Below are 57,080 nucleotides of genomic sequence, written 5' to 3'. Positions count from 1 at the left end.
GCCACGGCCATGTGCGCACCGGCGCGGTAACTGGCGGCGGCACCGATGAAGGTGAACACCATCATCAGCAGGATCGCCGTGGGCTCGGGCCAGCTCGAACCGGTGCCCAGCACGTAGCGGGCGAACACGCCCCAGGGAATCATCAGGGAAATCGCCAAGACGGAAAGGCCGGCGACCCAAATGCACGTCATGTAGATCTTGTCGTTGATACGCAGCAGTAGATTCTTCATCGGGTTCCACCGTAACCGGGCGCGCCTGTGTCATCAGGTGCGCCGGGCCTGGTTAATGAGGACGGAGCGGGAGGCGTTACTGAACGGCTTCGATTTTCTTGATCAGGTCGGCGTACTTCGCACCGTACTTTTCCCGCACCGGCGCGGTGGCGTCGTAGAAGGGTTTTTTGTCAACCTGGATGAACTCGACGCCAGCGGCCTTGAGTTTTTCTTCGCTGGCAGCGGACTTCTTGTCCCACAGCACGCGCTCTTCAGCCTGGGCAGCCTTGGCGGCGGTCTTGACCAGCGCCTGTTGATCCGGGGTGAGTTTTTCCCAAGTGATTTTCGACATCACAATCGGCTCTGGCAGGATCAGGTGACCGGTCAGGCTGTAGAACTTGGCGTTCTGGAAGTGATTGTGTTCGAGCAGGGTCGGCGGGTTGTTTTCCGCGCCGTCGATCACGCCGGTCTGCAAGGCGCTGAAGATTTCCCCGGTGTCCATGGCGATACCGTTACCGCCCATGGCGTTCATCATGTCGATGAACATCGGGTTGCCCTGCACACGAATTTTCATCCCCTTGAGGTCTTCAAGCGTGCGTACCGGCTTCTTGGTGTAGACGTTGCGCGTGCCGCCGTCCATCCAGGCCAGGGCCACAAGACCGAATTCGGAGTTGGTGATTTTGTCGAGGATCTCGTCGCCCACTGCGCCATCGATGACGTTACGCATGTGTTGATGGTCGCGGAAGATGAACGGCATGTTGAACACGTTCACATCCGGCACTACCGGGCCGACGATACCCAGGCTGACGCGGGACAGCTGTACCGCGCCGACTTGCATCTGCTCGATGACTTCCTTTTCCGAGCCCAGCACGCCGCCGGGAAAGTATTGGAAGGTCAGCTCGCCGTTGGTTTCCCTGGTCAGGGTCTTGCCCATGTTTTCTTCGGCCACCACGGTGGGATAACCGGCGGGATGGATGTCAGCGAATTTGAGTTGCAGGGCCTGGGCGGCGCCAGTGAAGGTGAACATCAGCGGGAGTGCAGCGGCCAGCAAGGTGCGTTTGAAGTTCATGGGGGTGAGTCTCCAGTCTTGTTATTTTTGTGTTCAAGGCGCAGCGGTGCAGCAGAGGCGGGTGTTACAGGGAATCGTCGAACAGCGGTTCTTCCAGGCCTTTGACCCCGGGGTTGAGGGCGAACACGCCGCCGGCCAGGGATTGCGGATCGTGGTCGTCGCCGGGACGAATCGAGGTCACGAAGAGGGTGTCCAGGCGGCTGCCGCCGAAGGCACACATCGTCGGTTTCTTCACCGGCACTTCCAGCGAGAAATCGAGGCGGCCGTCCGGGGTAAAACGGTGAATCAGTCCGGCGTCGTTGGCGCAGATCCAGTAGCAGCCTTCGGCATCCACGGCAGCGCCATCCGGTCGGCCGGGGAAGTGGTTCATGTCAACGAAGATCCGCTGATTCGACGGTGTGCCGGTCTCGGTGTCGTAATCGAAGGCCCAGATCAATTGCACGTGCGGATGTGAATCCGACAGGTACATCGTCTTGCCGTCAGGGCTGAAGCCGAGGCCGTTGGGCACGATGAAGCCGTCGAGTCGCGCTTCGATCACACCAGACTGCCCGACGCCGTAGCGGTAGAGCCGGCCTTCGGACGCGTTCAGGCCCATGTTCAGCACCATGCTGCCAGCCCAGAAACGGCCCTGGCGGTCGCAGCGACCATCGTTGAGGCGCATGTCTGCTCGGCTGTGCTCGACGGTGGCGAGCAATTCGCTGTCGAGGCTGCCTTCGCTGTGCGGGTGCAGATGAAAAAAGCCGCTCTCCATGCCGGCAACCCAGCCGCCACCGCTGCGACGGGCGATACAAGCGAGCATTTGCGGGGTTTTCCAGGCATGCACATGGCCGGTGTCAGCGTTCCAGCGTTGCAGTCCGCCGTTGGGAATATCGACCCAATACAGCGCGTTTTCCTGCGGCACCCAGACCGGGCTTTCGCCCACGGCGTTGCGAGCATCGACGATCAATTCGGCTTGCATACTCATTCCTTTGCGTCGTTGGCAGAGTGTTCAGTCGCCGAAGGGGCCGGCCGCGACGAATGCGCCGCCCTGATAGATCCGCGCCGGGTCATCGGCGGCGGGCATAGGCTGCGCTTCGACTTTTTCGCGGAACACTTCGGAGCTGTCCCTGGCTTCAAAACCGAGGTGGCTGGCGAAGCGGTTGTCCCACCAGACGTCCTTGTTGGCGGACATGCCGTAGACCACGGTATGGCCAACGTTTGGTGTGTACAGCGCGCGCTCGAGCAAGTGCGTGAGGTCGTCGAAACTCAGCCAGGTGTGCATCATTCGGCGGTTTTGCGGCTCGGGAAATGAAGAGCCGATGCGGATGCTGACGGTCTCGATGCCGTAGCGATCGAAGTAGAAACTGGCCATGTCTTCGCCGTAGGACTTGGACAATCCGTAGTAGCCGTCGGGGCGGCGGGCACAGCTGGCGTCGAGCGGCTCGTCCTGTTTGTAGAAGCCGATGACGTGGTTGGAACTGGCGAAGATCACGCGCTTCACACCATGGCGGCGAGCAGCTTCGTAGATGTGAAAGACACCGCAGATGTTGGCGCCGAGGATTTCTTCGAAGGGCCGCTCCACGGAGACACCGCCGAAATGCAGGATTGCGTCGACGCCTTCGACCAGTTGGTGCACGGCGTGTTTGTCGGCCAAATCGCAGGGGACGATTTCTTCGCGATCATCAACGGCTGGGGCGAGGGCGGCGATGTCTGACAGGCGCAGGACATGGGCATAAGGGCGCATGCGTTCGCGCAGGACTTTGCCCAGGCCACCAGCAGCGCCGGTCAGCAGCAGACGGTTGAACGGGGCGCGGGGAATAGAGGTAGACGTCATGGCAATCCCTTACACGTTGTTATTAGGTTTGTTGTAGGTTGTCGTATGACTGCGCTGAAGTATCGGTAGGGTTTCCGGAACTTGTCAACGCGACTTTTGGGGTAAATGACGGAAGGGCCAGGCAGTTCAGCCTTCGACCACCAAAATTGCCTTTCTGGTGATGCAACTCCCCCTGTGGGAGCGGGCTTGCTCGCGAAAGCGGTGTGTCATTGAAAGATGAATTGACTGACCCGACGCATTCGCGAGCAAGCCCGCTCCCACAGGGAAACTCGGTCTGAGGACTGGCTTTACAACAACGAAATCGGGTAGCTGACAAAGATCCGGTTCTCATCGAACTCATTGGTGCTGAAGTCCCGGCGTATCGTCGCGTTGCGCCATCTCACGTTGAGGTTTTTCAGCGGCCCGCTCTGCACGGTGTATCCCAGTTCCGACTCGCGACCCCATTCCTTGCCATCGGTAATGGTCCCGGTGTGCACGTTGTCGCCGCTGATGTAGCGGTTCATCAGGGTCAGGCCGGGAATGCCGAGGGCAACGAAGTTGTAGTCATGACGCAACTGCCAGGAGCGCTCTTTGGCGTTGTCATAACTGGCGTTGTAGCTGTCGTTGGCCAAGGTGCCGCCGCTGGTGCCGTTGACCCGCATCCACGCGTCGTCGCCGCTGAGTTTTTGCAGGCCGACATAGAAGGTGTTGCCGCCGTAGCGGGCCGACAGCAGGGCAAATGCAGTCTTGTTATCGAGGTCGCCGGCCTGGGCGCTGCCGTCTTCCTTGCCAGTGAAGAACCCGAGGTTGGCGCCCAGCGTCCAGTCGCCCAGTGGCTGGCTATGGCTGAGGTTGAAATACTGCTGCTGGTAGATGTCGCTGAGTTCGGCGTACCACACGCCGACCAGGGTGCGCTTGTCGTTAAAGGTGTATTCGCCGCCGCCGAAGTTGAAACGGTCGGAGGTGAAGGCGCCGCGGCCGTTCATCGACATGTCTTCCATGCTCGCATCGTTGCGCGGGCTGTTGCCACGGAACTGCCCGCCGTAGAGGGTCAGGCCGTTGATTTCGGTGGAGGTGATCTGGCCACCGCGAAAGGTCTGCGGCAGGGAGCGGCCATCGTCCGAGCGCAGGATCGGCAGCACCGGCATCCATTCGCCGACCTTCAATTCGGTCTTCGACACCTTGGCCTTCAGCGCCACGCCGAGGCGACCGAAGTTGTCCGCCGGACGCCCGTCATCGTGAATCGGCAACAGTTGCGTACCGCCGGTGCCCTTGCCGCCATCGAGTTTTTGCGAATACATCCCCAGCACATCGAGACCGAAACCAACGGTGCCTTGGGTGAAGCCGGATTTGGCATCGAGGATGAAGTTCTGCGTCCACTCTTGCGCCTTGCCCTGCGGGTAGTTCGGGTTGACGAAGTTGCGATTGAAGTAGGCGTTGCGCAGGTTCAGCGTGGCTTTGCTGTCTTCGATGAAGCCTTCGGCGTCTGCACTCATCGGCAAAACCAGGGCGAGGCTGCTGCAGCCGATCAAACTCAGGGTGGAACGCGGGCGGGGGATGGAAAAACGGGACGTGCGAACGGAATTGCAGACGAGTGTGCTCACTGTGACGCTCCCTGTTGCATTTGTTGTTTTTATTATTTGTTATACGTCGTCGTACAACATGGTTGCGGATAGTTGCGAGGTTTTCCGCAAAAGTCAACAGGGCTTTTTGCGATGAGTTTGCGCGAGGTGGCAGCCCTCCAAATGCGGCGAAGAGGGCTGTTTCGTTGCCCGGCGCGGGAAAAATCCGTTGCGGGCGAGAAGACCTTTAAACAGAATTTACCAATCCACCGCGAACCCTGTGGGAGCGGGCTTGCCCGCGATAGCGGTCTGCCAGTCAGCCTGTTGCCGAGCCGACTGCGGTCATCGCTGGCAAGCCAGCTCCCACAGGATTGTGGGTTTGCCGCAGGATTTGCGGCAAACTCCCGGCAACACAAGCACAAGGCCTTTCAATGGATCGATACGCCCCGCGCAACTGGCAGCCTCACGAGAAGCCCAGTCTGCCCGGTTCCCCCTCGACGCCGCTGCACTCCAACCCCAAGCGCCTGGCCTATGCGCTGGTCGGGCTGCTGGTGGCCGTGACCGGTGGTTTGGGCAACTCGCTGGTGGTCGCCAACCTGCCTTACCTGCAAGGTGCGCTGGGTGCGACCACGGCGGAGATGGCCTGGCTGCCGGCTGCGTTTGTGATGACCAACGTGTCGATGAACCTGCTACTGGTGAAGTTTCGTCAGCAGTTCGGCCTGCGCGCATTCACCGAAGTGTTTCTGGTGCTGTATGCGCTAGTGACGTTCGGTCATCTGTTCGTCAACGACCTGAGCTCGGCCATCGCGGTGCGGGCGGCGCACGGCATGGTCGGCGCCGCACTGAGTTCGCTGGGCCTGTATTACATGGTTCAGGCGTTTCCGGCCAAGTGGCGGCTGAAGGCGCTGGTGCTGGGCCTCGGCGCCTCGCAACTGGCTTTGCCGCTGGCGCGATTGTTCTCCGAAGACTTGCTGCAGATTGCCGAATGGCGCGGCTTGTACTTGTTCGAATTGGGCATGGCCTTGCTGTCGCTGGGCTGCGTGCTGCTGCTCAAGTTGCCGCCCGGTGACCGATTCAAAACCTTCGAACCGCTAGACTTTCTGACCTTCGCGATTCTCGCCAGTGGCGTGGCACTGCTTTGCGCGGTGTTGTCGCTGGGGCGCATCGACTGGTGGCTGGAAGCCAATTGGATCGGCTATGCGCTGGCGGCCTCGATTGCCCTGATCCTCGCCGGCCTGGCGATCGAGCACAATCGCAGCAACCCGATGCTGATGACCCGCTGGCTCGGTAGCGGCACGATGATCCGCCTGGCGCTGGCGGTGACCCTGATTCGCATGGTTACCTCGGAACAGTCCACCGGCGCCGTCGGTTTCATGCAGAACCTCAACATGGGGTATGAGCAGTTGCACAGCCTGTATGTGGTGATGCTGATCGGCAGCATCGCCGGGTTGGCGACCAGCGCCCTGACCATCGACCCCAAGCACCTGCTGATGCCGCTGATCATCTCGCTGGCGCTGATGGCCACCGGTTCGGTGATGGACAGCTTTTCCAACAACCTGACCCGCCCGCAAAACCTGTATTTCAGTCAGTTTCTGCTGGCCTTCGGCAGCACGTTTTTTCTGGGACCAACCATGGTTTTCGGCACCCGCAACGTGCTGACCAACCCGCGTAATCTGGTGAGTTTTTCGGTGTTGTTCGGGATCTGCAACAACCTCGGTGGCCTGCTCGGCGCGGCGTTGTTGGGTACGTTCCAGATCGTGCGCGAGAAATTTCATTCCAGCCATCTGGTCGAGCACCTGACGCTGTCCGATCCGCTGGTGGCTGCCCGCGTACAGAGCGGCGGGTCGGCGGTCGGCTCGGTGCTGGCCGACCCCAGCCTGCGCAACCTGCAGGGCATTCGCAGCCTGGCGAATGCCGCGACTCGCGAAGCCAACGTGCTGGCCTATAACGATGTATTCATGCTGATCGCCGTGATTGCGGTGCTGACCATGATCTGGCTGTCCATTCGTGCGCTGTGGCTGATGAGCACCACCAAAGCCGTCGACCCAGCGCCTTCCGTACCTCCTAGCGGTGCTTCCAATTCATGACCGAACCGACCACCACAACCACCAATGCCATCGCCGCTACCCCGGAAGGCGTGGCGCCGCCGTCTTCACCGAACACCGAGCCGCGCTCGTTGCGGGTGCGGATCATCTCGTCGCTGGGCTTTGCCGCGATTGCCATCGTCGGCGTGCTGATCGTGCTCTACGCCTGGCAGTTGCCGCCGTTCAGCAGCGCGGTCGAGACCACCGAAAACGCCCTGGTGCGCGGCCAGGTGACAATCATCGGCCCGCAGCTCAGTGGCTACGTGTTTGAGGTGCCGGTGCAGGACTTCCAGTACGTGAAGACCGGCGACTTGCTGGTGCGTCTGGACGACCGGATTTATCAGCAGCGCCTCGATCAGGCGCTGGCGCAACTGGCGGTGCAGAAGGCTGCGCTGGCCAACGTGGTGCAGCAACGCAACAGCGCCGAAGCGACGATCAAATTGCGTCAGGCGGTGGTGGCCGACAGCGAAGCGCAGTTGCGCAAAAGCGAGGCGGATCTGCGGCGTAACAAGGAGCTGGTGAGTGACGGCTCGGTGTCGAAACGCGAGATGGACGTGACGCTCGCGGCCAATGCGCAGAGCATTGCGGCGGTGGCGCAGGCCAAGGCCAATCTGGAAATCGCCCGGCAGGATCTGCAAACGGTGATCGTCAATCGCGGCTCGCTGGAAGCCGCAGTGGCCAGCGCTGAAGCGGCGGTGCAACTGGCGCGGATCGACTTGTCGAATACGCGCATTGTCGCCCCGCGTGACGGCCAGCTCGGACAGATCGGCGTGCGTCTGGGCGCTTACGTCAACTCCGGGGCGCAGTTGATGGCGTTGGTGCCGAACCAGAAATGGGTGATCGCCAACATGAAGGAAACCCAGATGAACAACGTGCGCGTCGGGCAGCCGGTGCGCTTCACCGTCGATGCACTGAACCACCGCAAGTTCACCGGCCATGTGCAGCATATTTCGCCCGGCACCGGTTCGGAATTCGCCCTGTTGCAGGCCGACAACGCCACCGGCAACTTCGTCAAGATCGCCCAGCGCGTGCCGGTGCGGATCACCATCGATGAGGGGCAGCAGGAAGAGGAACGCTTGCGCCCGGGGATGTCGGTGGTGGTCAGCATCGACACCGCAGCGGGCGACACACAACCGCATTGATCTGCGCAGATCAAATATGTGGGAGCGGGCTTGCTCGCGAAAGCGGTGTGTCAGGCGATATTTTCGTATCTGACACACCGCTTTCGCGAGCAAGCCCGCTCCCACACTCAGATTGGGTTTATCCAGCAATCATCGGCGGCAGGGTGCCCAGCAGGGAGACAGCTGCAACAGCACCCATCCCCAACAACCACTCCAGCACCACACTGCGCTTGAGCGCGCCCATCCGCTGTCCGCAATCATCAATCCGCAAGCGGTTGAACAGCGCCAGCGCGAGCATGCCCAGCACCAGCAACGCCTTGATCAGCAGAATCAAGGCAAACCCTGCAAACAGCGGCGTCGGCCACCATTGCCCGGTCAGCACGCGCACGTTGATCAGCCCGGTGATCAGCAGCCCGCCAACGATCGCATAACCGACACCGCTGAAGCGCTGCAGGATCCGGCCCATCGCTGCGCCTGGCTGGCGCAGCATCAACACCAGCAGCAACAAGCCGCCGAGCCATGCGGCGACGCAGGTCAGGTGGATGATCTGGTTGAGGATCAGCAGTTGCCCGCTGAGGCCGTCGAGCATCGCGCCGTGACCGACCGGTGCCAGGGTCGCCAGGAGCAGCGCGCTCAAGCCCAGGCGCAACGCCAGGCTCGAACGCCACGGCGTGAACAGCAACGCCAGCAACAGCGCGTTGATCAGCAGATGCCAACGCCAGACCTGGCCGAAAAAGGTGTTGCCGAGCACCACGCCAATCGTGTCCGGGTCGAACGCGGCCGCCGCCGAACCGGCCATGCTCGCGGTGATCAGCAGTGCCCAGGTGACACCGCTGACCAGCGCAATCGCCGTCAGCCAGCGCGCCATTCGCGCTTGTTGCCGATCCAGTGTCGGCACTGGCGCCTTGAGCAGCAGCGGCCGAAACAGCCAGGCGCCGAACAGCATCAACACCGCGCTGAAATGCACAAAGCGGCACAGCACCAGCGCTTCACTCATGAATTACTGGCCAACCTTGAACTGGTAGGCGCCTTCGCTCTTGTGTGTGTCGACCGACACCGCGCGCCATTCGACTTTGTATTCACCGGCGCCGAGAGGTGTGGCGGGGGTGACGATCAGGGTTTTCTTGTCGCCTTCGGTGGTCAGCGGTTTGATCGCGACCGGGGCGCCGTCGTGGGTCAGGCTGACTTTGGTGAAACTGGCTTCGACGCCTTCAGAAAAGGTCAGGCGCAGATCGGCCGGAGCGGCGACGGTGCTGTCGGCGGCCGGGGTCTGGCTTTTCAAGTGTGCGTGGGCGAAAACCGAAGATGCGGCGAACAGCGAAGCGAGCAGGGCAGTGGTGGTCAGGACGTTCTTGAACAGCATCGCGGATACCTCTGAGGCAGGACAAAGAAGCGCCAGTTTAGCCATGCGCAGACCTTCGTACGAAGTTTTGTTTGCAACGGTCGCCCGCGCACCAGAGCGGGTGCTAGTCTTCAGCAACGTCGTTGTCAGGGAGCCCTCATGGGCAATCACAAGATCGAGATTCGTCGCAGTAACGTCGAGAAAATCCTGCTGGCGGCGGAAAAAGTCTTCGCCGAAAAAGGCTTCGGCGGCACCGCCATGGCCGACATCGCCGCCGAAGTGCAACTGCCGCGTTCCAACCTGCATTACTACTTTTCCACTAAGAGCGAGCTGTACAGCGCGGTGCTGTTCGACCTGCTGGAAGTGTGGAAGCAGGACGCACTGTGCTTCGAGATGTTCGATGACCCACGGGTGGTGCTCAGCAGCTACATCCGCGCCAAGATGAACCACTCGCGCAGCCGGCCTTATGGTTCGAAAGTCTGGGCCAACGAAATCATCCACGGCGCGCCGACCCTCGGTGAGGCGCTGGATCTGAGCCTGTACGACTGGGCAAAAATGAAGGAGGCGAAGATCCGCCAGTGGGTCGAGGACAAGCGGATTCTGCCGGTGGAGCCGTCGAGCCTGCTGTACATGATCTGGGCCTCGACCCAGCATTACGCCGACTTCGATCATCAGGTGAATATTTTGAACGAGCATCAGCCGCTGTCGGACATGCAGTTCGAGCGGGCGGTGCAGACGGTGACCAGTGTGATCTTGCGCGGGATCGGGTTGGAGCCCTGATATGAGTTGAAGCGGCTGGCCTCTTCGCGAGCAAGCCCGCTCCCACCGTTTTGAAATGCATTCCAAATGTGGGAGCGGGCTTGCTCGCGAAGGCGTCAGTTCAGACGCTACCTGCCCTAAGCTGAGACATGGTACGGATTGCGCGGATCATGATTCCAGTCCAGAAACGGCTTGCCGGTTTCCATCGGCACCATCTCGATACAGTCCGCCACCGGACAAGTGATCTGGCACAAGTTACACCCCACACACTCCTCATCGATCACTTCATATTTGTGCGTGCCGTCAGCCTGTTTCAGGCTGCTGATCGCCTGGTGTGAAGTGTCTTCGCAAGCAATGTGGCAACGCCCGCAACCGATGCACGCGTCCTGGTCGATCCTGGCGATGACCTGATAGTTGATGTCGAGGTACTTCCAGTCGGTGGTATTGCCCACTGCGCGCCCGGAAAACTCGGCGATGTTGGCGTAGCCCTGACTGTCCATCCAGCGCGACAGTCCGTCCTTCATCTCCTCGACAATCCGGAACCCGTGGAGCATTGCCGCCGTGCACACCTGCACCGCGCCGCTGCCCAATGCCATGAATTCCGCCGCGTCACGCCAGCTGCCGATGCCGCCAATGCCACAGATCGGCAAGCCCTGGGTCTGCGGATCACGGGCGATCTCGGCGACCATGTTCAACGCGATCGGCTTCACCGCTGAGCCGCAATAACCGCCGTGGGTGCTTTTGCTGCCGACGGTGGGCAGGGCGACCATGTGTTCCAGGTCGACGCTGGTGATCGAGTTGATGGTGTTGATCAGCGACACCGCATCGGCGCCCCCGCGATGCGCAGCGCGGGCGGCGACACGGATGTCGGTGATGTTCGGTGTCAGTTTGACGATCACCGGTAGCGAGCAATAGGTCTTGCACCAGCGCGTCACCTGCTCGACGTACTCCGGCACCTGACCCACCGCTGCGCCCATGCCGCGTTCGGGCATGCCGTGCGGGCAACCGAAATTCAGCTCGATGCCGTCAGCACCGGTGGCTTCCACCAGCGGCAGGATGTGCTTCCATGATTCCTCGACGCACGGCACCATCAGCGAGACGATCAGCGCACGATCCGGCCAGTCCTTCTTGACCTGGGTGATTTCGCGCAGGTTGATTTCCAGCGAGCGGTCGGTGATCAGTTCGATGTTGTTGATGCCCAGCACTTCACGGTTGTTGCCGTAGTGTGCCGAGTAGCGCGAGGAGACGTTGACCGCTGCCGGGTCCTCGCCGAGGGTTTTCCAGACCACGCCACCCCAGCCGGCCTCGAAGGCGCGAACCACGTTGTAGGCCTTGTCGGTCGGTGGCGCGGAGGCCAGCCAGAACGGATTGGGCGCTTTGATGCCGGCGAAGACTATCGAGAGATCGGCCATTTATGCAGCCTCCACGTTGAGCATCAGTTGCGCGTTGATCGCCTCGGCGGCGAGTTTGCCGTGCTGTACCGCTTGCACGGTGAGGTCCTGATCGAGGCTGGTGCAGTCGCCGCCGGCATACACGCCGGGAATGCTGGTGCGCAGGTTGTCATCGACCTGAATCCGTTCGCCCTGACGCTTGAGTTCACGGGCCAGCGGGTCGGCGAGGGCGCTGCTGTCAAAGGCCTGGCCGATGGCTTTGAAGATCGCGTCGGCGGCCAGTTCGAAGGTCTCCCCAGTGGTTTGCAGACGACCGTCGACCAGTTGCGTGCGGGCGAAACGCATGCCGCGCACCTTGCCTTGCGCGTCGAGCAGCACTTCCTCCGGTTGCGCCCAAGTCAACAGGCGCACCTGATTGGCTTTGGCGATGTCTTGTTCGTGGCCGGTGGCGCCCATGTCCGCCGCACCCCGGCGATACACCAGATTCACGTCACGCGCTCCGAGGCGGGCCATTTGCACGGCCATGTCGATCGCGGTGTTGCCGGCGCCGAGGACGATGCAGCGTTCGGCCAGTGGCAGTTGCGTCAGGTCATCGGCCTGGCGCAGTTCACGGATGTAGTCGGTGGCGGCGAGCAGGCCGGGGGCGTCTTCGTGCGGCAGGCCGAGCTGTTTGCTGGCGTTGAGGCCGAGGCCGAGGAACACCGCGTCGAACTGCTGATGCAGCTCGCTGAGGGTCAGATTCTCGCCGAGTTTCTGCCCATGGCGGATTTCGATGCCGCCGATCTGCAGAAGGAAATCCAGCTCCTTCTGCGCGTAGTCGTCGACCAGTTTGTACTTGGCGATCCCGTATTCATTGAGGCCGCCGGCCTTCTCCCGCGCTTCGAAAATCACCACGTCATGCCCGTGCATGGCGCTGCGGTGAGCGCAGGACAAACCCGCTGGCCCGGCGCCGACCACGGCGATGCGCTTGCCGGTGCTGGCCGCACGCTGGAACGGGTGCTCGGTGAAATTCGCATTGTCCACGGCGTAGCGTTGCAGCAGGCCGATCAGCACCGGCGCGCATTCCTGGGCGTTGTTGCGCACGCAGGCTTGCTGGCAAAGGATTTCCGTCGGGCAGACCCGGGCACAACTGCCGCCGAGGATATTCGCCGAAAGGATTTTCTGCGCTGCGCCGGGCACGTTGTCCTGGTGGATATTGCGGATGAACGACGGAATATCGATCTCGCTCGGGCACGCGTTGACGCATGGCGCGTCGTAGCAATACAGGCAGCGCGACGCTTCCAGATGTGCCTGCCGGGCGTTGAGCGGTGGCGCCAGATCAGTGAAATGGCCGGCGAGGGCGGCCGCACTTTCGTGCGGATGCGGGAGATGGTTCAGGGTCTCGATCACGGTTTTGTGCCTCACGGTTATTGAGGTTCTCTGCCTCTGATGGGCAGTGGTTTTTTTGTTGTCTGAACTGGCGCTATCGCGAGCAGGCTCACTCCTACAATTGGAATGCGTACATTTGTAGGAGTGAGCCTGCTCGCGATGAGGCCGAAGGCCTCGCTTTAGCGCTTAACGGCAGTCGGGCGATGTTGCTCAGCGCGCTTGCTCAGCAAGTCAAACACCGCCGGATACGCCGGTCGTTCGATATAGCGCCCGGCCCCGCGCTCGGCGCGCAGGTCGCCGTCGGCCCAGACCACTTTGCCCTGGCTGACGGTATGGCTCGGTACGCCGCGCACGGTCTTGCCTTCGAAGATGTTGAAGTCCACCTGCTGATGGTGGGTCTTGGCGGAAATGGTGCGGGTGCCGTGCGGGTCCCACAGCACCAGGTCGGCATCGGCACCGACGCGGATCGCGCCTTTGCGCGGGTAGAGGTTGAAGATTTTCGCGGTGTTGGTGGAGGTGAGGGCGACGAAGTCCTGCATCGACAAACGTCCGCTGTTGACCCCTTCATCCCACAGCACCGCCATACGATCTTCGATGCCTGCCGTGCCGTTGGGAATCTTGCTGAAGTCATCGCGCCCGGCGGCTTTTTGCTCGGCGCAGAAGCAGCAGTGGTCGGTGGCGGTGGTGTGCAGATTGCCGTTTTGCAGTCCGTGCCACAGCGCCTCTTGATGACCGCGCGGACGGAACGGCGGGCTCATCACGTAACCGGCAGCGGTCTGCCAGTCCGGGTGTTGATAGACGCTGTCGTCGAGCAGCAAATGCCCGGCGAGGACTTCGCCATACACCGGTTGGCCTTTGCTGCGCGCATAGGTGATTTCGTCGAGGGCTTCCTTGGTCGAAACGTGCACCAGGTACAACGGTGTGCCGATGGTCTCGGCAATACGAATCGCCCGGCTCGCCGCTTCGCCTTCCACCTGCGAGGGCCGCGACAGCGGATGCGCCTCCGGCCCGGTGATGCCCTGGGCCATCAACTTGCGTTGCAGGTGATAGACCAGCTCGCCGTTTTCCGCGTGCACGGTCGGCACGGCGCCGAGTTCCAGGCAACGTTCGAAACTCGCCACCAGCGTATCGTCGGCGGCCATGATCGCATTCTTGTAGGCCATGAAATGCTTGAAGCTGTTGATCCCGTGGTGGCTGACCAGCTCGGCCATTTCCTCACGCACTTGCTCGCTCCACCAGGTGATCGCGACGTGGAAGCCGTAGTCCGATGCCGACTTGTCTGCCCAGCCGCGCCACTGATGAAACGCTTCCATCAACGACTGCTGCGGATTGGGAATCACGAAATCGATGATCGACGTGGTGCCGCCGGCCAGACCTGCGGCAGTGCCGCTGTAGAAGTCTTCACTGGCCACGGTGCCCATGAACGGTAGTTGCATGTGGGTGTGTGGATCGATGCCGCCGGGCATCAGGTATTGGCCGCTGCCGTCGAGCACTTCGGCACCGGCGGGAACATCCAGGTTCTGACCAATGGCTTTGATCACGCCGTCGGCGCAATAGACGTCGGCGCGATAACTTTCATCATGGGTAACAACGGTGGCGCCACGGATCAACAGAGACATTCCGAGTTCCTCGCAGGCATGACCGACTTGTGCCGGTTCTAAATGTTTTATTGATGTACAACGCTGATCGGCGTATTCCTGTCAGCGCTGTCAGGAATAGAAGCTAGTCGCAGTTATGCAATTGATCAAGATTATTTTTTATAAGCTTATGACAGTTTTAACTATATGAAAAATAACGATAAAAAACGTAAATCACCAAAATGGTGAGGCTGTTCACCATTTTGACGCACTTGACAGGATGGAAATATGAGCAAGATTTCCTATGTGAAATCAGCCGCTTGAAGTTGAGCTGCGATTGAGCGCCCGTGATGAAAAAAAGTGCAGTGCACCAGATTGAGTCCTGACAGTTCGAACAACTTGGCAGACGTTTGGCCTGAGCGTGCAGACAAGTTTTCGCGGACGCTTCCGGTAAATAATTAAAACCGAGCAATATCAGAAAGTTGCAATGTGTTTGAACCACGGCCCTACCGTTAAGCGGGGCACCCGGCACGTTTATTGATGCCGCCGCTGACACCATGGCCGGTACACGAAAGTTGTCAGTTCCTCCGGCCATCGTCCGGCTCACACCCCGGTGTGCAGCCGCCTGATGAGCAAAAAAATAATCAGAAGAACAGTGGAGCGGCCATGCAACAGATCAGATCGCAAGTGACCGAGCGCGACGGCTTGTTCGAACTCGAAGCCGGCAGCGACGTCCTCGACAGTCCCCGTTACAACCACGACATGGCACCGACCAAGGTGCGCGAACGAACCTGGAACAAATGGCACATCACCGCGCTGTGGGTCGGCATGTCGATCTGCGTGCCGACTTACACCCTCGGCGGCGTGCTGACGGCGTACTTCGGCCTGACCGTTGGTGAGGCGCTGCTGGCGATTCTTTTCGCCAACATCATCGTGTTGATTCCCCTGACGCTTAACGCCTTTCCCGGCACCAAGTACGGCATTCCGTTTCCGGTATTGCTGCGCTCTTCATTCGGTATTCTCGGTTCCAATGTGCCGTGCCTGATTCGCGCGCTGGTGGCGTGCGGCTGGTTCGGCATCCAGACGATGTTCGGCGGCCTGGCGATTCACCTGTTTCTCGGCTCGGTGTTCGAGGGCTGGAAATCCCTCGGCGGCACGGGGGAGGTGATCGGCTTCATGATCTTCTGGGCGCTGAACCTGTGGGTGGTGATCCGCGGCGCCGAGTCGATCAAGTGGCTGGAAACCCTGTCCGCGCCGCTGCTGGTAGCGGTCGGCGTCGGTCTGCTGGTGTGGGCGATGCCCAATGTGTCGATGACCGAGTTGCTGGCGATTCCGCCCAAGCGTCCTGAAGGCGCCAGCGTGGTCAGTTACTTCGCCGCCGGGCTGACGGCGATGGTCGGTTTCTGGGCCACGCTGTCGCTGAATATTCCTGACTTCAGCCGCTACGCCAAGAGCCAGAAAGACCAGATCCTCGGGCAGATTTTCGGCCTGCCGCTGACCATGTTCCTGTTCGCTGCGCTGGGGGTGGTGATGACCGCCGCGTCGGTGAAACTGGTCGGCGTGACCGTGTCGGATCCGGTGAGCCTGATCGGCCATATCCAGAGCCCGGTGTGGGTCGCGGTGGCCATGGCGCTGATCATCGTCGCCACACTGTCGACCAACACTGCGGCGAACATCGTCTCGCCGACCAACGACTTCCAGAACATCGCGCCCAAGGTGATCAATCGCACCAAAGCGGTGTTGCTCACCGGCTTGGTCGGGCTGGCGTTGATGGCTCACGAGCTGCTGAAAAAACTCGGGCTGATTGTTTCCGATGTCAGCCTGGAAACCGTGTATTCCAACTGGCTGCTCGGCTATTCGAGCCTGCTCGGGCCGATCGCCGGGATCATGGTGGTGGACTATTTCCTGATCAAGAAACAGCAACTGGACCTGGCCGGGCTGTACCGCGACGACGTATATCCGGCATGGAACTGGGCCGGGTTTGTCGCGTTTGGCGTGCCGGTGGTGCTGACCTTGCTGTCGCTGGGCAGCGATGCGTTCAGCTGGTTTTACAGCTATGGCTGGTTTACCGGTTCGGCGTTGGGTGGGGTGATTTATTACGGGTTGTGTTCGATGCGAAGCAGCCCCTCTGTTGTGAAATCTTCGGTGTGAGGAATGGCCCCTTCGCGAGCAAGCCCGCTCCCACAGGGTGAACGCACTCCAAATGTGGGAGCGGGCTTGCTCGCGAAGACGGCCTCAAATACACACAAGAACTGCCTGAAGAAACTCATAAAAAACTGCCTGAGGAGATCAACATGAACGCAGCCGTAGACGTTCTGCAATCCACCCATCAGCACATCAACCGCGACCGCCTCTGGGCCTCGCTCATGGAACTGGCCAAGCTCGGTGCCACGGTCAAGGGCGGGGTCTGTCGTCTGGCCCTGACCGACCTCGACCGTCAGGCTCGTGACCTGTTCGTGCAGTGGTGCAAGGACGCCGGATGCAGCGTCACGGTGGATGAAGTCGGCAACATCTTCGCCCGCCGTCCCGGGCGCAATCCGAACCTGCCGCCGGTGATGACCGGCAGCCACATCGACACCCAGCCCACCGGCGGCAAGTTCGACGGCTGCTTCGGTGTCCTCGCCGGCGTCGAAGTGCTGCGTACCCTCAATGACCTCGGCGTAGAAACCGAAGCGCCGCTGGAAGTCGTGGTCTGGACCAACGAAGAAGGCTCGCGCTTCGCCCCGTGCATGATGGGCTCCGGGGTGTTCGCCGAGAAATTCACCCTTGAAGAAACTCTGGCCAAAGTCGATGCCGAGGGCATCACCGTGGGCGAAGCGCTCAACGCTATTGGTTACGCCGGATCACGCAAAGTCAGCGGGCATCAAGTCGGCGCCTACTTCGAAGCACACATCGAACAAGGCCCGATCCTCGAAGACGAGCAGAAAACCATCGGCGTGGTGCTCGGCGCTCTCGGGCAGAAGTGGTTCGACCTGAAACTGCGCGGCGTCGAAGCCCACGCCGGGCCAACGCCGATGCACCTGCGCAAGGATGCGCTGGTCGGCGCCTCGGTAATCGTCGGTGCGGTCAACCGCGCGGCCCTCGGTCATCAACCCCACGCCTGCGGCACCGTCGGTTGCCTGCAAGCCTATCCCGGCTCGCGCAACGTGATCCCCGGCGAAGTGCGCATGACCCTCGACTTCCGCCATCTGCAACCGGAGCGGCTGGATTCGATGATCGCGGAGGTGAAGCAGGTCATCGACGCCACCTGCGAAGAACACGGCCTGACCTATGAACTGACCCCGACGGCCGACTTTCCGCCGCTGTATTTCGAGAAGGGTTGCGTCGAAGCCGTGCGCGGCGCGGCAAAAGGGTTGGGCCTTTCGCACATGGACATCGTCAGCGGCGCGGGACACGACGCCATCTTCCTCGCTGAACTCGGCCCGGCCGGGATGATCTTCGTGCCGTGCGAGGGCGGGATCAGCCACAACGAAATCGAGAATGCCGCGCCGGACGACCTGGCGGCCGGGTGTGCGGTGTTGTTGCGGGCGATGCTGGCGGCTTCGGCGATGGTGGCTGAGGGGCAACGCGCGGCCTGAAGATCAAAAGATCGCAGCCTGCGGCAGCTCCTACAAGTTGAACGCAATCCAACTGTAGGAGCTGCGGTAGGCTGCGATCTTTTAGTGTTCACCTGTAGGAACGTCTGGTTTGATCAACCGGGCCGGTCATTTTTGCCGGCAGTGCCCTGACGTCTATCGGAGCCGTTGGGGTTGCCCAAATCCAGCAACCGTCGTTCGACCAGGACATTCTCCAGTGCCTGACGCTCGACAGGCGCCATTTGGTGTTCGCGCTTTTTCAGCTCCAGCAGAATCGGGCTGGACCAGGTGCGATAAGTCTGTTCGATGTTGCGACGCGACGTCATCAGTCTCTCCTTGATCAAGAGCCCGGTATAGCTGGCAGGGGCTCAATCCGATGAGGAGTTAACGTTAGTCGACAACCCCTGAAGTCGCGAATCCTGCAGGGTTTTGTGGTGTTGTCGAACTGGTCGGCACGATCACGAACGCCCGCGGTCGTAATCTTCACACGCGCATTCCCTGTGGAGATCCAATGAGCCAGGAAGTCCTGACCACCGAAACCAACCGTCGCCAGTTGCAGCAGATCATCGCCGGGCTGTCCGACGGGGTGATTCTGCTCGAGCTCGATCAGAGCATCCTCTGGGCCAATGAGGCGGCGCTGGCCATGCACGGTGTCAGCCGGATCGGGGAGCTGGGCATTAATGCCGATGAGTACGCCAAGCGTTTCACTCTGCGTTATCGCAACAATCACCTGTTACCGCCCGAGAACTATCCGATCAGCCGTGTCGCGCGCTGTGAAGTGTTCAGCGACCTACTGATCGAGATGCATGCCGTGGATGACCCGGAACGGGTCTGGGTGCACAGTGTGCGCAGCATGGTGCTGACCGACCGCGAAGGGCAGCCGGAGTCACTGGTGCTGATCATGAGCGACGTCACCGATTGGGCCAACGCCGAGCAGCGCTTCGAAAAGACCTTCAATGCCAACCCGGCGCCGGCGGTCATCTGCCGCCTCAGCGATCTGCGCTATATCAAAGTCAATCCGGGCTTTCTGGAGATGACCGGTTACACCCGCGACCAGGTGATCGGCACCTCGGCTTATGAAATTGATATTTTCGAGCAGGCCGAGCAAAGGGATCTGGCGATCCAGCGCTTGCGCGACGTGGCGACGATTCCGCAGATGCAGGCTCAATTGCGTCTGCCCGACGGCGGCAGCAAGCAAGTGATCGTCGCCGGGCAGCCGCTGCTGCTCAACGATGAGGATTGCATGCTGTTTTCCTTTGTCGACATGGAGCTGCGGCACAAGGCCGAAGTCGCGCTGCGTCAGAGTGAAGAGCGCTTTGCCAAGGCGTTCCGCCTGACTCCGGTGCCGATTCTGATCTGCACCGCCGATGAGCAGCAGGTGATCGATGTCAATCAGGCGTTTCTCGACACCCTGGCTTACGCCAACGATGATGTCGTGGGCAAAACCGTGACCCAGCTGAATTTCATTGACGACGATGGCGCCCGGGCCCGACTGCTGACCGCACTGGCGAAAAGCGGACGAGTGGACCGGGTCGATGTGCGGGTGCGCAAGAAGGACGCGGATCTGCTGGAGTGCGCGGTATCGGCCGACACCGTGAATATCCAGGACACGCCGTGCTATTTGCTGGTGCTGATGGACATCACCGAGCGCAAGCGCACCGAGCTGGAGCTGGTGGCGGCGATTGAAGAGGTGATGAAAGACGCTTCGTGGTTCAGCCGGACGCTGATCGAAAAACTGGCCAATGTGAAGAAGGTCAACTCGCCGCAACTGCCGAGCGTGTCGTTTACTGATCTGACGGCGCGGGAGCGCGACGTATTGGGGCTGATCTGCGAAGGGCTGGCCGACAAGGAGATCGCCGCACGCCTGAAACTCGCGCCGAACACCGTGCGCAATCATGTGGCGACCGTGTATTCCAAGCTTGATGTGCACAGTCGCAGCGAGGCGATTGTCTGGGCGCGGGAGCGTGGTCTGTTTTCCGGTGAATGGAACGGGAAGGGGCAACGGTAGGTGCAAATGCACTAGTTGATACGGTGCAAATGGAGGTTTTGGTGGGGTGGGGCAGTTCTTAGTCTGGTGGCGTGCGATACGAGCCTGTCGGCTCGGGATCGTCTCCCTTCGAAGCAGCTAAAGGAACAGCCTCCATGATGAATCTTGCGCAGTTGCGCGCCCGCCTGGAGCAGAGTTTTTCGCCGTTGGCGTGTGAGTGTCTGGTGGATGGCGATCATTCATTGACGGTGAAGTTGTATCACCCGGAGACCGGGCAGGTGGATCTGGTGATCAGTGGGTTGAAGCTCAATTCGTTGCGTACGCCGGAGGCTGTGGCGGCGTTGATTGATGAGTTGCGGTATGAGTTGGAGAGCAACTCTTTGCGGGCTGCTCGGGATCCGGATATGGCTTAGGGTTTTTTTGGGTGTATATCCGTTGCTGCGGGGGTTGCTGATTAGGGTTCCGCCCTTACGGCGGGTCACTTTTGACAAACGCCTCAAAAGTAACCAAAAAGGCTTTACCCTGACGTTCGGCCCTCGCTTAGGCTCGGGTTCCTTCGCTGCGGGATTCATCCGGGGGGCAGCGCCTACGGTTTGCTTCGCTGCACCTCCTCTCGCTGTGTTTGGCTGCGCCAAACGGTCGCTGCGCTCCCACCCTCGGATAAATCCCTCCACTCAGCCTGCCGACGGGCCCTCAGATCAAAAGCGGTACTCGAGCTAACGCTCATTGTGTTGAGTGGGGCGGCTTCGCCGCATGCGGGGCACGCAATCTGAACTGTAGGAGCCAGCCTGCTGGCGATGGCGGCCTGCGAGCCGACCAGTCTCTAACTGACCACACCCCATCCCCCTGTGGGAGTGAGCTTGCTCGCGAAGGCGGCCTGACAGCCGACCAAACTCCAACTGAACACACCCATTCCAACTGTGGGAGCGGGCTTGCTCGCGAAGGCGGCCTGCCAGTCGACCAAACTCCAACTGAATGCGCTCAATCCAACTGTGGGAGCGGGCTTGCTCGCGAAGGCGGACTGACAGCCGACCCATTTCAGTCAGGGATACCCAATCCCTGTGTGAGCTGGCCTGCCAGCGAAGGCGGCCTTCCAGTGAACAGATTTCTTGCGGAAGTACTCCTCCAATAAGGTCTGATCCCCACAAAATCGACAGCCAATTCCCTTATCCCCCTCCATTTCACTGGCGCTTACAGGGTGGTCGGCTATAAAGAATGAGTGATCAGGTCTTCTGTCATTCGCTGCAGTTGTGCGCGACGGCGGAAGTGGCTTTTCCATTCATCGCGGGTCGTCCTATGAATAATCCTGGGAAACGCGTGTATCTGGCGTTGTCACTGGCTTTTTCAGTCGCGCTGTCCAGCGGCTGCGCCAGTCCTCCGCCACCGCCTCCTGCTGCACCTCCACCACCGCCAGTGCGTACCTGTCAGACGCTGGAAGACACTCAGGTGTCGGGCAATATGTACGTTGACGAGCAGGTCACCCGACATATCACCACCACCCGGTGTGTCACGCAGTAGTGCTGTGGGGAACATTGTCTGACAGCTAACCCGTGTGGGAGCGGGCTTGCTCGCGAATGCGGTGTGTCATTCAAGGCAATGCCGCCTGACACTCCGCATTCGCGAGCGAGCCCGTTCCCACCGGGTTAACCATTTGTCAAAGAAATCAGGACAAGAATCCGCCATCCACATTCAGCGAAACCCCGGTGGTGTAGCTCGACGCGTCGCTGGCCAGGTACAACACTGCGCCGGCCATTTCACTCGGATCGGCCACGCGCTTGAGCGGAATCTGCGTCAGCGCCTGCTTGAGGATCGCGTCATTCTTCACCAGCGCCGAGGCGAATTTGGTGTCGGTCAGGCCCGGCAGCAGGGCGTTGCAGCGGATGCCGAATTGCGCGCATTCCTTGGCAAAGACCTTGGTCATGTTGATCACGGCAGCCTTGGTCACCGAGTAGATGCCCTGGAAGATCCCTGGTGAAATACCGTTGATCGACGCGACGTTGATGATGCTGCCGCCGCCGTTCTCGCGCATCAGCTTGCCGGCTTCCACCGACATGAAGAAGTAGCCGCGAATGTTCACGTCGACGGTCTTCTGGAACGCTCCCAGATCGGTGTCCAGCACGTTGCAGAACTGCGGGTTGGTCGCAGCGTTGTTCACCAGAATATCGAGGCGACCGAACTGTTCCTTGATTCCGGCGAAGACCTGGCTGATCTGTTCCATTTCACCAATGTGGCAAGCCACGGCGGTAGCTTTGCCGCCGGCGGCGATGATCGCGTCGGCCACGTGCTGGCAGCCTTCGAGCTTGCGGCTCGAAACGATCACGTGGGCGCCTTGCTGGGCCAGCAGTTTGGCGATGGCTTCGCCGATGCCACGGCTGGCGCCGGAGACGAATGCGATTTTGCCGTCGAGGTCGAACAACTGAGTCTTGGACATAGGGGTTCCTTGGTGTGGGCCGTCAGAGGCTCGATTTCGCAATGACCTGCAGGCTCATGTGCTCCAGCAGTTTGTTCATGTGAATGAACTGCGCGAAGCGTTTGTCCTGGGTCTGGCCGTGGTAGAAGCGGTAGTAGATCTGCTGCACGATGCCGGCCAGGCGGAACAGGCCGTAGGTGTAGTAGAAGTCGAAATTGTCGATCCGGATACCCGAGCGTTCGGCGTAGTAATCGACGAACTCGCGGCGGGTCAGCATGCCCGGAGCGTGGCTCGGCTGGCGGCGCATCAGTTGCACGGGCGCTGGATCATCGGCCTGAATCCAGTAGGCGAGGGTGTTGCCCAGGTCCATCAGCGGATCGCCGAGGGTAGTCAGTTCCCAGTCGAGCACGCCGATGATCTGCATCGGGTTGTCCGGGTCGAGGATCACGTTGTCGAAGCGGTAGTCGTTGTGGACGATGCTCGACGTCGGGTGATCGGCCGGCATCTTCTCGTTGAGCCAAGCTTTGACCTTTTCCCAGTGCGGTGCGTCCGGGGTCAGGGCTTTTTCGTAGCGTTCGCTCCAGCCTTTGATCTGACGGGCGACGTAGCCTTGCGGTTTACCCAGATCGCCGAGGCCGCAGGCGTTGTAGTCGACTCGGTGCAGTTCGACGAAACGGTCGATGAAGCTTTTGCACAGCGCTTCGGTTTTCGCTGCATCGAGACCCAGTTCCGGCGGAAGATCGGAGCGCAGGATGATGCCTTTGACCCGTTCCATCACGTAGAACTCGGCACCGATCACCGATTCGTCGGTGCAGTGCACGTAGGCTTTCGGGCAGTAGGGGAAACCGTCGCGCAGTTGATTGAGGATGCGGAATTCGCGGCCCATGTCGTGGGCGGATTTGGCTTTGTGGCCGAACGGCGGCCGGCGCAGCACGAATTCCTGCTGCGGGTATTCCAGAAGGTAAGTCAGGTTCGACGCACCGCCGGGAAACTGGCTGATCTGCGGCGTGCCGGTCAGCCCCGGAATGTGCTTCTTCAAGTATGGATCGATCAGGCTGGCATCGAGTTCTTCGCCAGAGCGGATCCGGGTGGACTGGTCAGTAAGCGCCATGCTTATCCCTTCTGCTTATTTTGGTGGCCAGACATCATTGGCTAATCTAATGGCGCACTCGGACGGCCACAAGCGCGCAGCGGTCTTATAGGTTAGCGTGTTGCAGGATAATCAGCGTTTCGAATAGGTAAGGCAGCAGGGCGCTGCCGGCTCTTTTCAGTGCACGCGCTGGTTGTTGAGCCTTGGGGGCAGGGCGATCGGCGTCAGCACCGGTTGCCCGGAGAAAAACGCCACGAGGTTTTTGCCGACCAGCTCCACCGTGCCTTGGGTGGCTTCGGGTGACAGGCCGGCAACGTGTGGCGTGAGAATCACGTTGTTCAGGACTTTCAGCGCATCCGGCACCTGCGGTTCGTGATCGAACACATCCAGCGCAGCCCCGGCAATTCGCCGTTGCTCAAGAGCGCTGATCAGCTCGGCGGTGGCGATCACACTGGCCCGGGCGATATTGACGATGAAACCTTTTGGTCCCAGAGCATCGAGCACCGGGCGAGTCACCAGATGCTGGGTGCCGATTCCGCCCGGTGTGGCGACGATCAAAAAGTCCGAGGCGCGTGCCAGTTCGGTCGGTGTGGAACAGAACGCATAGGGCACATCACTGCGCAGCTGACGGTTGTGATAGCTGATGTCCATATCGAAACCGAGGTGGGCACGCTTGGCAATCGCCATGCCCACCGCGCCCAGGCCGAGAATCCCCAGGCGTTTATTGGCCAGCGACGGGCGCATGATCTTCGGCCATTCACCCCGGCGCACCGCGGCATCGCAGCGTGGAATATCGCGCACCAGTGCCAGCAGCATCGCCATCGCATGATCGGCCACCGACGAGGCGTTGACCCCGGCGCCGTTGGTCACGGTGATCCCGCGATCGCTGGCAGCCTGCAGGTCGACGTGTTCGTAACCGGCGCCGATCACGGTGATGATTTTCAACGCTGGCAGGGCGTCGATTTCCTCAGCGCTCAGACCCAGCGGGCCTCGGGTCAGCACCGCGTCGATCCGTGCGCCATGGGTGGCGATGGCTTGCGTGCGTTCGGCAGGGGTTGGCGCGAGAATCAGGTGAAAACCCTGATGCTCGAGAATCGGCAGATAGTCATTGATGGTTTCAACCAGTACCAGAACGGTGGCGGGCATTGCGCGGCTCCTGTGATCAGTGGCGGTTCGGTCGCGAAAGTCGTGTCAGGGTGCTGATTCCAGAGCGGTTTGGCAATGATGGCCGCAGCCCCGCTTCAGCCAGTGTAGGAGCTGAAACGGGGAGCGCGCGGGCGCTTCGTCAGAAGCTTACGTCGGCGCTGTTGATCAGCCGTGCGAATGCCCCGCCGAGGGTGGCGTTGTGGTGCTCGATGATGGCTTGAGCGGGCAGTGCCGGCGTGTCCATGCAAGTGTGTGCGTCGGCCACCAGCAGCGGTTTGAACCCAAGATCCGCAGCGACGCGGCAGGTGGCGTCGACGCAGAACTGCGTCTTCATGCCAACCAGGTACAGGTTTTCGACATGTCGGTTTTTAAGCTGCTGCGCCAGATCGGTGTCATGGAAGGCGTTGGGCCGGGACTTGTCGAACACATGGTCGGACTCGGCATCCAGTTCGAGTTCCGGCAGCAATTGCCAGAAGGGGCTGCCGGCAGCAATCGGCGAGCCTGCCGGGCCGGTGTGGCGTACGGCGTAGATCGGCACGTGTTGCAGGCGTGCATGGTGGATCAGTTGCCGGATGTTGGCGAGCACACGTTCGCCGTCGTGGGGTTTTTCCGGTCCATGAAACAGACCGACCTGCATATCGATGATCAACAGTGCTGCGGACATGGTGTTTCTCCTTGAGGGCTGCAAGTGCCGCACGGACGGGAGAAACAACAAGGCCCCGTCCATTGCTGGCGGGGCCTTGGGTTCACTGCGCTGGATTCACCTCAGGCAGCAACACCACGACCCGCCGATGGCGGTCGTGGTGGTACGGGTGAGGTGCAGCGGGCGAGGGTTCATGCCGCCGATCATGCTGGCGGCGGCGAAGGGCTGTCAACCGGCGTATTGAGCGAGGAGCATGGGCAAAGACTCCGTGGGGCAGGGGACTCGTCTCACGCCAGATTATGTCGGGAAAATTGAAAGTAGGGAGTGATGATCTCGCCGTTGATTTTGTAAGAGGCTGCCTACTATTTGCGGGGAATTTGCCTACGAAATTGGCAGATGCTTCTGCTAGCGGAATGGTGATGAACGCGAAATCATGTGGGCACAAAGCAGCCCGGCCAGGGACTGCCAGCAGCCAAGGAAGGCGAATGCTCAAGAACAATTTTGAAAATCTGGAACTCGACAGGCTGGAGAATGAGTCAAGAAAGCTTGTGGCCGAAAGGAAAAAGCTATTGGCGGAGGAAAAAAGCTTAATAGAGAGACAAATTTATATCCACTTGCAGTAATAGCTGGGGTGGTGACAGCAATCACCGCCGTAGCAGGCGTTTTCTTCAAGTTTTGATTGTTCGCGTTCCACAACTGTCGGACCCATGACCAAAAAAGGAAAATCCACATGAGTACCTATGACCGCAAAGCCAGAATGGAAGAACTGGAACGTGAGCACGAAGAGTGGGAGGAAAGAATGCGTATTAAAAACAAGGGCGATATGTACCCAATCTGGGGAATGCTAGCGTTCGGCCTGTTTTGCATGTCACTCGGATTCATGTTGGCTCGATCGATCTGATCAAGCCTTGTCGTTCGCATTGGCGCTGAAACCTGCCTGAAAACGACATTTAACGTACCTGGAGCCGACAGCCATTTTCCCGAAAACGACAACCCGCTGATCTGCTCCGCACAACCATTCCTCAGCTAAGTCTTTGCTTCTGCTCATTTATCGCGGAGAATCCCGCCCCTGTTTCGGCCGGAGCATGTCTGTCGGTTTTTTCCGACGCGTCCTGACCGAGTGGCAAGTGACCGGAATGCGGAGATCCGACCGGATGAATGATCAGGCCAATAGCGTCGACGCACGCTATGAAGCGGCAGCACCAGCTGAACTGTCGAGCTGGAATCGCCATGACACCACGTGGATGTTGGGACTGTTCGGGACGGCCATTGGCGCCGGCACCCTGTTTTTGCCGATCAACGCCGGTCTGGGTGGCTTCTGGCCGCTGGTGATCCTCGCGTTGCTGGCCTTCCCGATGACATTCTTCGCTCACCGAGGCCTGACCCGCTTCGTGCTCTCCGGTCGCGAAGGCGCCGACATCACTGACGTGGTGGAGCAGCATTTCGGCATCAAGGCCGGTGCGCTGATCACCCTGCTGTACTTCTTCGCCATCTTCCCGATCCTGCTGATCTACAGCGTCGGCCTGACCAACACGGTCGCCAGCTTCCTCGAACACCAACTGCACATCACGCCGCCACCGCGCGTGCTGCTGTCGTTCGTGCTGATCCTCGGCCTGCTGGCCGTGGTGCGTTGCGGCGAAACGGCGATCGTCAAGGCGATGAGCCTGATGGTTTATCCGTTCATCGTCGCGCTGCTGTTCCTTGCGGTGTACCTGATTCCGCACTGGAACGGCGGCATCCTCACCACCGCCTCGCAAGTGCCGGCGCCATCGGCGCTGTTGCATACGCTGTGGCTGGCGATTCCGGTAATGGTGTTCTCGTTCAACCACTCGCCGATCATCTCGGCGTTCGCGGTGGATCAGAAGCGTCGTTACGGTGCCAATGCGGAGCAGCGCAGCTCGCAGATCCTCTGCCGCGCCCACCTGCTGATGGTGGTGATGGTGCTGTTCTTCGTCTTCAGTTGCGTGCTGACCCTGTCGCCAGAGCAACTGGCGGAAGCCAAGGCGCAGAACCTGTCGATCCTGTCGTACCTGGCCAACCACTTCAGCAACCCGGCCATCGCCTTTGCGGCGCCGTTGATTGCCTTCGTGGCGATTTCCAAGTCGTTCCTCGGCCACTACATCGGTGCCAGCGAAGGCCTCAAGGGCCTGATCGTCAAGAGCGGCAAGCGTCCGGGCGCCAAGGCGCTGGATCGCATCGTCGCGGCGTTCATGCTGGTGGTGTGCTGGATCGTTGCGACCCTGAACCCGAGCATTCTCGGGATGATCGAGGCCGTCGGCGGTCCGGTGATCGCGGCGATCCTGTTCCTGATGCCGATGTACGCGATTCGTAAAGTACCGGCGATGGCGCGCTATCGCGGCCAGGCGTCGAACGTGTTCGTAACCTTGGTCGGTCTGGTGGCCATTTCGGCGGTGATTTATTCGCTGACGGCGTAAGCCAAAGCGCCAAAGACTCGGTGACAGTGGCCGCTGTGCGTAATGCGCACAGCGGCTTTTTTTCGTCTGGAGACAGTTGGATTGTCGAGCGCGCCCAACTGTTTTTCCAGCGAGGGCATAGGGCGGACAAACCGCTGATTCTGGCGCGGCTCAAGCATGATGCACTGGCGGTACAGCAGGCCCTCAAGCCCGCGCCTACAGGTCTCCAGGCATAAAAAAACGCCGCCCATCTCACGATGGGCGGCGTTTTCTAGTGCTTTGTAACGTTAGGCTTGAACGACCGGAATCTTGGCGTTTGCAGCCGCTTCACGGAACTCGGCGATCTGGTCGAAGGACAGGTAGCGGTAAACATCGGCCGCCATGCTGTCGATCTTGCCGGCGTATTCCATGTACTCCTCGACGGTCGGCAGGCGACCCAGGATCGAAGCCACGGATGCCAGCTCGGCCGAGGCCAGGTAGACGTTCGCGCCGTCGCCCAGACGGTTCGGGAAGTTACGGGTCGACGTCGAGACCACGGTGCTGTTCGGCTCAACGCGTGCCTGGTTACCCATGCACAGCGAGCAGCCTGGCATTTCCATGCGTGCGCCGGCCTTGCCGTAGATGCCGTAGTAGCCTTCTTCGGTCAGTTGGTGAGCGTCCATCTTGGTCGGCGGCGACAGCCACAGACGGGTTGGCAGCTGACCCTTGACCTGATCCAGCAGCTTACCGGCAGCGCGGAAGTGACCGATGTTGGTCATGCACGAACCGATGAACACTTCGTCGATCTTCTCGCCAGCAACGCTGGACAGCAGACGGGCGTCGTCCGGATCGTTCGGCGCACACAGTACCGGCTCGTTGATGTCGGCCAGATCGATTTCGATGACTTCGGCGTATTCGGCGTCGGCATCGGCTTCCATCAGCTCAGGGTTGGCGATCCAGGCTTCCATCGCTTGCGCGCGACGTTCCAGGGTACGTGCATCGCCGTAGCCTTCGCCGATCATCCAGCGCAGCAGGGTGATGTTGGACTGCAGGTACTCGGTGATCGACTCTTTCGACAGCTTGATGGTGCAACCGGCAGCCGAACGTTCGGCCGAGGCGTCGGACAGTTCGAACGCCTGCTCCAGGGTCAGACCTTCCAGGCCTTCGATCTCCAGGATGCGGCCGGAGAAGGCGTTTTTCTTGCCTTTCTTCTCGACGGTCAGCAGACCGTTCTGGATGGCGAAGTAAGGAATGGCATGGACCAGGTCACGCAGGGTGATGCCAGGTTTCATTTTGCCTTTGAAGCGCACCAGGATCGATTCCGGCATGTCCAGCGGCATGACGCCGGTGGCAGCGGCGAATGCGACCAGACCGGAACCGGCCGGGAACGAGATGCCCATCGGGAAGCGGGTGTGCGAGTCACCACCGGTACCCACGGTGTCCGGCAGCAGCATGCGGTTCAGCCACGAGTGGATGATGCCGTCGCCCGGACGCAGGGAAACGCCGCCGCGGGTCATGATGAAGTCAGGCAGGGTGTGGTGGGTGGTCACGTCGATCGGCTTCGGATACGCCGCGGTGTGGCAGAAGGACTGCATCACCAGGTCAGCGGAGAAGCCCAGGCACGCCAGGTCTTTCAGTTCGTCACGGGTCATCGGACCGGTGGTGTCCTGAGAACCTACGGTGGTCATCTTCGGTTCGCAGTAGGTGCCAGGACGAACGCCTTGGCCTTCTGCCAGACCGCAAGCCTTGCCGACCATTTTCTGCGCCAGGGTGAAGCCCTTGGTGCTTTCAGCCGGTGCTTCCGGCTTCTTGAACAGGTCGAATGCAGGCAGACCCAGTTCGGCGCGCGCCTTCTCGGTCAGGCCACGGCCGATGATCAGCGGAATACGACCGCCGGCACGGACTTCGTCCAGCAGCACAGGGGTCTTCATTTCGAAGGTGGTGATGACTTCGTCGGTACCGTGCTTGCAGACTTTGCCAGCGTGCGGGTACAGGTCGATCACGTCGCCCATGTTCATGTTCGATACGTCGAACTCGATTGGCAGGGCGCCGGCATCTTCCATGGTGTTGTAGAAGATCGGAGCGATTTTGCTGCCGAAGCAGAAACCGCCAGCGCGCTTGTTCGGCACATAAGGGATGTCGTCGCCGAAGAACCACAGCACCGAGTTGGTCGCCGATTTACGCGAGGAACCGGTACCGACCACGTCACCGACGTAGGCGATCGGGAAGCCTTGACCGCGCATTTCTTCGATCTGCTTCATCGGGCCGGTCTTGCCTTGCTCGTCCGGAACGATGCCGTCACGGGCCATTTTCAGCATGGCCAGGGCGTGCAGCGGGATGTCAGGACGCGACCAGGCGTCTGGCGCAGGGGACAGGTCGTCGGTGTTGGTTTCGCCGGTGACCTTGAATACGCGCAGGCTGATCTTGTCGGCCAGGACAGGACGCTTCTTGAACCACTCGCCGTCAGCCCAGGATTGCAGCACGGCTTTGGCGTGAACGTTGCCGTTCTTGGCTTTTTCAGCCACGTCGTGGAAGGCATCGAACATCAGCAGGGTGTGCTTGAGTTCTTCGGCAGCCACTGGCGCCAGTTCGGCGTTGTCCAGCAGTTCAACCAGGGTCACGATGTTGTAGCCGCCCTGCATGGTGCCGAGCAGTTCTACAGCGCGCTTCTTGTCCAGCAGAGGGGAGGAGACTTCGCCTTTGGCCAGGGCCGACAGGAAACCGGCTTTGACGTAAGCGGCTTCGTCCACTCCTGGTGGTACGCGGTTGGTGATCAGGTCAACGAGGAAAGCTTCTTCGCCAGCCGGAGGATTCTTCAGCAGCTCGACCAGGCCTGCAGTTTGTTCGGCGTTAAGCGGCTGGGGAACGATACCCAGGGCTGCACGCTCTTCGATATGTTTGCGGTAGGCTTCAAGCACAGTTATTACCCTCATCAGTGGTCCCAAATGGGTGTCCGGGACGCTCATCCCGAAATTGCCGTACTCATGCACCGCACGACGTTGTGAGTCGTTTGGCCAGAATTACCGGCAATTCCTTACAGAAGCTGCTTTCAAAGTTTTACGCCTGCAGAACGGGGAGCTGATGAGGGTTGGCGTTGGGCTTTTCCCCGCTGGAAAAACCCTTCGCCAACACCGCTCTGAAGGAACGACTGTGCTCGTGACGCTTTGAAAACAGCTTCTAACGGACATTGGCGCCTTAAAAGGCTGGCTGATTCTACGGCAAAAAAAATTTAAAGGTAAGTCGCGCTCTATTGGACTTTGGTGGCGTTGTGCGCAGGTGAGTCAAACCGTGTGCCAGCGCTTGCCCCTGACGTTTGAGGGGTGATCAATGCCCGACAAAGGGCTAACATGCCGACCTGTTCCGCGTTTCAGTGTTTTGCCAATTTATGCCCAATCAGACCATCAAGACCCCCTGCGTCGGCCTCTGCTCCACTGTTTACGGAGATCTGGTGTGCCGTGGCTGCAAGCGTTTCCACCACGAAGTGATCCACTGGAATGGTTACGGCGAGGAGGAAAAGCGTGCGGTGTGGTTGCGTCTGGAACAATTGCTGTCACAAGTGATGGCGAGCAAGGTCGAGATCTTTGATCCGGCGCGCCTGCGCCAACAGCTGGAACAGCGCAAGATCCGCTTCGTGCCGCATCAGTCGGAATATTGCTGGGCCTATCAGCTGATTGCGCGCGGGGCGCGGGTGATCATTAATCTGGAAGCCTACGGAATGGTGTTGCTGCCGGAGTTCCGCGACTGGAACCTCCCGGAGTTGCGCGATGCCATTGATCGGGAATTCTTCCTGCTGTCGGAAGCGCATTATCAGCGCTATATCGCCCCGGGCTTCCTCAAGGACGCCTTTGGCGCCTGAAGATCAAAAGCTTCGCGAGCAAGCCCGCTCCCACAGGAGATTGCATTCCAAATGTGGGAGCGGGCTTGCTCGCGAAGACTGACTTTCAAACGCCGCAGTCCCTAATGCTTCACCGCCAACTCCACCAGATGATCTTCAATCTCCTCCGGCTTGAGCACCAGCACGTCGCTTTCCAGGGCATCCAGCACCACTTCGGCGGTATTGCCGATCAGTGCGCCTGACAACCCGGTGCGCGCCACAGTGCCGATCACCGTCACCGCCGCCTGCAGCTTGTGCGCCATGAATGGGATCAGCACGTCGGCCGGGCCTTCCTCGATGTGCAGATGCGCGTCATCGACATCGAATTCCGCCTGAAACGCCCGGCATTGCTCCCGATAACGTGCTTCGATGGTTTCGCTGAGCTGTAAGGTCGGATCGGCTGCCGAGAGCATCGGCGACGGATGCGCGCTGATCACATGCAGATGCGCCTTGGCCAGGCTGGCGATGTCGTAGCCGTGATCGATGATTGTGGTGTGCAGATGCCGGTGGTCGCCATCGGCATTGCCCACGTCGACAGCCGCGAGAATCACCCGGTCTTTCCACGGCGTGGCGGTTTTCACCAGCAACACCGGAGTCGGGCAGTGCCGCAGCAGTTTCCAGTCCGCCGGGGTCAGCAAAGCCTTTTTCAGCGCACTGTCGGGATAGTGCTGTTTGATCACCAGCCCGCAGCCTTCGGCCTGCTGCACATCGATGATGGTTTCGTGCAGGCTTTCGTTCCACGCCTGTTCGGTGGTGACGCTGTAGCCATCTGCTAAAAGCGCAGCTTTGAGCACGCCAAGCATGCCGGCGTGGTCGTGCTTCTTGTCGCACACCAGCAGGTGCAGATGGGCCTGGGTCACGCCGGCGATCAACTTGGCGCGCTTGAGCGCCAGGCTTTCCGAATGTTCGGGTTCGATGACCACCAGAATGCTGCGAATGGCTTGCATGAGCGGAGTCTCCAGCAAAGAAAAGGCACGGCGTTGCACAACTATAGTTGCTGCTCATCGGGACGCGACTTGATGCATATCAACGCCTGCGACTGGTGGTCTGCGGGCAGGCCGGTATAATCGGCGCCCTTCGCGCCAATACCTTTACCGTGAGCCCCATGATCCTTCCCGAAATCCACGAATTCCTTGGCTGCCGCACGCCCGACGCCTGGGTCCAGGCGGCACTGGCCGATCAGGAAACCCTGCTGATCGACCACAAGAATTGCGAGTTCAAGGCCGCCAGCACCGCGCTGAGCCTGATTGCCAAGTACCATTCCCACGTCGACCTGATCAATATGATGTCGCGTCTGGCCCGGGAAGAGCTGGTGCACCACGAACAAGTCATGCGCATCATGAAACGCCGCAAGATCGAGCTGCGCCAGCTGCATGCCGGGCGCTACGCCTCGAGTCTACGCAAAGTAGTGCGCAGCCATGAGCCGGTGAAACTGGTGGATACGCTGGTCGTAGGCGCGTTCATCGAAGCGCGCAGTTGCGAGCGTTTCGAAGCGCTGGTGCCGCATCTGGACGAAGAACTCGGCAAGTTCTATTTCGGCCTGCTGAAAAGCGAGGCGCGGCACTTCCAGGGTTATCTGAAACTGGCTTACCAGTACGGCGACGCGAAGGACATCACTCAGGTGATCGACAAGGTGCGTGCTGCCGAGCAGGAGCTGATCGAGTCGCCGGATGAAGAGTTCCGCTTCCACAGTGGTGTGCCGGTCGCGGCCTGAAGATCAAAAGATCGCAGCCTTCGGCAGCTCCTACATTGGGAATGCGTTTCCCTGTAGGAGCTGCCGCAGGCTGCGATCTTTGCTCTTGATTGTTAAAAACTCTTAAGAGTATGAAATATCACCGAAAACCGGCCCCTGTGGCCGGTTTTTGCTGCCCGAAACAACGCCTCGCCAGCGATTGCCGCCATAATGTCGCCCACTTCACATATGGGTTGGCAGACGGTCGTTATGGATAACCTGGGTTTTGGCAAAGTCCTGCTGGTCGAAGACGATGAGCGTCTGGCCACGTTGATTGCGCACTTTCTCGAACAGCATGGCTACGAGGTGCGCGCGGTGCATCGAGGTGATCTGGCAGTGGCCGCGTTTCTCGAGTTCCAGCCCAAAGTGGTGGTGCTCGACCTGATGTTGCCGGGGCAGAGCGGGCTGCACGTGTGTCGGGAAATTCGCAGCGTGTCGGACACGCCGATTGTCATCCTCACCGCCAAGGAAGACGACCTCGACCATATTCTCGGCCTGGAATCCGGCGCCGACGACTACGTGATCAAACCGATCAAACCGCCGGTATTGCTCGCTCGGCTACGCGCCTTGCAGCGGCGGCAAATGCCGGAAGCCGGCGTGGTCAGTGCGCTGGAGTTCGGGCGCTTGAGCATCGATCGCAGCTGTCGCGAAGTGCGTCTGGCCGGCGAGATCATCGAAATGACCACCATGGAATTCGAGCTGCTGTGGCTGCTGGCCAGCGCCGCGGGCAAGACCCTGTCGCGCGATGACATCCTCAACCGCATGCGTGGTATCGCCTTCGACGGGCTCAATCGCAGCGTCGACGTGTACATCAGCAAGTTGCGCAACAAACTCAAGGACAATCCCCGCGAACCGGTGTGTATCAAGACCGTGTGGGGCAAGGGTTATCTGTTCAATCCGTTCGCGTGGGAGCTGTAGATGCTGCGGTTATTCCTCGGGCTGTTTCTGGTGATGACGGTGGGCCTGGTCCTGGCCCTGCAAACTGTCGAACACACCTTCAACGCGTTGCTCGACAACCAGATGCAGGCCTACAACCGTGAGGCGGTGCGCGGGCAAGCGTGGTCACTGGTCGAGCACATGCGCGATCAGCAAGGCGCGGCGCGCGAGCAGCAACTGGAGACGTTGCGCCCGCACTACGGTTTGTCGCTGAAACTGGTCGAGGCCGACCAACTGGGGCTCAGTCCTGAGGAAAAATCCGAATTGGCGCAGAACCTGTTGGTGATCCGCGACAACTACACCCAGTTCATCAGCAACATCGACGGAGGCTCGCAACTGCTCAGCATCAAGTTGCCGCCGGAGCCGAGCCTGATGCCGTTCTACATCGCAGTGGCTTACGCGATGCTCGCGGTGCTGATCGGCATTGTGCTGTTCTTCTGGGTGCGCCCGCACTGGCGCGATCTGGAAAAACTGCGCCTGGCCGCCGAGCGTTTTGGTGACAACGATTTGTCGGTGCGCATTCAACTGTCAAAACGCTCGAACATCCGCGATCTGGCGGAACACTTCAACCTGATGGCGGCGCGCATCGAGAGCCTGATCGCCAATCAGCGCGAACTGACCAACGCTGTGTCCCACGAGTTGCGCACGCCGATTGCGCGGCTGTCGTTCGAACTCGATCAGCTCAAGCAACAGCCGGACGCCACTCAGAATCGCGAACTGATCGCCGATATGTACGCCGACCTTGGCGAGCTGGAAGAAATGGTCTCCGAACTGCTGACCTACGCCAGCCTCGAACGCGGTGCGACGGTGATCAAGCGCGAAAACATTCAGGCCGCCAACTGGCTCGACAGCGTGGTCGGCAGCGTGGCGCTGGAGGCGGAAGCGGCGGGGGTGCAGTTGCTGATTGGTGACTGCCGGCTCGACACCGTGCGCATCGAGCCACGGTTCATGGCGCGCGCAGTGATCAATCTGCTGCGCAACGCCATTCGTTATGCCGAGCAGCGGGTCGAAGTGACACTGGTGCGTAGCGGCGATTATTACGAAGTGCGGGTCAACGACGACGGCCCGGGTGTGCCGGTGGAAGGCCGGGAGAAAATCTTCGAACCGTTCTCGCGGCTGGATGCCAGTCGCGACCGTCGCACCGGTGGCTTCGGCCTGGGGCTGGCGCTGGTGCGGCGGGTGTCGCAGTCCCATGGCGGACAGGTCGAGGTCGGGGAGTCCGTTTGGGGCGGGGCGTCGTTTCGCATGACCTGGGCGCATCTGGACTGATTTGTGTAGACAGGTTGGGCCCTATCGCGAGCAGGCTCACTCCTGCATTTGGAATGCATTCCCTTGTAGGAGTGAGCCTGCTCGCGATAGGGCCATCAATCACAACACAACCCCCTGCTCATTTGACCAACCCCAACCGCTCATGCCACTGCGCAATCGACTCCTCGGGATACACCGCAAACTGCTTGTCCTTGGGCTTGGCATTCACCTCAACCCACGGCGCCTTCGACCCCAGCATCAAATGTGTATGCTCCGGCGGCACCGGCAGCTGCGTATCAATGGCCGAGGCGAACGGATGAATCAGCTCCGGCCATTCCGGGCTGAACAGCCACAATCCGCTGCCGCACTGTGAGCAGAAATGCCGCTCGGCGGTACTGCGATGGGCACGTTTGTCACCTTCTTCCTTCATCCTGGCGTGGTAGATGCTGATGTGTTTACGCCCCTGAACCTTGAGGCTGGCCGCATCGCCACCGAGGTTGATCGCATAACCGCCACCGCCCTGGGTCTTGCGGCAGATCGAGCAATAGCAGCGTTGATAAGGGTAGGGATGGGCGCTGGTCAGGCTGAAGGTGACGGCGCCGCAGTGGCAGGAGCCTTCGAGGTGCATGAGGGGCCTCCGGTTGGCTGAAGTGGTGCGGTTGAGCCTAGAAGATTTGTGGTGATCATGTTGACGCCTTCGCGGGCAAGCCCGCTCCCACAGGGGAACGCATTTCAAAATGTGGGAGCGGGCTTGCTCGCGAAGAACGATAACGCGGTCTAGACCTTGGCAACGCGCCACAGGTACCAAGCTGCCACCGTCCGATACGGACTCCACGCCAAGCCAATCTCGATCATCTGCCTGCGCGTCGGCTGTACCTCCAGTCCCTTCAAGCGCCGATAGCCCTCGCGCACGCCAAAGTCATCCGCCGGCAGAATATCCATGCGCTCCAGGCTGTAGATCAGCAGCATCTCCACGGTCCAGCGGCCAACCCCGCGCAGGCTGACCAGGCGTTCGATCAGCGCTTCATCGTCCATCGCCAGCGCGGTGGGATAATCCGGCACCACACCGTCCAGCGTCGCCCGGGCGATGCCCTGAATGGTCGTAATCTTGCCCGCCGAGAAACCGCAGCCGCGCAGTTGATCGAAGTCACTCGCGAGAATCTGTTCCGGCCGGGGAAACGTCTGCCCCGGAAACAGCGCCACCAGACGCCCGACAATCGCATCCCCGGCCTTGGCGTGCAGTTGCTGATAGGCAATCGCCCGCACCAGCGATTCGTAAGGGTCACGCGCCGGGTGCGGTTGATGCAGGCAGGTGCCGACGGCCGCAACGTGGCGCTGCCAGTCCTCGTCGAGCGTGGCCAGAAATTGACTGGCCGCCTGATAACGATCCGGCATGCTATTTCAGCAGCCCGTTGACTTCGCCGTAGGTCAGCGCCTTGAGATCATGGGTGTCGAGCTTGCCGCTGGCGAGGAAGCTTTTCACCAGCGAGCCCATCGCCCCATAGAGGAATTCGGCGATGCCAGACCCGGCGCTCAGGCGCCGCACGCCCAGGGCTTGCAGCTCGGACGGCGAGGGCAGGCAAGCGAAGCCGAGCACGTTCACCGGCAGTGACGTGCCCTTGCAGATTGCCTCGATTTCATAAGCGGCGGTCACGCCAGCGGCAAACAAGCCATCGGCCCCGGCGGCCTGATACAACGCTGAACGGCGCAGGGTTTCGGCGACGCGATCCTCGGCCGGTACCAGACCCTTGAGGTAGACGTCAGTGCGCGCGTTGATGAACAGCTTCACATCACGCTTCTGAGCGACTTGCCGCGCCACTTCAATCTTGCGCGCCAACAGCTCCGGGGCGCCGCTGCCGTCCTCGATATTGATCCCGACCGCACCGGCGGCGAGCACCGCATCGACCACTTCGGCCACACGGCCAAGGTCATCGGAATAACCCGCCTCGATGTCCACGCTCAGCGGCACCTGGATCACCCGCGTGATGGATTCCACGGTTGAAATCAGCCGTTCGAGGTGCAGGGTGTTGCCGTCTGGATAGCCATGCGCCCAAGCGACTGCCGCGCTGCTGGTGGCGACCGCTTGCCCACCCGCGTGCTCGACCAGCCGCGCGCCGGTGGCGTCGGCGACGTTGGTCAGGATCAGCAGACCTTCCTGGTGTAACTGGTGAAACCGAGTGTCGAGCGCGTTCATCGAAATCCCTTCTTGTGAGTGGTGCAAAGCGTCAGAAAGCCAGTGGTTGCGTGAGCTGCACCGCAGCGTTTTCCAGCCTCAGCAGAAACGCCTTGCGCGGCTGTCCACCACCATAGCCGGTCAACGAACCGTCCGCACCGATCACCCGATGGCACGGAACCACGATCGACAGCCGATTGTGCCCATTGGCCAAGCCAACCGCGCGACTGGCGCCGGGTTTGCCCAGGCGTGTGGCGATGGCGCCGTAGGTACTGGTGTGTCCATAAGGAATTTGCAGCAGTTGCTCCCAGACTTGCCGGTCGAACGCGCTGCCGGGCAGGTGCAGCGGGACACTGAATGCACTGCGCGTCCCGGCAAAATATTCGTTGAGTTGCTCTTCGATCTGCCGCAAATGCGCGTTGTGCCCCGGTGCGACCACGTAGCCATGACGGGTCTGCAGCTCTTCGACTTCGCGGGTCAGCGCCGGGCGGTCGAGAAACTCCAGCAACACCAGCCCGCGACGTTCGGCCATGGCGATCATCGGCCCCAGCGGCGTGGTGAGGCGGGTGAACAGCAACGGTTCACTGTTCGCCGCGCGGCCCGGGGTGATGTGGAACGACTTCTGGAATGCATCGCGAAAACCGCTGAGCGATTCGTAGCCGGAATCGAACGCCGCATGGTCAATCGAGGTGCCTTGGCGGATGCCGCCCAGTGCCATGCCGAGTCGGCGCGTGCGCAGCCACGCATGGAAGGTCATGCCGAAATGCTGCTTGAACCAGCGCCGCAGCTTCAGCGGTTCGATGCCTTCGGCCAGCAGTTGCGCATCGCTCCAGCGCGCTTCCGGGTCGGCATCGACGGCGGTCAGCAGGCGCTGCACCCAGTCGGGGGCGATGGCTGCGGCGTCCAGCGGCTTGCAGCGCAGGCAGGCGCGATACCCGGCGCTCAAGCACTCATCGGCGTGGGCGAAGAATTCGACGTTTTCCGGTTTCGGCTTGCGCGCCGTGCAGCTGGGGCGGCAGAAGATCCCGGTGGTTTTCACGGCCGTGAAGAACACGCCTTCGTAGGCGGTGTCGCGTTCGAGCATGGCGCGAACCATCTCGGCGTTGGGCGGCAGGAGTGCGGTTTGTATGTTCATGGGCAGAGCTTAAATCCAGGATTTCGATGGCTCCACCGAAAAATCGACAGTGAATTTTCAAATGCCCTGAACTACCGTGTAGGAGCTGCCGCAGGCTGCGATCTTTTGATCTTGTTTCTTAAAATCAAAAGCAAAAGATCGCAGCCTGCGGCAGCTCCTACAGTTGAGGGATTGAGTTCATGCCACCGTTCATCATTCAACACATCGATCACATCGTCCTGCGCGTCGCCGATCTGCAACGCAGTATCGAGTTCTACCGCCAGGTCTTCGGCGCAGAGGTGGTCAGGCACAACGAACCATTGGGTCTGGTGCACCTGCGCGCCGGCACCTCGATGATCGACCTGGTCGACTTGCAGGGCGAGCTTGGGCAGAAGGGGGGCGGGGCGGCCGGTAAAGAGCGGCGCAACGTCGATCACTTCTGCCTGCGCATCGAGCCGTTCGATGAATCTGCGCTGACAGAGCACTTGCAGGCGCACGGTCTGACCGTGGAAAAAGCCGCCCGACGCTTCGGCGCAGAGGGCTACGGCCTGTCGTTGTATTGCTTCGACCCGGACGGCAATCAGGTCGAACTCAAAGGCCCGTCCGAGGCCTAGGCATCACGCGCGTTTCGCCAGCAACAACACCGAAGCCGCCGCCGACAACAGCCCTGCGCAGCAACGGTTGAAGAACCGTTTGCCGCGCGGCTCGGCGAACCAGCGGCGCATGTGCAGGCCCATCCACGCGTAGGCGCCGATGGCAATCCATTCCAGCAGCAGAAACAGCGCGCCGAGCACGGCGAATTGCGCCGGCACCGGGCGGCTCGGATCAACGAATTGCGGCAGAAACGCGGTGAACAACAGGATTGCTTTCGGATTGCCCGCCGCCACCAGAAACTCCTGCCGCGCCAGCCGCCAGAACCCCACCGACGCTCCGGCCATCTGCTGCTCGGCCTCGGGATTGGCCCGCCACAGGTGCCAGGCCAGGTAAAGCAGGTACGCCGCGCCGATGATCTTGATCGTATGGAACAGCCATTCCGAGGTCTGCAATACCACCGACAATCCGGCACCCGCGAGGGCGATCATTGCGGCGAACGCGATAATCCGTCCGACACCGGCGGCACACGCCCGACGATAGCCGTAGCGGGTGGCATTACTGACCGACAGCAGGTTGTTCGGGCCGGGGGCCATGTTCAGGGCGAAACAGGCCGGGAGAAACAGCGAGAGCGTGGCGAGATCCATAGGCTTGGGCTCCGGAAACGATGCTGCTTTTTTATCACAGGCTGCGGGCGCCTTGACCCGTACAGTCACGCGGTGCTGTCGCGGTACAGCATTGGCAGCCCTTTAATCGAGTCGAACTTTTCTGATTCTTCAGAACTCTCAAAGGTCTGAAGGCGATGGTTTCGTCAGAAAAATCTGTGCGCCAAGTCAGAAAAAGGCGTTTGCCGTGTAATATCCGTCCAAAGCTGCAAACACCCTGCCGGCCCCGAAGCGGCCCCACCAAGAGCGATCTACATGCAAGCAAAGGCCCGTGAAGTTTATGTGCCACCGGTGCTGCAAGATCTGCGAGCCGGCACTGCCGAACTGCACATCGCACTGGAAAAACGTCTTCCTTTTTTCTCCGATACCCTCGATTCCAACGCTTTCGTACGGCTGATGCAGGCCTACTATGGCTTTTATCGACCGCTGGAAAGCGCATTGCTCGACAGCGGCGCAATCCCGGTCGATTTCGATCTTGCGCCACGTCTCAAGGCGCAGACCCTGTTCAATGATCTGAGGGCCCAGGGCCTGACGCCCGAGACTATCGCCCATCTTCCATTGTGTCAGTCGTTGCCCGTGATCGACTCCAGCGCTGCCTGCCTGGGCGTGATGTACGTGCTGGAAGGGGCAACCCTCGGCGGGCAGATCCTGCGTCGCGAAATCGCCTCGCGGTTGAGCCTGAACGCCGATAACGGTGCGGCCTTCCTCGATATTTATGGCGCCGCCACCGGCCGCCGCTGGCGCGCTTTCATTGAATACCTGGGCAGTCGATCGCTGGATGCGAGCGAACGTGAAGCCGTGGTTGCGGCGGCCCGAACCACATTCAGTTGTTTCGAGCGCTGGCTCGAAAGCCGGGAGGTACTGGCATGAACCCGCAAGACCAAGAAGCCTTTGAAGAACTGCTGGCCAACTGTGCCGACGAACCGATCCGCTTTCCCGGGGCGATCCAGCCTCATGGCCTGTTGCTGACCCTGAGCGAGCCGGCGCTGGAAATCATTCAGATCAGCGCCAACGTCGAGACCCTGCTGGCACGCCCGGCGCAAGAACTGATCGGCCAGCCGCTGCACCAATTGCTGGGTGAGACGCACGCGGCGGCCGTGCGCGAGGCGTTGCAACAACCGGTATTTGCCGATGCCGGACCGCTGCACTTTCGCCTCAACGGCACCGCGTTCGAAGGGTTGCTGCATCGCCATCAAGGCGTGTTGATTCTGGAACTGGAAATCCACGTCGAAAATTTCCAGCCGCGTAACGTCGCCGGCAACCAGACCCATCTGGGGCGCATGCTTCAGCGACTGCAAGCGGCAACTTCGCTGCAGGCGCTTTACGACATCAGCGTCAAGGAAATCCAGGCGATGACCGGTTACGACCGGGTGCTGATCTACCGCTTCGAGGAGGAGGGCCACGGTCAGGTGATCGCTGAGGCGTCCGATCCGTCGATGGAAGTGTTCAACGGCCTGTTCTTCCCGGCCTCGGACATTCCCGAGCAGGCGCGCGAGCTGTACCGCACCAACTGGCTGCGGATCATCCCGAATGCCGATTACCAGCCGGTGCCGCTGGTGCCCAAGCTGCGACCGGACACCCACACCCCGCTGGACCTGAGTTTCGCCACCCTGCGCAGCGTGTCGCCGATTCACTGCCAGTACATGAAGAACATGGGCGTGCTGTCGTCGATGAGCATCTCGCTGCTCAAGGGCGACAAACTCTGGGGCCTGATCAGCTGCGGCAACCGCCAGCCGTTGCATGTGCCGCATGAACTGCGCAGCGCCTGCCAGACCATCGGTCAGGTGCTGTCGCTGCAGATCAGCGCGATGGAGGCGCTGGAGATCAGCCGCCAGCGCGAAGAGAAAGTCGAGGCGCTAGCGCTGCTCAATCAGGCGATGATCGACTCCCCGCAAAATGTCTTCGATGGTCTGGCGCAACAACCGCAAGTGCTGATGGCGCTGGCCGGGGCCGGGGGCATTGCGATCATCGAAGACAAGCAGTTGCACCGTTATGGCAACTGCCCGGAGCCGGAAGACATTCGCGCCCTGCACAAGTGGTTGCAGGAAACCGGTGAGCCGGTGTTCGCCAGCCATCATCTGGCGAGCGTTTATCCGCCAGCCGCGCAGTTTCAGCAAGTGGCCAGCGGCGTGCTTGCCATGAGCCTGCCCAAACCGGTGGACAACGGGGTGATGTGGTTCCGTCCCGAGGTCAAGGAAAACATCAACTGGAGCGGCGACCCGCGCAAGCCGCTGGATCTGGAAAACTCCGACGCCGGCCTGCGTCTGCGTCCGCGCACTTCGTTCGAAATCTGGAAAGTCGAGATGGCTGGAATCTCCACCAAGTGGAGTCACGGTGATCTGTTCGCGGCCAATGACCTGCGCCGTTCGGCACTGGAAAACGACCTCGCCCGTCAGGTACGTCGCGAGCAGGAGGCGGTGCGCGCGCGTGATGAGCTGGTGGCGGTGGTCTCGCACGACTTGCGCAACCCGATGACGGTGATTTCCATGCTCTGCGGCATGATGCAGAAGACCTTCAGTTCCGACGGCCCGCACACCTCGCGGCGCATCTCCACGGCGATCGACACCATGCAGCAGGCGGCCGGGCGGATGAACACGCTACTGGAAGATCTGCTCGACACCTCGAAGATCGACGCCGGGCGTTACACCATCGCCCCGCAGACGCTGGATGTCGGGCAAATGTTCGAGGAGACCCAGTCGCTGCTCGGGCCACTGGCGCTGGACAAGGACATCAGCATCTCGTTCCAGGCCGATCCCGACCTGAAAATCCATGCCGACCCGGAGCGCCTGTTTCAGGTGCTGTCGAACCTGATCGGCAACGCGATCAAGTTCACCCCGCGCAAAGGCTCGGTGGGCGTGTTGGCGAAGTCTGACGGCAAGGAAATCGTGTTCACCGTGCGCGATACCGGCGAAGGCATTCCCAAGGAAAACCTGGCGCGGGTGTTTGATCGCTACTGGACAGTGAAGGAGGGCAACCCGACCGGAACCGGACTGGGCTTGTACATCACGCAGGGGATTGTTGAAGCCCACGGCGGGCGGATCGAGGCCAGCAGTGAGCCGGGTGAGGGCACTGAGTTTCGGTTTACCGTGCCGGCGATGCTCTCCGGGGAATGAAGAAATCCGTGCCACGTTAAACGGGGCACGGATTTTGGGTGGTTAGCCCAGATCGCTCAACGACATGAACACGTGTTTCGGCATCGGTACAAATCGATTGTTGCGCAGTTGGCTGATCGCATACACCGCGCTGGCGGTACGACCATTGCCGTCGCCGAAGCCTTGAAAACCGGCGATGGCCGCCAGCAAGTGTTTGTCGACATGCTCATGGGCGGCATCGAGCGTCTTCAGATGTTGTTCCAGCGAAGCATAACCGCTGATGCTGCCACCATATTTTGTTGGCTGTCCTACCTCGCGCACAGACTCCGCCAGTTGAGGCACCAGTCGAGCGTGGATCTCTTTGACCACGGTCGCATCGGTGAGCGATTTATTGTTGTTCGTATACTCGCGCAGGATCGCGACAATGTGCTCCAGTTCGTTGTCGGAGGACGAACCCTTGACCATCCAGGCTCCGGCTCTCTGCGCATTGTCGGTGAAACCCTGCGGGTTGAACGCCGTTTCGGGCATCACGTCGCTGTAGGGTGGCTTGCCCAGATCCAGCTTCAAGACGCTTTGCTGATGATTCTTCAGATAGATGACTTTCCTGGATTCAAGCTCGGCCATTGATCCAAGTATTTCCGAATAGTCACCAGCTTTTGTCGTGAACTTTGTGCCGTTGAACCGGGGGCCTCTGCTTTTGGTGAAGCTGATCAGTACGTCGTTCGCCGCGGCATGACCTATTAACGATTCCAGTTGCTGGAATCCCTTTGAGGACTGAGTCGCTTCCCTCGTTGCAGCGTTGAACAGATGCTGCAGTTCTGTCGCATTGCCGCCCTTGGGTATGGAAACAACGTCCTGGCTCAGGCGTGTGACGAGCTGTTCGACTGTTTCGAGTGCATCATCCTTGAACAATGCCCGGGCATGCGCCAGCGTCGGCAACGTCATGCGAATCTCCGCTGCAACCCCGGTCTTGCTCAGGGCCTTGACCAGGTCGTACGAGCCGCTGCTGGTACTGCTAAGCGCTCGGAGTTGTCCGGCTCCGGCCCGGATGACGGTATGGCCGAAATGGCTGAGTTTCATCACGCCTTTGCCGACCAGTCTGGCACCACCGTAAACCAGCTTCGGAACGCCATCGAGCGGATTGAACACCGACAGCGCAACGCTTGCGCCGACCTTGCTCAGGCTTAACAGTCTTGTACTGCTGCCCAGCGCCTTGCTGAACGGCCCCAGCGCTCCGGCAAAGACGAAGAGGATCGCGGTAAGGTCCATCACACAGCTGAATATGGCGCCGCTGCGAAGATCCGGATCACCGGAGGACAGGCCCCTGATGCACTGGCGGAACGGGATGACGATGTCGAGAAAGGTTTCGGTGACGTTGTCCCAGTCATCATGTTTCTTCTCCAGGGCAGGTCTGTCGTAACTGATTGCATAAAACTGATCGTAATGGGTCGGGGGATTATGTTCGGCAATGATTTCGCCGATCTTGTTGAAACGCTCCGAGTTGAAACTGTGCATAGGGCTACGCGTGAAGGGGAGCACGTCGTCAGGTTCATCGAATTCGGCAAAGCGTTCGAGAATGATGCCCGGCCTGTCTCGCAGCTCCTCGCCCAAGGGGGGCTGGCCTTCGAAGTAGGCGGTTTTTTCGATTCGCGTGGAAAGATACGTCAGCGACTTGAAGTCGCTGTCGCCGTTCGGTCCCTCGGTAAACCATCCATACTCATCAGTTGTATGGCCACGGATGTAAGCTTCAGCCAGTGCCGGATTATTTCGGCAAATGCCTTGCAGAGGGAATACTTCAAAGCAGTAAAAATGCAATCCATACTTGCAAAGCAGCATGTTGCCGAAACGCGCTGTTAAACGTGGGTCAAAAGGTACGAAGTTACTGTTTTTCGGGGAGTGTGAGGTAACTTCGCGTACGCTGAATATGGCCACCTTGCCGAATTCAAGTGCCATCCGTTCTTCCAGTGACAATCGTGAAAGTGTCAGGCGCACAGTGGTATTGATGGGCGTTTTGTATTGCTTGAAGTGTTCTTTTACTTTTGCCTTGTAAATGTCGTTGATTGGCTCGAGTGTCAGCAGATCCGGATACGCCTTGTAGATACTTGTGCCGGATTGCCTGTCATAGCCCTTTTTGAACAGCAAGTTGCGGGTCATATAAACATCAAGTACGGAATGATAGTTGCGTTTGTATCCGTATTCGACCGGCAACGCTATTTGCATCATCGGGTCGCAACCAACGTCGTACAGCTCGGCTTTCGCCAGCTTGCGCCGGCTGACCGGTGGGGTGGCAATCGTTGTCAGTGCGGCGTTGATCGCCTCGATGTGGGCGTTGTATTGGGTGGCTGCCTGCTTGAACAGCTCCTGGGTTGGCAGGTCATTGGCATTCTCCGGTTCCAGGCCATTCAGCATCGACCAGTCCATGATGCCTCGCAGGTTCGCCCAGTCATGCAGGGTCTGCTGTTGCGCACTGGTGGGCAAAATCGCGCCCAATTCAAGCAGCTTGTCATAGGACATCTGACTGGACAGGCCAGGCGCGATGCTCTCGGCCAGACTTACCGATTTGCGCAGAATTACCCAGCCTGGCGTGCCGATCTGTAGCGTCGTGGGTGTCCTGATCAGGAACTCGGGCGCAAGTCCGGCGAGGATCAGTTCCAGCGTCATGGGAACTGCATATTCCTTGATACGTCGGCGTCCGAGTGCCTGTTCCAGTGCCAGGTTGACCTCATGGGAGGTAGCCTGCACGTAACCTGGGTTATAGATATTTTGCTCGATGAAATTCTGGTTCTTGTCATCGCGACCCAACGACAAATCCAGCATGACCGCTGCGACCAGCAGGCGACTGCGCTGCGCTGTGCTAAGCACAGTCGCATTGGCCATGGACGGTCCATTCAACGCTTCAAGGCAGGACTGGACGAAAGCTCTGGCTTCTTCGGTCTCGATCAGCAATTCCCAGGCGCGACGCGGGTATTCACGCAGGGCTGTCGGCGTCTCTTTCTTTAGCAGTGCACCCGCCAGATAATTGATCAGCGGTTCCGTGCGCGGCTCGCCCTTGTCCATCAGCCTATGGATGACCTGATAGATAGCCGATTGCTGATCTTCGTCGATGCACAGCTCTGTTGCGCCGGTTTCGTTCGATATCCCCCAGTAGTTGCCATGCGTGGGCGGCAGCGGCAACGTCAGTTCGAGCCAGGCAATCAGGTTTTGCAACTGGTCTGCGGTCTCGGGCAGGTTCAGTTGCTGGAACTGCAGCCAGTTGAGCAAGGGCAGACGGTCGCTTGAAGACACGATACCACCTGTCATGACTGCACTGCTGGCCAGCAGTTGCAGGTCGGCTTTCAACGAATCAATCTCGTTGATCTGCTGGGTGATATCAATGCGCTCGATAAACGTCCCGACAGTTGTTTCGATTTCATGGACTTGAAAGATTTCGCCCTTTTTATTGACCAGTGTCCAGTTGTCATCATTGATTTCCAACGTATCGACGATTGCAACGAATTGTGGCTGACGTACCAGTTGGCGCAGGACGATGTGTGCCGAAAAATGCGCTTGATTGAATAGACTTCCCTCAAAAGTCGATATGCACAGTTGTTTGTTATTAACACGGTTGGTGGGGTAGGCATAGTTGTCGCTGGCCTTGGCCTTTTCCCACTTTTCGAGCATGGCTCTCATTGTCTGCGCAATAGCACGTCGCTCAAGTTGCTCACTTGATAGAGGTGTTGGGGTAAAAAGATTGGTTAAAGTCGTCATTGGGTGTCAGTCCATCCATGGCTATATAGGTGGGTCAATAAACGGGTATAGCGAAGTTTTGTTTTCGCATGGCGACTATATCGGCGCAGTCAGGGTTTGTTCTGCAGTATTGGTTTCAATGTATGTTTCCTGTCGGTCGATACGAGGGCAATTTTGTTCAATACAGGAGGCTATGCCTTAGTTAGCCTGAGTCTCTTTCTCCCCAATCTGCGGCAGGTGCGTTATGAGTCTGATTGTGTCGATGGCGGCGTTCGCGCTAGTGGCGTCCATAACCCCGGGCCCGGTGAACATCGTCGCGCTGAGTTCCGGTGCGCAGTTCGGCTTTCGGGCCAGTCAGCGGCACGTGGCGGGAGCGACGCTGGGGTTTGTGTTGTTGCTGGTACTGATGGGCCTGGGCCTGCATGAAGTCCTGAAACTGTGGCCATTCCTGACCCGGGTGGTGCAATTGGCCGGGGTGGCGTTTCTGTTGTTCATGGCCTGGAAACTGGCTGCCGATGACGGCCAGTTGCATGCCGGCGAGGCGGGGCGGGCGCCGTCGATGTTGTACGGCGCGGTGATGCAATGGCTCAACCCGAAAGCCTGGCTGGCCTGTGTGGCAGGGATGGGCGCGTTTGTCGCCGATGGCGAGGCGCGGTTGGTCTGGCAGTTCGCGGCGGTGTATCTGGTGATCTGTTATCTGTCGGTCGGTTGCTGGGTCTATGCCGGGACGTTTCTGCGTGGGTATCTGGGCAATCCGAAGGGGATGCGCCTGTTCAATCGGTTGATGGCCTTGTTGCTGGCGGCGAGCGCGGGTTATCTGCTGTTGCCGTGAGCCCGGCGCCAGGGTCAGCCGCGATACTGGCCGGGTGTTGCCGCCAGATGCTGTTTGAATGCGCGCTGAAAATGCGCCTGATCGGCAAACCCTGCTTCCAGTGCGACATCGGCAATCAACTGGCCGCTGCGCAGACGTTCGCGAGCAAACTGGATGCGCTGATTGATCACAAACGCATGCGGCGTCATGCCGTAATGCTGCTTGAACGCTCGGATCAGATACGACGGTGACAACTGCGCCGCCGTGCAGATGTCCTCCAGGCTGAGCAGGTCAGTGCAGTGTTCGCGGATGAAGTCGGCGGCGCGTTCGAGTTTGCAATTCGGTTCGCGCAGCGGTGGTTCAGCCGGATTCAGGCGCAGTTGCAGATCGCTGAAAAACTCCACCGCTGCGCTGTGTTTGCGCAGTACGTCCTGCTGCTCATCGACCAGTGTGACGTAAAGTCCTTGCAGGTCACGAAACAGTCGCGGGTCATCCAGGTGAGTAGTGGAGAACCGCCGAAACTCAAGCTCCGCACTGGACCCCAGTTGATGCTGCAAATCCGTCAGCCACGGCGTCTCCACATACAACATCAGGTACGACCACGGCTGATCATCGATCGGATTGCAGGCATGCACGTCTCCTGGATTCATCAGCACCACCGTACCGTCGGCGACTTCGAACCGCGATTGCTCATGCACATAAATGCTGCGCCCCGCCGTGATCGCGCCGATCGAAAAATGCGCATGGGAATGGCGCGAGTAGCAGACCTCACGGCCATCGGCGATGGCCCGCGCTTCGATGAAGGGCAGGGCAGCGTCCCGCCAGAAGCGTGGGGCTTTTTCAGGATTTTTGGCGGCAGCGTGTTTCATCGTTATGGTTCCCGGCAGGCCAGAACCGGAGTGTATTAGCTCTGGCCGGCGAAGGCCCGCTCCAGTTCGGCGATGTCGAGTTTTTTCATCTTGAACATGGCCTGCATTGCCCGTTGCGACTTGCTGGTGTCGGGGTCCAGCATCATGTGCATGAACGCCACCGGCACGATCTGCCACGACACCCCGAACTTGTCCTTGAGCCAGCCGCATTGCTGGGCCTCGACCGGGCCACCGGCCGACAGGTTGCCCCAGAAGTGGTCGACTTCTTCCTGATTCTGGCAATTGACCTGAAACGAAATGGCTTCACTGAACTTGAACATCGGCCCGCCGTTGAGGCCGGTGAAGGTCTGGCCGTCGAGTTCGAAACTGACGGTCATTACCGCGCCTTCCGGCTTGCCGTGAAATTCCTGGCCGACTTTGCTGTAGTGGGTCAGGCCGGTGATTTTCGAATGGTCGAAGATCGAGCAATAGAACTTCGCCGCCGCTTCGGCCTGCTCGTCGAACCACAGGCACGGCGTGATTTTTTGAAAGCGTTGCATGGCAGTCATCCTCGGCAGGTTAGACACGCAGGATTATCAGCGTAGTCAGTCCTTGGTCGAAGGGCGGTGCCGTAGATCGACAACTGAAGCATTAGACGCCAAACATTGTGGGAGCGAGCCTGCTCGCGAAAGCGTCGGCACATGCGGCAACGAGCCTGTCAGACACTCCGCATTCGCGAGCAAGCTCGCTCCCACAAGGGGCTCGAGTTGCCTCGGTCAGCGCCGTTCGGCGATCAGCAACAGTGACTGCGGCACCGGGCTTTGCGGGTGCTGCGGCTCTTGCAGGCTGACCAGTTGAAACCCGGCCATGTCCAGCGCATTGCACCAGCTCGACAGCGTGCGGAAATACCACGGCATCGGCTGCCACTGGCCCTTGAACCCGGCGAAGAGCTCTTCACGCCAGCCATCCTGATAATCGCCGGCCGCCACGGCCCACGGGTGCAGGGTCTGGATGATCATGGCACCGCCGGGAGCCAGCAACGCATGCATCGCGGCGAGCAATGGAATGATGTCCTGATGCAGCAGCGAGAAGTTGGCGCAGATCAAATCGTAATCACGACCGATGTCGACTTCGGCCTCGACCAGCGTCTGGTAACTGGCGACGTGCACGCTGGTTGAACCGGCCGCCCGTGCCGCCTCGATCAACGTCGCATCGCCATCGACGCCTGCCACATCGATACCGCGATCCGCCAGCGTCCGCAACAACCAGCCTTCGCCGCAGCCCAGATCCAGCACGCACTCCGGTTGGCGGCCCATGATCGCCAGCAGGATCGCCTGATCGGTGACCTGCTGACGGCTTTCGATGGCACCGCTGCGGATCACTTCGATCCAGGCATCAGCGTTGGCGTGCCAGCTCTGTAACAAGGTGGATTCGGGGGAGGACATGGCGCTGTCTCCGGCAAAGGCAGAATGTGGGCGTTGGCTTGTACGACTGCTATGGTCAAAGGCTGAACAGAGTCTGGCAGAGGATAGACACCATGAGCCCATTAACTGGCGGCTGCCTGTGCGGCGATGTGCGTTTCGAAGCATCAGTCGAACCTTACCGCGTCGGGATCTGCCACTGTCTCGACTGCCGCAAACACCACGGCGCGTTGTTTCATGCCTCGGCGATATTTCCCGAGAATGCGCTGACCGTCAGTGGCAAGACCGGCGAGTATCAAGGGCGGGTGTTCTGTCCGCGCTGTGGTTCGCCGGTACTGGCGCGTTCGGGGGATGAAATTGAAGTCAATGTCGGCTCGCTGGACGCGCCGAACCAGTTCAAGCCGACTTATGAGCTGTGGACTGTGCGGCGTGAGTCATGGTTGCCGGCGCTGCCATTGGCCCACCACTACGAACGTGATCGCGAAGGCACGGGGCGCACCGAGGAATAGCAAAAAGTCCGGGCAATACCGAGTCCCCTGGTGGGAGCGGGCTTGCTCGCGAAAGCGGTGGTTCAGCCAACTCGATATCGACAGACCGATTGCCTTCGCGAGCAAGCCCGCTCCCACAGGATTTGTGTTGGATGGATAGAAATGTGTACACCACCGACCTTGGTGGGAGCGGGCTTGCTCGCGAAAGCGGTGGTTCAGCCAACTCGATGTCGACAGACAGACTGCCTTCGCGAGCAAGCCCGCTCCCACCGGATTTGTGTTGGATGGATAGAAGTGTGCACGCCACCGACCTTGGTGGGAGCGGGCTTGCTCGCGAAAGCGGTGGTTCAGCCAACCCGATGTCGACAGACCGATTGCCTTCGCGAGCAAGCCCGCTCCCACAGGGGAGTCAGCTGACTTCGGTTATCTCAACCGCGAATAAACGCCAGCAGATCCGCATTGATCGTCTCCGCCTCAGTCGTCGGCATCCCGTGCGGAAACCCCGGATACGACTTCAGTGTGCCATTTGGCAGCAGTTTCGCCGACAAAGGCCCGGAGTTTGCGTACGGCACGATCTGATCATCCTCGCCGTGCATCACCAGCACCGGCACGGTGACCTTCTTCAGGTCTTCAGTGAAATCGGTCTGCGAGAACGCGACGATCCCGTCGTGATGCGCCTTGGCCCCGCCGATCATGCCCTGACGCCACCAGTTGCTGATGATCCCTTCCGAAGGCGTGGCCCCCGGGCGGTTGTAACCGTAGAACGGGCCAGTGGGAATGTCGCGATAGAACTGCGCACGATTAGCCGCCAGTTGCGCCTGAAAATCATCGAATACCGATTTCGGCAAGCCACCCGGATTGCTCTCGGTCTGAACCATCAACGGCGGTACTGCGCTGATCAGCACGCCTTTGGCGACGTTGTCCTGACCATGACGGGCGATGTAGTGAATGACCTCGCCGCCGCCGGTGGAGTGGCCGACATGCACCACGTTCTTCACCCCCAGGTGCTGAACCACCGCCAGCGCATCGTCCGCGTAATGGTCCATGTCGTGGCCGTCCCAGACCTGGCTCGACCGTCCGTGCCCGCGACGGTCATGGGCAATCACCCGAAAGCCCTGGGCCAGAAAGAACAGCATCTGCGCATCCCAGTCGTCCGCGCTGAGCGGCCAGCCGTGGTGGAAGTGGATCACCGGGGCGTCCTTCGGGCCCCAGTCCTTGTAGAAAATTTCGACGCCGTCTTTGGTGGTGACAAATCCCATGTTCGCGACTCCTGACCAAGGTGAGGGTTACCGCGCTCGTCGCAGACCGGTCGTGAGGGATCGGACAAGCGCCGTTATCAGCCAGAGGATTAAAGTCGACATTTTGGCGTTGAGGCATGACCGGTGGTCGCCACGTCTGGCTTCACGCGCAAATTAGGCTTTGCTGAAAGGGATAAGCCGAGGCGCGCACAGGCTTTGCTGGCCGTAGCGACGCCCCTTCAGAACACCGTGAGTCTGAGGAAAATCCCCGATGCTGACCTTGAATATCAATGGCAAGGATCAGGAACTCGATGTGCCGGCCGACATGCCGTTGCTCTGGGTCCTGCGAGATGTGGCGCACCTGACCGGTACCAAATTCGGCTGTGGCATGGCCCAGTGTGGCGCCTGCACCGTACACGTCGATGGCGCGCCGCTGCGTGCCTGTATCACGCCCGCCACCGCCGTGGCCCACGGCCAGAAAATCCTCACCATAGAAGGACTGTCCACCGACGGCTCGCACCCGGTGCAGCAGGCCTGGGCCGAACTCGACGTGGTGCAGTGTGGTTACTGCCAGTCCGGGCAGATCATGTCTGCCGCCGCGCTGCTGGCGAAAATCCCCAAACCCACCGACAGCGATATCGATCAGGCGCTCTCCGGCAATATTTGCCGCTGTGGCACCTATCCGCGGATCCGTGCGGCGGTCAAGCGCGCGTCCGAAATCGGCTGATGCATGTTGGGAGAAGGCTGATGAACAGTCCTGTATCGCGTCGCGGATTTCTCAAGGGCAGTGCCGTGCTGGGTGGCGGTCTGGTGGTGGCGTTTGTCGTCCCCGGTGCCCATCGTTTTGCCCTGGCAGCGGAGAATGAAGGCAAGGTCTTCGCGCCGAATGCATTTTTGCGCATTGGTGCCGACAACAGCGTGACGGTGTTGCTCGGGCACTCGGAAATGGGCCAGGGCATCTGGACCGGTCTGACCATGCTGATCGCCGAAGAGCTGGACGCCGACTGGTCGAAGATCCGCGTCGAACACTCGCCGGCCTCGGCCGCCAACTACGGCATGCCGGCGTTTGGCGGGATGCAGATTACCGGCGGCTCGACCTCGACCTGGATGGAGTTCGACCGTTACCGGCTCGCCGGGGCCACGGCGCGGCAGATGCTGGTGGAAGCGGCGGCCAAGCGCTTCAACGTCGCTGCGTCGACGATTCGCACCGAGTCGGGCGTAGTGATCGCCGGCGATAAACGTGCGACGTACGGCGAACTGGCGGACGCCGCCGGGCAACTGCCGGTGCCGGATCCGACGTCGATCACCTTCAAGGAGGCCAAGGACTGGAAGGTCATCGGCAAACCAACCAAACGCCTCGATACCCCGGAGAAAATCACCGGCCGCGCCAGGTTCGGCATGGACGTGCAGTTCGAGGGCTTGATGACTGCGATGGTCGCGCGCGCGCCGGTGTTCGGTGCCACGGTCAAATCCTTCGAGGGCGCCGAGGCACTGGCGGTGCCGGGCGTGCACAAGGTCGTGCAAGTGCCGACCGGCGTGGCGGTGATTGCCATGCATTATTGGGCGGCGAAACTTGGCCGCGATGCGTTGAAAGTCGATTGGGACATGGGGCCGCACACTGACCTGAGCAGCCAGGGCCTGCTCGACAGTTTCCGCAAACTGGCAGCGACACCGGGCACTTCCGCCAGTCAGGCCGGGGATCCGCAGGGCAACTTCGGCAAGGCGGCGAAGAAAATCGACGTCGAATACAGCGTGCCGTATCTTGCGCACGCACCGATGGAACCGCTGAACTGTACGGTAAAGATCAGCGCCGAAAAGTGCGAGATCTGGACCGGCACGCAATTCCAGACCCTCGATCAGATGGTCGCCGGCAAGATCACCGGACTCAAACCGGAACAGGTGGAAATTCACACCGAATTTCTCGGTGGCGGCTTCGGGCGTCGGGCCAATCCGACCTCGGACTTCGTCGCCGAAGCGGTGCAAGTGGCGAAAGCCGCCGGGCTGCCGGTGAAAACCGTGTGGTCGCGCGAGGACGACATTCGTGGCGGGTATTACCGCTCGATGTTCCTGCATCAGGCACGCATAGGCCTGGACGGGCAGGGCATGCCGCTGAGCTGGCAGCATGTTCTGGTCGGCCAGTCGATCATGGCCGGCACCATGCTCGAACAGACCATGGTCAAGAACGGCATCGATTCGACTTCGGTCGAAGGCGTGGCCGACAGCCCGTATATCAAGGGCCTGGCCCATCAGCAGGTCGAGCTGCATTCGCCGCAGACCGGGATCAATGTACTGTGGCTGCGTTCGGTGGGGCACAGCCACACCGCGTTCGTCATGGAGTCGCTGATCGATGAGATGGCCACGGCTGCGGGCAAGGACCCGGTCGAATATCGACGCACCTTGCTCAAGGACCATGCGCGGCACCTCGGGGTGCTGAATCTGGCGGTGGAGAAGGCCAACTGGAAAGCGCCATTGCCGGACGGACATGCGTTGGGTGTGGCGGTGCACGAGTCGTTCGGCAGTTATGTGGCGCAGGTGGCCGAGGTCTCTCAGGACAATCTGGCGATCCGCGTGCACCGCGTGGTGTGTGCGGTGGACTGCGGGATCGCGGTCAACCCGCAGAGCATCGCGGCGCAGATGGAATCGTGCATCACTTTTGGCCTGGGCATGGCGCTGCACAGCAAGCTGACGGTCAAGGACGGCGCGGTGGTGCAGTCCAATTATCACGATTACCAGGTGCTGCGGCTCAGCGAGATGCCGCTGGTCGAGGTGCATATCGTGCCCAGCAGCGACAAGCCCGGCGGCATCGGCGAGGCCGGGGTTCCGCCCACCGCGCCGGCGGTGGCCAACGCGGTGTATGCGCTGACCGGGCAACGCTTGCGTGAACTGCCGCTGCAACTGTCGGGGGTGTGAGATGAAACGACATCTGCTGTTGGGCACGATGATGTTGCTGGGGCTGGGCGGCTATGCCTCGGACCTGTTCGCCGATGATCAGGAAGCGCTCAAGGCATTCGGTACGGTGCAAAAGGTGTTCCAGAGCCCGCGCTGCCAGAACTGCCACATTCCCGGCGACTCGCCACTGCAATTCGATGCCGGCATTCCACACGCGATGAATGTGGTGCGCGGCATGGACGGCAAGGGTGCTGCCGGTTTGCCTTGCGCCACCTGCCATGGCGAGAGCAATCCGCCTGAAAGTTATGGCGCGCATGCACCTCCGGGAGCGCCGCACTGGAGCCTGCCGCCGGCGGCGCACAAGATGGCCTGGATCGGCCTGCCACCGGACAAGTTGTGCGCGATGATCAAGGACCGTTCGAGCAACGGCGACCGTGATTTCGCCGCACTGATCAAACATGTCAGCGACGACAAACTGGTGTTGTGGGGCTGGAATCCCGGGGCAGGGCGCGCACCGGTGCCGGTGCCGCATGACATTTTTGTGGCCCAGTTCAAGCTTTGGGCCGATGCCGGTGGGCCGTGCCCGGTAGCCGGGAGTTGACGATGTGACCCTGCGCAAAATCAGGCTACTCTACGGCCACTGACCTCGATGGAGTGCGTGATGCTGGCCCCGAGTAAACCCGCCAATGAAGCTGTGCGAATCCAGGCGTTGCACGCACTGAACGTCCTGGATTCTGCGCCCGAAGAACGCTTCGACCGATTAACCCGTCTGGCCAAACGCCTGTTCAACGTGCCGATTGCGCTGGTCACCCTGGTGGACAAGGATCGGCAATGGTTCAAGTCGTGCGTCGGCCTCGACGTCAACGAAACCCCGCGTGATGTGTCGTTCTGTGGGCACGCGATTCTTCAGGACGAATTGCTGCTAGTGCCCGATGCCAAGCAGGACAAACGCTTTCATGACAATCCGCTGGTCACCGGTGAGCCAAAGATTCGTTTCTACGCGGGCTACCCGCTGACCGTGCCCAACGGCAACAAAATGGGCACGTTGTGCCTGATCGACACCAAGCCGCGCGAACTCGACGACGAGGAGCGTGCCCTGTTGCGTGATCTGGCCGGTATGGCCGAGCAGGAGTTGATGGCGGTGCAGATGGCGAACATGGACGAGCTGACGTTGCTGTCCAACCGCCGTGGCTTCAAGGCCCTCGCTCAACATGCGCTGGATGCCTGCAAGCACCGGGACAAACCGGCGACACTGCTGTTTTTCGACCTAAATGACTTTAAACACATCAATGATCACTACGGCCATGCTGAAGGCGACAGTGCGCTGAAGACCTTCGCCGATGTGCTGCGCATTGCCTTTCGCGAGAGCGACGTGATCGGGCGCCTGGGTGGCGATGAGTTCGTGGCGCTGCTGACCGGCTCCTGTCACGTCGAGACCACGGCGATCATGGCCCGGCTCAAGGAGATCCTCGACGAGCGCAACGCCACGTTGCAGCGCGGTTATGACATCCGCTTCAGCGTCGGCCAGATTGCCTACGATCCGCAACGCCACGACAGCGTCGATCGGCTGCTGGCGGATGCCGACGAGGCGATGTATGCGCACAAGCAGGCATTGAAGCGGCGCTGATTCGGGCCTCATCGCTGGCAAGCCAGCTCCCACAGATTTAGCGGCTGCCCACAAAATCCAGATACACCGCAGAACCCTGTGGGAGCGGGCTTGCTCGCGAAAGCGTCCGCTCAGGCGATATCCATGTCGAATGTGCCGGCCTCTTCGTGAGCAAGCCCACTCCCACAGGTTTATCCGCTGCCCACAAAGTTCAGGCGCATCGCAAAACAGTGTGGGAGCGAGCTTGCTCGCGAAAACGTCCGGTCAGGCGATATCCATGTCGAATGTGCCGGCCTCTTCGTGAGCAAGCCCACTCCCACAGGTTTGTCGGCTGCCCACAAAGTTCAGGCGCATCGCAAAACAGTGTGGGAGCGGGCTTGCTCGCGAAAGCGTCCGCTCAGGCGATATCCATGTCGAATGTGCCGGCCTCTTCGTGAGCAAGCCCACTCCCACAGGTTTATCCGCTGCCCACAAAGTTCAGGCACATCGCAAAACAGTATGGGAGCGAGCTTGCTCGCGAAAGCGTCCGCTCAGGCGATATCCATGTCGAATGTGCCGGCCTCTTCGTGAGCAAGCCCACTCCCACAGGTTTATCCGCTGCCCACAAAATCCAGATACACCGCAGAACCCTGTGGGAGCGAGCTTGCTCGCGAAAGCGTCCGGTCAGGCGATATCCATGTTGAATGTGCCGGCCTCTTCGTGAGCAAGCTCACTCCCACAGGTTTATCCGCTGCCCACAAAGTTCAGGCGCATCGCAAAACAGTGTGGGAGCGGGCTTGCTCGCGAAAGCGTCCGGTCAGGCGATATCCATGTCGAATGTGCCGGCCTCTTCGTGAGCAAGCCCACTCCCACAGGTTTATCCGCTGCCCACAAAGTTCAGGCGCATCGCAAAACAGTGTGGGAGCGAGCTTGCTCGCGAAAGCGTCCGGTCAGGCGATATCCATGTCGAATGTGCCGGCCTCTTCGTGAGCAAGCCCACTCCCACAGGTTTGTCGGCTGCCCACAAAGTTCAGGCGCATCGCAAAACAGTGTGGGAGCGGGCTTGCTCGCGAAAGCGTCCGCTCAGGCGATATCCATGTCGAATGTGCCGGCCTCTTCGTGAGCAAGCTC

49 protein-coding genes (1 of these 49 running past the window's edge) are annotated in these 57,080 nt (G+C 60.3%); 22 read left to right on the top strand and 27 right to left on the bottom strand.

What is annotated here, in order from left to right; genetic code table 11:
* From CKW11_RS23960 to CKW11_RS23940, 5 genes are all read right to left on the bottom strand, one after another.
* On the bottom strand, window positions 1-230 hold the start of the coding sequence (locus tag CKW11_RS23960) for a TRAP transporter small permease (RefSeq protein ID WP_047601543.1). It extends 298 nt beyond the left edge of the window; 230 of the gene's 528 nt are visible here — the first part of the coding sequence; it begins with the start codon at window positions 228-230; its stop codon lies off the left edge, out of view.
* Between the two features lie 76 nt (window positions 231-306).
* A complete protein-coding gene (locus tag CKW11_RS23955; protein ID WP_095139671.1) occupies window positions 307-1,278 on the bottom strand; it encodes a TRAP transporter substrate-binding protein in 972 nt (323 codons plus the stop codon).
* 64 nt (window positions 1,279-1,342) lie between these two features.
* Window positions 1,343-2,236: an SMP-30/gluconolactonase/LRE family protein gene (locus tag CKW11_RS23950; RefSeq protein ID WP_095139670.1), complete on the bottom strand. Its 894-nt coding sequence runs from the start codon at window positions 2,234-2,236 to the stop codon at window positions 1,343-1,345.
* Between the two features lie 30 nt (window positions 2,237-2,266).
* Entirely contained in the window at window positions 2,267-3,091 is an 825-nt protein-coding gene (locus tag CKW11_RS23945; protein ID WP_095139669.1) for an NAD(P)-dependent oxidoreductase, read from the bottom strand.
* Between the two features lie 287 nt (window positions 3,092-3,378).
* Window positions 3,379-4,674, bottom strand: coding sequence for an OprD family porin (locus CKW11_RS23940; protein ID WP_095139668.1), 1,296 nt, complete (start codon window positions 4,672-4,674; stop codon window positions 3,379-3,381).
* Between the two features lie 389 nt (window positions 4,675-5,063).
* Here CKW11_RS23940 and CKW11_RS23935 point away from each other — a divergent pair, with 389 nt between their 5' ends.
* Together CKW11_RS23935 and CKW11_RS23930 are read left to right on the top strand one after the other, a co-directional pair.
* Window positions 5,064-6,719, top strand: a complete 1,656-nt coding sequence (locus CKW11_RS23935; protein ID WP_095139667.1) for an MFS transporter — start codon at window positions 5,064-5,066, stop codon at window positions 6,717-6,719.
* Complete coding sequence (locus tag CKW11_RS23930; protein ID WP_095139666.1) at window positions 6,716-7,858, top strand: HlyD family secretion protein; 1,143 nt, start codon at window positions 6,716-6,718, stop codon at window positions 7,856-7,858. The genes CKW11_RS23935 and CKW11_RS23930 overlap by 4 nt, the downstream gene beginning before the upstream one ends.
* A 118-nt stretch (window positions 7,859-7,976) precedes the next feature.
* Here CKW11_RS23930 and copD read toward each other — a convergent pair whose 3' ends face one another.
* Window positions 7,977-8,834, bottom strand: a complete 858-nt coding sequence (gene copD, locus CKW11_RS23925; RefSeq protein ID WP_095139665.1) for a copper homeostasis membrane protein CopD — start codon at window positions 8,832-8,834, stop codon at window positions 7,977-7,979.
* A gap of 3 nt (window positions 8,835-8,837) precedes the next feature.
* On the bottom strand, window positions 8,838-9,200 hold the full coding sequence (gene copC, locus CKW11_RS23920; RefSeq protein WP_095139664.1) for a copper homeostasis periplasmic binding protein CopC: 363 nt from the start codon (window positions 9,198-9,200) through the stop codon (window positions 8,838-8,840).
* Window positions 9,201-9,338: 138 nt separating this feature from the next.
* Between copC and CKW11_RS23915 the strand changes: the two genes are divergently transcribed.
* The gene (locus tag CKW11_RS23915; RefSeq protein WP_027613201.1) at window positions 9,339-9,959 is read left to right on the top strand and encodes a TetR/AcrR family transcriptional regulator; all 621 of its coding nucleotides are present in this window, start codon (window positions 9,339-9,341) and stop codon (window positions 9,957-9,959) included.
* Between the two features lie 116 nt (window positions 9,960-10,075).
* Here CKW11_RS23915 and preA read toward each other — a convergent pair whose 3' ends face one another.
* The 3 genes from preA to hydA form a co-directional block, all read right to left on the bottom strand.
* Entirely contained in the window at window positions 10,076-11,350 is a 1,275-nt protein-coding gene (gene preA / locus CKW11_RS23910; protein WP_095139663.1) for an NAD-dependent dihydropyrimidine dehydrogenase subunit PreA, read from the bottom strand.
* On the bottom strand, window positions 11,351-12,718 hold the full coding sequence (locus tag CKW11_RS23905; protein WP_095139662.1) for an NAD(P)-dependent oxidoreductase: 1,368 nt from the start codon (window positions 12,716-12,718) through the stop codon (window positions 11,351-11,353). It lies immediately after the preceding gene.
* A 158-nt stretch (window positions 12,719-12,876) separates the two neighbouring features.
* Window positions 12,877-14,316 carry a dihydropyrimidinase gene (gene hydA, locus CKW11_RS23900; RefSeq protein WP_095139661.1) on the bottom strand — a complete coding sequence of 480 codons (1,440 nt, stop codon included), beginning with the start codon at window positions 14,314-14,316 and terminating at the stop codon, window positions 12,877-12,879.
* 624 nt (window positions 14,317-14,940) lie between these two features.
* Between hydA and CKW11_RS23895 the strand changes: the two genes are divergently transcribed.
* Both CKW11_RS23895 and CKW11_RS23890 read left to right on the top strand, forming a co-directional pair.
* Window positions 14,941-16,425, top strand: coding sequence for an NCS1 family nucleobase:cation symporter-1 (locus tag CKW11_RS23895; protein WP_095139660.1), 1,485 nt, complete (start codon window positions 14,941-14,943; stop codon window positions 16,423-16,425).
* A 143-nt stretch (window positions 16,426-16,568) separates the two neighbouring features.
* Window positions 16,569-17,852: a Zn-dependent hydrolase gene (locus CKW11_RS23890; RefSeq protein WP_095139659.1), complete on the top strand. Its 1,284-nt coding sequence runs from the start codon at window positions 16,569-16,571 to the stop codon at window positions 17,850-17,852.
* Window positions 17,853-17,965: 113 nt separating this feature from the next.
* Here CKW11_RS23890 and CKW11_RS23885 read toward each other — a convergent pair whose 3' ends face one another.
* Complete coding sequence (locus tag CKW11_RS23885; RefSeq protein WP_095139658.1) at window positions 17,966-18,175, bottom strand: hypothetical protein; 210 nt, start codon at window positions 18,173-18,175, stop codon at window positions 17,966-17,968.
* A 185-nt stretch (window positions 18,176-18,360) separates the two neighbouring features.
* Here CKW11_RS23885 and CKW11_RS23880 point away from each other — a divergent pair, with 185 nt between their 5' ends.
* Both CKW11_RS23880 and CKW11_RS23875 read left to right on the top strand, forming a co-directional pair.
* Entirely contained in the window at window positions 18,361-19,857 is a 1,497-nt protein-coding gene (locus tag CKW11_RS23880) for a helix-turn-helix transcriptional regulator (protein WP_095139657.1), read from the top strand.
* A gap of 134 nt (window positions 19,858-19,991) precedes the next feature.
* Window positions 19,992-20,249 (top strand): DUF1652 domain-containing protein, encoded by a 258-nt coding sequence (locus tag CKW11_RS23875; RefSeq protein WP_095139656.1) that lies wholly within the window; start codon window positions 19,992-19,994, stop codon window positions 20,247-20,249.
* 1,250 nt (window positions 20,250-21,499) lie between these two features.
* Here the strand turns inward: CKW11_RS23875 and CKW11_RS23870 are convergent.
* From CKW11_RS23870 to CKW11_RS23855, 4 genes are all read right to left on the bottom strand, one after another.
* The gene (locus CKW11_RS23870; protein ID WP_085687598.1) at window positions 21,500-22,267 is read right to left on the bottom strand and encodes an SDR family oxidoreductase; all 768 of its coding nucleotides are present in this window, start codon (window positions 22,265-22,267) and stop codon (window positions 21,500-21,502) included.
* A 22-nt stretch (window positions 22,268-22,289) separates the two neighbouring features.
* On the bottom strand, window positions 22,290-23,357 hold the full coding sequence (locus CKW11_RS23865) for a phosphotransferase family protein (protein WP_095139655.1): 1,068 nt from the start codon (window positions 23,355-23,357) through the stop codon (window positions 22,290-22,292).
* Window positions 23,358-23,513: 156 nt separating this feature from the next.
* Window positions 23,514-24,482: a 2-hydroxyacid dehydrogenase gene (locus CKW11_RS23860; protein ID WP_095139654.1), complete on the bottom strand. Its 969-nt coding sequence runs from the start codon at window positions 24,480-24,482 to the stop codon at window positions 23,514-23,516.
* 139 nt (window positions 24,483-24,621) lie between these two features.
* Window positions 24,622-25,146 carry a cysteine hydrolase family protein gene (locus CKW11_RS23855; protein WP_095139653.1) on the bottom strand — a complete coding sequence of 175 codons (525 nt, stop codon included), beginning with the start codon at window positions 25,144-25,146 and terminating at the stop codon, window positions 24,622-24,624.
* Window positions 25,147-25,855: 709 nt separating this feature from the next.
* On the opposite strand from CKW11_RS23855, the gene CKW11_RS28690 reads away from it, so the two are divergent.
* Window positions 25,856-26,026, top strand: a complete 171-nt coding sequence (locus CKW11_RS28690; RefSeq protein WP_166497649.1) for a hypothetical protein — start codon at window positions 25,856-25,858, stop codon at window positions 26,024-26,026.
* 253 nt (window positions 26,027-26,279) lie between these two features.
* On the top strand, window positions 26,280-27,560 hold the full coding sequence (locus tag CKW11_RS23840) for an HAAAP family serine/threonine permease (protein WP_095139651.1): 1,281 nt from the start codon (window positions 26,280-26,282) through the stop codon (window positions 27,558-27,560).
* A 266-nt stretch (window positions 27,561-27,826) separates the two neighbouring features.
* On the opposite strand, the gene acnB is transcribed toward CKW11_RS23840, so the two are convergent.
* Window positions 27,827-30,436, bottom strand: coding sequence for a bifunctional aconitate hydratase 2/2-methylisocitrate dehydratase (gene acnB / locus CKW11_RS23835; protein ID WP_045122402.1), 2,610 nt, complete (start codon window positions 30,434-30,436; stop codon window positions 27,827-27,829).
* Window positions 30,437-30,903: 467 nt separating this feature from the next.
* On the opposite strand from acnB, the gene CKW11_RS23830 reads away from it, so the two are divergent.
* Window positions 30,904-31,374 (top strand): DUF1289 domain-containing protein, encoded by a 471-nt coding sequence (locus CKW11_RS23830; protein WP_007965774.1) that lies wholly within the window; start codon window positions 30,904-30,906, stop codon window positions 31,372-31,374.
* Between the two features lie 101 nt (window positions 31,375-31,475).
* Here CKW11_RS23830 and CKW11_RS23825 read toward each other — a convergent pair whose 3' ends face one another.
* Complete coding sequence (locus CKW11_RS23825; RefSeq protein ID WP_095139650.1) at window positions 31,476-32,339, bottom strand: universal stress protein; 864 nt, start codon at window positions 32,337-32,339, stop codon at window positions 31,476-31,478.
* 158 nt (window positions 32,340-32,497) lie between these two features.
* Between CKW11_RS23825 and CKW11_RS23820 the strand changes: the two genes are divergently transcribed.
* The 3 genes from CKW11_RS23820 (at window position 32,498) to CKW11_RS23810 (ending at window position 35,329) form a co-directional block, all read left to right on the top strand.
* The gene (locus CKW11_RS23820) at window positions 32,498-33,106 is read left to right on the top strand and encodes a tRNA-(ms[2]io[6]A)-hydroxylase (RefSeq protein ID WP_095139649.1); all 609 of its coding nucleotides are present in this window, start codon (window positions 32,498-32,500) and stop codon (window positions 33,104-33,106) included.
* A 228-nt stretch (window positions 33,107-33,334) separates the two neighbouring features.
* The gene (locus CKW11_RS23815) at window positions 33,335-34,042 is read left to right on the top strand and encodes a response regulator (RefSeq protein ID WP_027613172.1); all 708 of its coding nucleotides are present in this window, start codon (window positions 33,335-33,337) and stop codon (window positions 34,040-34,042) included.
* Complete coding sequence (locus CKW11_RS23810; protein ID WP_095139648.1) at window positions 34,043-35,329, top strand: ATP-binding protein; 1,287 nt, start codon at window positions 34,043-34,045, stop codon at window positions 35,327-35,329.
* 118 nt (window positions 35,330-35,447) lie between these two features.
* Here the strand turns inward: CKW11_RS23810 and CKW11_RS23805 are convergent, their stop codons facing one another.
* The 4 genes from CKW11_RS23805 to CKW11_RS23790 all read right to left on the bottom strand — a co-directional run bounded on the left by CKW11_RS23805 (window position 35,448) and on the right by CKW11_RS23790 (window position 38,616).
* Window positions 35,448-35,936, bottom strand: coding sequence for a GFA family protein (locus CKW11_RS23805; protein WP_095139647.1), 489 nt, complete (start codon window positions 35,934-35,936; stop codon window positions 35,448-35,450).
* A 149-nt stretch (window positions 35,937-36,085) separates the two neighbouring features.
* The gene (locus CKW11_RS23800) at window positions 36,086-36,703 is read right to left on the bottom strand and encodes a DNA-3-methyladenine glycosylase (RefSeq protein ID WP_095139646.1); all 618 of its coding nucleotides are present in this window, start codon (window positions 36,701-36,703) and stop codon (window positions 36,086-36,088) included.
* Window position 36,704: 1 nt separating this feature from the next.
* Window positions 36,705-37,502, bottom strand: coding sequence for an isocitrate lyase/phosphoenolpyruvate mutase family protein (locus CKW11_RS23795; RefSeq protein ID WP_095139645.1), 798 nt, complete (start codon window positions 37,500-37,502; stop codon window positions 36,705-36,707).
* Between the two features lie 31 nt (window positions 37,503-37,533).
* A complete protein-coding gene (locus CKW11_RS23790; RefSeq protein ID WP_095139644.1) occupies window positions 37,534-38,616 on the bottom strand; it encodes a bifunctional transcriptional activator/DNA repair enzyme AdaA in 1,083 nt (360 codons plus the stop codon).
* 179 nt (window positions 38,617-38,795) lie between these two features.
* Here CKW11_RS23790 and CKW11_RS23785 point away from each other — a divergent pair, with 179 nt between their 5' ends.
* The gene (locus CKW11_RS23785) at window positions 38,796-39,209 is read left to right on the top strand and encodes a VOC family protein (RefSeq protein ID WP_095139643.1); all 414 of its coding nucleotides are present in this window, start codon (window positions 38,796-38,798) and stop codon (window positions 39,207-39,209) included.
* A 3-nt stretch (window positions 39,210-39,212) separates the two neighbouring features.
* On the opposite strand, the gene CKW11_RS23780 is transcribed toward CKW11_RS23785, so the two are convergent.
* Entirely contained in the window at window positions 39,213-39,833 is a 621-nt protein-coding gene (locus CKW11_RS23780; protein WP_095139642.1) for a LysE family translocator, read from the bottom strand.
* A 273-nt stretch (window positions 39,834-40,106) separates the two neighbouring features.
* Between CKW11_RS23780 and CKW11_RS23775 the strand changes: the two genes are divergently transcribed.
* Window positions 40,107-40,721: a biliverdin-producing heme oxygenase gene (locus CKW11_RS23775; protein ID WP_095139641.1), complete on the top strand. Its 615-nt coding sequence runs from the start codon at window positions 40,107-40,109 to the stop codon at window positions 40,719-40,721.
* The gene (locus CKW11_RS23770) at window positions 40,718-42,964 is read left to right on the top strand and encodes an ATP-binding protein (protein WP_095139640.1); all 2,247 of its coding nucleotides are present in this window, start codon (window positions 40,718-40,720) and stop codon (window positions 42,962-42,964) included. The genes CKW11_RS23775 and CKW11_RS23770 overlap by 4 nt, the downstream gene beginning before the upstream one ends.
* 42 nt (window positions 42,965-43,006) lie before the next feature.
* Here CKW11_RS23770 and CKW11_RS28585 read toward each other — a convergent pair whose 3' ends face one another.
* Entirely contained in the window at window positions 43,007-46,690 is a 3,684-nt protein-coding gene (locus CKW11_RS28585) for a hypothetical protein (protein ID WP_159974172.1), read from the bottom strand.
* Between the two features lie 223 nt (window positions 46,691-46,913).
* Between CKW11_RS28585 and CKW11_RS23760 the strand changes: the two genes are divergently transcribed.
* Entirely contained in the window at window positions 46,914-47,501 is a 588-nt protein-coding gene (locus tag CKW11_RS23760; RefSeq protein ID WP_095139638.1) for a LysE family translocator, read from the top strand.
* 14 nt (window positions 47,502-47,515) lie between these two features.
* Here the strand turns inward: CKW11_RS23760 and CKW11_RS23755 are convergent, their stop codons facing one another.
* The 3 genes from CKW11_RS23755 to CKW11_RS23745 form a co-directional block, all read right to left on the bottom strand.
* Window positions 47,516-48,349 (bottom strand): AraC family transcriptional regulator, encoded by an 834-nt coding sequence (locus CKW11_RS23755; protein WP_095139637.1) that lies wholly within the window; start codon window positions 48,347-48,349, stop codon window positions 47,516-47,518.
* 35 nt (window positions 48,350-48,384) lie between these two features.
* Complete coding sequence (locus CKW11_RS23750; protein ID WP_095139636.1) at window positions 48,385-48,888, bottom strand: VOC family protein; 504 nt, start codon at window positions 48,886-48,888, stop codon at window positions 48,385-48,387.
* A 216-nt stretch (window positions 48,889-49,104) separates the two neighbouring features.
* The gene (locus CKW11_RS23745) at window positions 49,105-49,773 is read right to left on the bottom strand and encodes a bifunctional 2-polyprenyl-6-hydroxyphenol methylase/3-demethylubiquinol 3-O-methyltransferase UbiG (RefSeq protein WP_095139635.1); all 669 of its coding nucleotides are present in this window, start codon (window positions 49,771-49,773) and stop codon (window positions 49,105-49,107) included.
* Between the two features lie 92 nt (window positions 49,774-49,865).
* On the opposite strand from CKW11_RS23745, the gene CKW11_RS23740 reads away from it, so the two are divergent.
* Window positions 49,866-50,258 (top strand): GFA family protein, encoded by a 393-nt coding sequence (locus tag CKW11_RS23740; protein WP_095139634.1) that lies wholly within the window; start codon window positions 49,866-49,868, stop codon window positions 50,256-50,258.
* A 407-nt stretch (window positions 50,259-50,665) separates the two neighbouring features.
* On the opposite strand, the gene CKW11_RS23735 is transcribed toward CKW11_RS23740, so the two are convergent.
* Entirely contained in the window at window positions 50,666-51,496 is an 831-nt protein-coding gene (locus CKW11_RS23735; protein ID WP_095139633.1) for an alpha/beta fold hydrolase, read from the bottom strand.
* A 250-nt stretch (window positions 51,497-51,746) separates the two neighbouring features.
* On the opposite strand from CKW11_RS23735, the gene CKW11_RS23730 reads away from it, so the two are divergent.
* Genes CKW11_RS23730 through CKW11_RS23715 form a run of 4 tightly spaced genes read left to right on the top strand, consistent with a single transcriptional unit; the run spans window position 51,747 to window position 55,991 of the window.
* Window positions 51,747-52,202, top strand: coding sequence for a (2Fe-2S)-binding protein (locus CKW11_RS23730; protein ID WP_003224136.1), 456 nt, complete (start codon window positions 51,747-51,749; stop codon window positions 52,200-52,202).
* A 20-nt stretch (window positions 52,203-52,222) separates the two neighbouring features.
* A complete protein-coding gene (locus CKW11_RS23725; RefSeq protein WP_095139632.1) occupies window positions 52,223-54,385 on the top strand; it encodes a xanthine dehydrogenase family protein molybdopterin-binding subunit in 2,163 nt (720 codons plus the stop codon).
* Window position 54,386: 1 nt separating this feature from the next.
* Window positions 54,387-54,965 (top strand): hypothetical protein, encoded by a 579-nt coding sequence (locus CKW11_RS23720; RefSeq protein ID WP_095139631.1) that lies wholly within the window; start codon window positions 54,387-54,389, stop codon window positions 54,963-54,965.
* A 60-nt stretch (window positions 54,966-55,025) separates the two neighbouring features.
* The gene (locus tag CKW11_RS23715; RefSeq protein ID WP_095139630.1) at window positions 55,026-55,991 is read left to right on the top strand and encodes a sensor domain-containing diguanylate cyclase; all 966 of its coding nucleotides are present in this window, start codon (window positions 55,026-55,028) and stop codon (window positions 55,989-55,991) included.
* Window positions 55,992-57,080 lie beyond the last annotated feature (1,089 nt).

It is taken from the genome of Pseudomonas sp. Irchel s3a10, assembly GCF_900187525.1.
Lineage (GTDB): Bacteria > Pseudomonadota > Gammaproteobacteria > Pseudomonadales > Pseudomonadaceae > Aquipseudomonas > Aquipseudomonas koreensis_G.
The sequence above is the reverse complement of the archived record's forward strand: the minus strand, read 5'-3'. Positions and strand labels throughout refer to the sequence as shown.

Excerpts from the sequence above, each read along its gene's own strand:
- CKW11_RS23715 (WP_095139630.1), top strand. The coding sequence starts at position 55,026 with ATGCTGGCCCCGAGTAAACCCGCCAATGAAGCTGTGCGAATCCAGGCG.
- CKW11_RS23795 (WP_095139645.1), bottom strand. The coding sequence starts at position 37,502 with ATGAACGCGCTCGACACTCGGTTTCACCAGTTACACCAGGAAGGTCTG.
- CKW11_RS23830 (WP_007965774.1), top strand. The coding sequence starts at position 30,904 with ATGCCCAATCAGACCATCAAGACCCCCTGCGTCGGCCTCTGCTCCACT.
- CKW11_RS23880 (WP_095139657.1), top strand. The coding sequence starts at position 18,361 with ATGAGCCAGGAAGTCCTGACCACCGAAACCAACCGTCGCCAGTTGCAG.
- CKW11_RS23725 (WP_095139632.1), top strand. The coding sequence starts at position 52,223 with ATGAACAGTCCTGTATCGCGTCGCGGATTTCTCAAGGGCAGTGCCGTG.
- CKW11_RS23805 (WP_095139647.1), bottom strand. The coding sequence starts at position 35,936 with ATGCACCTCGAAGGCTCCTGCCACTGCGGCGCCGTCACCTTCAGCCTG.
- CKW11_RS23915 (WP_027613201.1), top strand. The coding sequence starts at position 9,339 with ATGGGCAATCACAAGATCGAGATTCGTCGCAGTAACGTCGAGAAAATC.
- CKW11_RS23825 (WP_095139650.1), bottom strand. The coding sequence starts at position 32,339 with ATGCAAGCCATTCGCAGCATTCTGGTGGTCATCGAACCCGAACATTCG.
- preA (WP_095139663.1), bottom strand. The coding sequence starts at position 11,350 with ATGGCCGATCTCTCGATAGTCTTCGCCGGCATCAAAGCGCCCAATCCG.
- CKW11_RS23895 (WP_095139660.1), top strand. The coding sequence starts at position 14,941 with ATGCAACAGATCAGATCGCAAGTGACCGAGCGCGACGGCTTGTTCGAA.
- CKW11_RS23890 (WP_095139659.1), top strand. The coding sequence starts at position 16,569 with ATGAACGCAGCCGTAGACGTTCTGCAATCCACCCATCAGCACATCAAC.
- CKW11_RS23810 (WP_095139648.1), top strand. The coding sequence starts at position 34,043 with ATGCTGCGGTTATTCCTCGGGCTGTTTCTGGTGATGACGGTGGGCCTG.
- CKW11_RS23780 (WP_095139642.1), bottom strand. The coding sequence starts at position 39,833 with ATGGATCTCGCCACGCTCTCGCTGTTTCTCCCGGCCTGTTTCGCCCTG.
- CKW11_RS23955 (WP_095139671.1), bottom strand. The coding sequence starts at position 1,278 with ATGAACTTCAAACGCACCTTGCTGGCCGCTGCACTCCCGCTGATGTTC.
- CKW11_RS23800 (WP_095139646.1), bottom strand. The coding sequence starts at position 36,703 with ATGCCGGATCGTTATCAGGCGGCCAGTCAATTTCTGGCCACGCTCGAC.
- CKW11_RS23755 (WP_095139637.1), bottom strand. The coding sequence starts at position 48,349 with ATGAAACACGCTGCCGCCAAAAATCCTGAAAAAGCCCCACGCTTCTGG.
- CKW11_RS23785 (WP_095139643.1), top strand. The coding sequence starts at position 38,796 with ATGCCACCGTTCATCATTCAACACATCGATCACATCGTCCTGCGCGTC.
- CKW11_RS23930 (WP_095139666.1), top strand. The coding sequence starts at position 6,716 with ATGACCGAACCGACCACCACAACCACCAATGCCATCGCCGCTACCCCG.
- CKW11_RS23720 (WP_095139631.1), top strand. The coding sequence starts at position 54,387 with ATGAAACGACATCTGCTGTTGGGCACGATGATGTTGCTGGGGCTGGGC.
- CKW11_RS23820 (WP_095139649.1), top strand. The coding sequence starts at position 32,498 with ATGATCCTTCCCGAAATCCACGAATTCCTTGGCTGCCGCACGCCCGAC.
- CKW11_RS23870 (WP_085687598.1), bottom strand. The coding sequence starts at position 22,267 with ATGTCCAAGACTCAGTTGTTCGACCTCGACGGCAAAATCGCATTCGTC.
- CKW11_RS23935 (WP_095139667.1), top strand. The coding sequence starts at position 5,064 with ATGGATCGATACGCCCCGCGCAACTGGCAGCCTCACGAGAAGCCCAGT.
- CKW11_RS23790 (WP_095139644.1), bottom strand. The coding sequence starts at position 38,616 with ATGAACATACAAACCGCACTCCTGCCGCCCAACGCCGAGATGGTTCGC.
- CKW11_RS23750 (WP_095139636.1), bottom strand. The coding sequence starts at position 48,888 with ATGCAACGCTTTCAAAAAATCACGCCGTGCCTGTGGTTCGACGAGCAG.
- CKW11_RS23945 (WP_095139669.1), bottom strand. The coding sequence starts at position 3,091 with ATGACGTCTACCTCTATTCCCCGCGCCCCGTTCAACCGTCTGCTGCTG.
- CKW11_RS23865 (WP_095139655.1), bottom strand. The coding sequence starts at position 23,357 with ATGGCGCTTACTGACCAGTCCACCCGGATCCGCTCTGGCGAAGAACTC.
- copC (WP_095139664.1), bottom strand. The coding sequence starts at position 9,200 with ATGCTGTTCAAGAACGTCCTGACCACCACTGCCCTGCTCGCTTCGCTG.
- CKW11_RS23815 (WP_027613172.1), top strand. The coding sequence starts at position 33,335 with ATGGATAACCTGGGTTTTGGCAAAGTCCTGCTGGTCGAAGACGATGAG.
- CKW11_RS23745 (WP_095139635.1), bottom strand. The coding sequence starts at position 49,773 with ATGTCCTCCCCCGAATCCACCTTGTTACAGAGCTGGCACGCCAACGCT.
- CKW11_RS23730 (WP_003224136.1), top strand. The coding sequence starts at position 51,747 with ATGCTGACCTTGAATATCAATGGCAAGGATCAGGAACTCGATGTGCCG.
- CKW11_RS23840 (WP_095139651.1), top strand. The coding sequence starts at position 26,280 with ATGAATGATCAGGCCAATAGCGTCGACGCACGCTATGAAGCGGCAGCA.
- CKW11_RS28585 (WP_159974172.1), bottom strand. The coding sequence starts at position 46,690 with ATGACGACTTTAACCAATCTTTTTACCCCAACACCTCTATCAAGTGAG.
- CKW11_RS23735 (WP_095139633.1), bottom strand. The coding sequence starts at position 51,496 with ATGGGATTTGTCACCACCAAAGACGGCGTCGAAATTTTCTACAAGGAC.
- CKW11_RS23860 (WP_095139654.1), bottom strand. The coding sequence starts at position 24,482 with ATGCCCGCCACCGTTCTGGTACTGGTTGAAACCATCAATGACTATCTG.
- CKW11_RS23855 (WP_095139653.1), bottom strand. The coding sequence starts at position 25,146 with ATGTCCGCAGCACTGTTGATCATCGATATGCAGGTCGGTCTGTTTCAT.
- CKW11_RS23775 (WP_095139641.1), top strand. The coding sequence starts at position 40,107 with ATGCAAGCAAAGGCCCGTGAAGTTTATGTGCCACCGGTGCTGCAAGAT.
- CKW11_RS28690 (WP_166497649.1), top strand. The coding sequence starts at position 25,856 with ATGAGTACCTATGACCGCAAAGCCAGAATGGAAGAACTGGAACGTGAG.
- copD (WP_095139665.1), bottom strand. The coding sequence starts at position 8,834 with ATGAGTGAAGCGCTGGTGCTGTGCCGCTTTGTGCATTTCAGCGCGGTG.
- CKW11_RS23950 (WP_095139670.1), bottom strand. The coding sequence starts at position 2,236 with ATGCAAGCCGAATTGATCGTCGATGCTCGCAACGCCGTGGGCGAAAGC.
- CKW11_RS23885 (WP_095139658.1), bottom strand. The coding sequence starts at position 18,175 with ATGACGTCGCGTCGCAACATCGAACAGACTTATCGCACCTGGTCCAGC.
- CKW11_RS23875 (WP_095139656.1), top strand. The coding sequence starts at position 19,992 with ATGATGAATCTTGCGCAGTTGCGCGCCCGCCTGGAGCAGAGTTTTTCG.
- CKW11_RS23770 (WP_095139640.1), top strand. The coding sequence starts at position 40,718 with ATGAACCCGCAAGACCAAGAAGCCTTTGAAGAACTGCTGGCCAACTGT.
- CKW11_RS23760 (WP_095139638.1), top strand. The coding sequence starts at position 46,914 with ATGAGTCTGATTGTGTCGATGGCGGCGTTCGCGCTAGTGGCGTCCATA.
- hydA (WP_095139661.1), bottom strand. The coding sequence starts at position 14,316 with ATGTCTCTGTTGATCCGTGGCGCCACCGTTGTTACCCATGATGAAAGT.
- CKW11_RS23740 (WP_095139634.1), top strand. The coding sequence starts at position 49,866 with ATGAGCCCATTAACTGGCGGCTGCCTGTGCGGCGATGTGCGTTTCGAA.